At 30.7% G+C, this 57,671-nt stretch carries 57 protein-coding genes (2 of these 57 cut by a window edge); 42 read left to right on the top strand and 15 right to left on the bottom strand.

Translation table 11 applies throughout. The features are described 5' to 3' along the window. Together BUC03_RS01890 and BUC03_RS01885 are read right to left on the bottom strand one after the other, a co-directional pair. Nucleotides 1-93 carry the 5' portion of a lipid-A-disaccharide synthase N-terminal domain-containing protein gene (locus BUC03_RS01890; RefSeq protein ID WP_073147661.1) on the bottom strand. It extends 531 nt beyond the left edge of the window, so only the first 93 of its 624 coding nucleotides appear in the window; it begins with the start codon at nucleotides 91-93; its stop codon lies beyond the left edge, outside the window. Further along, nucleotides 90-803, bottom strand: coding sequence for a glycosyltransferase family 2 protein (locus tag BUC03_RS01885; protein WP_073147659.1), 714 nt, complete (start codon nucleotides 801-803; stop codon nucleotides 90-92). Before BUC03_RS01885 ends, BUC03_RS01890 begins: the two co-directional genes overlap by 4 nt. Before the next feature lie 131 nt (nucleotides 804-934). On the opposite strand from BUC03_RS01885, the gene BUC03_RS01880 reads away from it, so the two are divergent. Beyond that, nucleotides 935-1,876 carry an NAD-dependent epimerase/dehydratase family protein gene (locus BUC03_RS01880; RefSeq protein ID WP_073147657.1) on the top strand — a complete coding sequence of 314 codons (942 nt, stop codon included), beginning with the start codon at nucleotides 935-937 and terminating at the stop codon, nucleotides 1,874-1,876. Here the strand turns inward: BUC03_RS01880 and meaB are convergent. Further along, nucleotides 1,871-2,956: a methylmalonyl Co-A mutase-associated GTPase MeaB gene (gene meaB / locus BUC03_RS01875; RefSeq protein ID WP_394333494.1), complete on the bottom strand. Its 1,086-nt coding sequence runs from the start codon at nucleotides 2,954-2,956 to the stop codon at nucleotides 1,871-1,873. The two genes, BUC03_RS01880 and meaB, sit on opposite strands and share 6 nt — an antisense overlap. A gap of 99 nt (nucleotides 2,957-3,055) precedes the next feature. On the opposite strand from meaB, the gene BUC03_RS01870 reads away from it, so the two are divergent. Continuing rightward, nucleotides 3,056-3,481, top strand: coding sequence for an organic hydroperoxide resistance protein (locus BUC03_RS01870; RefSeq protein WP_073147655.1), 426 nt, complete (start codon nucleotides 3,056-3,058; stop codon nucleotides 3,479-3,481). A gap of 57 nt (nucleotides 3,482-3,538) precedes the next feature. On the opposite strand, the gene BUC03_RS01865 is transcribed toward BUC03_RS01870, so the two are convergent. Then, nucleotides 3,539-4,102, bottom strand: coding sequence for a DUF2911 domain-containing protein (locus BUC03_RS01865; RefSeq protein WP_073147653.1), 564 nt, complete (start codon nucleotides 4,100-4,102; stop codon nucleotides 3,539-3,541). Between the two features lie 148 nt (nucleotides 4,103-4,250). On the opposite strand from BUC03_RS01865, the gene BUC03_RS01860 reads away from it, so the two are divergent. The 4 genes from BUC03_RS01860 (at nucleotide 4,251) to BUC03_RS01845 (ending at nucleotide 7,609) form a co-directional block, all read left to right on the top strand. After that, complete coding sequence (locus BUC03_RS01860) at nucleotides 4,251-4,742, top strand: RNA polymerase sigma factor (RefSeq protein WP_084112761.1); 492 nt, start codon at nucleotides 4,251-4,253, stop codon at nucleotides 4,740-4,742. After that, the gene (locus BUC03_RS01855) at nucleotides 4,726-5,343 is read left to right on the top strand and encodes a hypothetical protein (protein WP_073147649.1); all 618 of its coding nucleotides are present in this window, start codon (nucleotides 4,726-4,728) and stop codon (nucleotides 5,341-5,343) included. The genes BUC03_RS01860 and BUC03_RS01855 overlap by 17 nt, the downstream gene beginning before the upstream one ends. A 6-nt stretch (nucleotides 5,344-5,349) precedes the next feature. Beyond that, nucleotides 5,350-6,813, top strand: coding sequence for a hypothetical protein (locus BUC03_RS01850; protein ID WP_073147647.1), 1,464 nt, complete (start codon nucleotides 5,350-5,352; stop codon nucleotides 6,811-6,813). Between the two features lie 124 nt (nucleotides 6,814-6,937). Continuing rightward, nucleotides 6,938-7,609, top strand: coding sequence for a peptidoglycan DD-metalloendopeptidase family protein (locus tag BUC03_RS01845; RefSeq protein WP_073147645.1), 672 nt, complete (start codon nucleotides 6,938-6,940; stop codon nucleotides 7,607-7,609). Here BUC03_RS01845 and BUC03_RS01840 read toward each other — a convergent pair. The 6 genes from BUC03_RS01840 to BUC03_RS01815 form a co-directional block, all read right to left on the bottom strand. After that, a complete protein-coding gene (locus BUC03_RS01840; RefSeq protein ID WP_073147643.1) occupies nucleotides 7,606-8,100 on the bottom strand; it encodes a DUF4199 domain-containing protein in 495 nt (164 codons plus the stop codon). The two genes, BUC03_RS01845 and BUC03_RS01840, sit on opposite strands and share 4 nt — an antisense overlap. Nucleotides 8,101-8,141: 41 nt before the next feature. After that, complete coding sequence (locus BUC03_RS01835) at nucleotides 8,142-8,687, bottom strand: GRAM domain-containing protein (RefSeq protein ID WP_073148006.1); 546 nt, start codon at nucleotides 8,685-8,687, stop codon at nucleotides 8,142-8,144. Nucleotides 8,688-8,752: 65 nt separating this feature from the next. Next, nucleotides 8,753-12,109 (bottom strand): preprotein translocase subunit SecA, encoded by a 3,357-nt coding sequence (gene secA / locus BUC03_RS01830; protein ID WP_073147641.1) that lies wholly within the window; start codon nucleotides 12,107-12,109, stop codon nucleotides 8,753-8,755. A 78-nt stretch (nucleotides 12,110-12,187) separates the two neighbouring features. Beyond that, complete coding sequence (locus tag BUC03_RS01825; RefSeq protein WP_006989959.1) at nucleotides 12,188-12,409, bottom strand: DUF2795 domain-containing protein; 222 nt, start codon at nucleotides 12,407-12,409, stop codon at nucleotides 12,188-12,190. A 137-nt stretch (nucleotides 12,410-12,546) separates the two neighbouring features. Continuing rightward, complete coding sequence (locus BUC03_RS01820) at nucleotides 12,547-13,122, bottom strand: cob(I)yrinic acid a,c-diamide adenosyltransferase (RefSeq protein WP_073147639.1); 576 nt, start codon at nucleotides 13,120-13,122, stop codon at nucleotides 12,547-12,549. A 3-nt stretch (nucleotides 13,123-13,125) separates the two neighbouring features. Beyond that, a complete protein-coding gene (locus BUC03_RS01815; protein WP_073147637.1) occupies nucleotides 13,126-13,317 on the bottom strand; it encodes a hypothetical protein in 192 nt (63 codons plus the stop codon). A gap of 76 nt (nucleotides 13,318-13,393) precedes the next feature. Here BUC03_RS01815 and BUC03_RS01810 point away from each other — a divergent pair, with 76 nt between their 5' ends. Together BUC03_RS01810 and BUC03_RS01805 are read left to right on the top strand one after the other, a co-directional pair. Next, nucleotides 13,394-14,836, top strand: a complete 1,443-nt coding sequence (locus BUC03_RS01810) for an MBOAT family O-acyltransferase (RefSeq protein ID WP_073147635.1) — start codon at nucleotides 13,394-13,396, stop codon at nucleotides 14,834-14,836. A gap of 2 nt (nucleotides 14,837-14,838) precedes the next feature. Next, nucleotides 14,839-15,825: a hypothetical protein gene (locus BUC03_RS01805; RefSeq protein ID WP_200799118.1), complete on the top strand. Its 987-nt coding sequence runs from the start codon at nucleotides 14,839-14,841 to the stop codon at nucleotides 15,823-15,825. Nucleotides 15,826-15,953: 128 nt separating this feature from the next. Here the strand turns inward: BUC03_RS01805 and BUC03_RS01800 are convergent, their stop codons facing one another. From BUC03_RS01800 to BUC03_RS01785, 3 genes are all read right to left on the bottom strand, one after another. Beyond that, entirely contained in the window at nucleotides 15,954-16,643 is a 690-nt protein-coding gene (locus BUC03_RS01800) for an ABC transporter ATP-binding protein (protein WP_073147633.1), read from the bottom strand. Between the two features lie 965 nt (nucleotides 16,644-17,608). Continuing rightward, nucleotides 17,609-18,376, bottom strand: a complete 768-nt coding sequence (locus BUC03_RS01790; RefSeq protein ID WP_073147629.1) for an O-methyltransferase — start codon at nucleotides 18,374-18,376, stop codon at nucleotides 17,609-17,611. Nucleotides 18,377-18,490: 114 nt separating this feature from the next. After that, complete coding sequence (locus BUC03_RS01785; protein WP_073147627.1) at nucleotides 18,491-20,356, bottom strand: ABC-F family ATP-binding cassette domain-containing protein; 1,866 nt, start codon at nucleotides 20,354-20,356, stop codon at nucleotides 18,491-18,493. A gap of 111 nt (nucleotides 20,357-20,467) precedes the next feature. Here BUC03_RS01785 and BUC03_RS01780 point away from each other — a divergent pair, with 111 nt between their 5' ends. Genes BUC03_RS01780 through BUC03_RS01720 form a run of 13 tightly spaced genes read left to right on the top strand, consistent with a single transcriptional unit; the run spans nucleotide 20,468 to nucleotide 33,938 of the window. Next, on the top strand, nucleotides 20,468-21,259 hold the full coding sequence (locus BUC03_RS01780; protein WP_073147625.1) for a polysaccharide biosynthesis/export family protein: 792 nt from the start codon (nucleotides 20,468-20,470) through the stop codon (nucleotides 21,257-21,259). 7 nt (nucleotides 21,260-21,266) lie between these two features. Beyond that, the gene (locus BUC03_RS01775; protein ID WP_073147623.1) at nucleotides 21,267-23,732 is read left to right on the top strand and encodes an exopolysaccharide transport family protein; all 2,466 of its coding nucleotides are present in this window, start codon (nucleotides 21,267-21,269) and stop codon (nucleotides 23,730-23,732) included. 15 nt (nucleotides 23,733-23,747) lie between these two features. Further along, entirely contained in the window at nucleotides 23,748-25,025 is a 1,278-nt protein-coding gene (locus tag BUC03_RS01770; RefSeq protein WP_073147621.1) for a nucleotide sugar dehydrogenase, read from the top strand. Nucleotides 25,026-25,029: 4 nt separating this feature from the next. Next, the gene (locus tag BUC03_RS01765) at nucleotides 25,030-26,013 is read left to right on the top strand and encodes an SDR family oxidoreductase (RefSeq protein ID WP_073148002.1); all 984 of its coding nucleotides are present in this window, start codon (nucleotides 25,030-25,032) and stop codon (nucleotides 26,011-26,013) included. 3 nt (nucleotides 26,014-26,016) lie between these two features. Further along, entirely contained in the window at nucleotides 26,017-26,874 is an 858-nt protein-coding gene (locus BUC03_RS01760) for an ABC transporter permease (protein ID WP_073147619.1), read from the top strand. Between the two features lie 4 nt (nucleotides 26,875-26,878). Further along, nucleotides 26,879-28,102: an ABC transporter ATP-binding protein gene (locus BUC03_RS01755; RefSeq protein ID WP_073147617.1), complete on the top strand. Its 1,224-nt coding sequence runs from the start codon at nucleotides 26,879-26,881 to the stop codon at nucleotides 28,100-28,102. A gap of 22 nt (nucleotides 28,103-28,124) precedes the next feature. Continuing rightward, on the top strand, nucleotides 28,125-28,928 hold the full coding sequence (locus BUC03_RS01750; RefSeq protein WP_073147615.1) for a sulfotransferase domain-containing protein: 804 nt from the start codon (nucleotides 28,125-28,127) through the stop codon (nucleotides 28,926-28,928). 2 nt (nucleotides 28,929-28,930) lie between these two features. Further along, a complete protein-coding gene (locus BUC03_RS01745) occupies nucleotides 28,931-29,575 on the top strand; it encodes a sulfotransferase (RefSeq protein ID WP_073148000.1) in 645 nt (214 codons plus the stop codon). Continuing rightward, nucleotides 29,572-30,642 (top strand): DegT/DnrJ/EryC1/StrS family aminotransferase, encoded by a 1,071-nt coding sequence (locus tag BUC03_RS01740; protein ID WP_073147613.1) that lies wholly within the window; start codon nucleotides 29,572-29,574, stop codon nucleotides 30,640-30,642. The genes BUC03_RS01745 and BUC03_RS01740 overlap by 4 nt, the downstream gene beginning before the upstream one ends. A 1-nt stretch (nucleotide 30,643) precedes the next feature. Continuing rightward, nucleotides 30,644-31,285 (top strand): acetyltransferase, encoded by a 642-nt coding sequence (locus BUC03_RS01735; protein WP_073147611.1) that lies wholly within the window; start codon nucleotides 30,644-30,646, stop codon nucleotides 31,283-31,285. 31 nt (nucleotides 31,286-31,316) lie between these two features. After that, entirely contained in the window at nucleotides 31,317-32,135 is an 819-nt protein-coding gene (locus tag BUC03_RS01730; protein WP_073147609.1) for a glycosyltransferase family 2 protein, read from the top strand. Beyond that, complete coding sequence (locus BUC03_RS01725; protein WP_073147607.1) at nucleotides 32,132-33,025, top strand: glycosyltransferase family 2 protein; 894 nt, start codon at nucleotides 32,132-32,134, stop codon at nucleotides 33,023-33,025. Before BUC03_RS01730 ends, BUC03_RS01725 begins: the two co-directional genes overlap by 4 nt. Further along, nucleotides 33,018-33,938 (top strand): glycosyltransferase family 2 protein, encoded by a 921-nt coding sequence (locus tag BUC03_RS01720; RefSeq protein ID WP_073147605.1) that lies wholly within the window; start codon nucleotides 33,018-33,020, stop codon nucleotides 33,936-33,938. The genes BUC03_RS01725 and BUC03_RS01720 overlap by 8 nt, the downstream gene beginning before the upstream one ends. A gap of 317 nt (nucleotides 33,939-34,255) precedes the next feature. On the opposite strand, the gene BUC03_RS01715 is transcribed toward BUC03_RS01720, so the two are convergent. Beyond that, nucleotides 34,256-34,639 carry an HU family DNA-binding protein gene (locus tag BUC03_RS01715; protein WP_073147998.1) on the bottom strand — a complete coding sequence of 128 codons (384 nt, stop codon included), beginning with the start codon at nucleotides 34,637-34,639 and terminating at the stop codon, nucleotides 34,256-34,258. A 274-nt stretch (nucleotides 34,640-34,913) separates the two neighbouring features. On the opposite strand from BUC03_RS01715, the gene BUC03_RS01710 reads away from it, so the two are divergent. From BUC03_RS01710 to BUC03_RS01610, 21 genes are all read left to right on the top strand, one after another. Next, nucleotides 34,914-35,846: a glycosyltransferase family 2 protein gene (locus tag BUC03_RS01710; RefSeq protein WP_073147603.1), complete on the top strand. Its 933-nt coding sequence runs from the start codon at nucleotides 34,914-34,916 to the stop codon at nucleotides 35,844-35,846. Continuing rightward, nucleotides 35,839-36,738, top strand: coding sequence for a glycosyltransferase family A protein (locus BUC03_RS01705; RefSeq protein ID WP_073147601.1), 900 nt, complete (start codon nucleotides 35,839-35,841; stop codon nucleotides 36,736-36,738). The genes BUC03_RS01710 and BUC03_RS01705 overlap by 8 nt, the downstream gene beginning before the upstream one ends. Continuing rightward, a complete protein-coding gene (locus BUC03_RS01700) occupies nucleotides 36,735-37,604 on the top strand; it encodes a sulfotransferase (protein WP_073147599.1) in 870 nt (289 codons plus the stop codon). Before BUC03_RS01705 ends, BUC03_RS01700 begins: the two co-directional genes overlap by 4 nt. After that, nucleotides 37,605-38,411 (top strand): hypothetical protein, encoded by an 807-nt coding sequence (locus BUC03_RS01695; RefSeq protein WP_073147597.1) that lies wholly within the window; start codon nucleotides 37,605-37,607, stop codon nucleotides 38,409-38,411. Between the two features lie 39 nt (nucleotides 38,412-38,450). Then, the gene (locus BUC03_RS01690; protein ID WP_073147595.1) at nucleotides 38,451-39,605 is read left to right on the top strand and encodes a glycosyltransferase family 4 protein; all 1,155 of its coding nucleotides are present in this window, start codon (nucleotides 38,451-38,453) and stop codon (nucleotides 39,603-39,605) included. Continuing rightward, nucleotides 39,592-40,590, top strand: coding sequence for a glycosyltransferase family 2 protein (locus BUC03_RS01685; protein ID WP_073147593.1), 999 nt, complete (start codon nucleotides 39,592-39,594; stop codon nucleotides 40,588-40,590). The genes BUC03_RS01690 and BUC03_RS01685 overlap by 14 nt, the downstream gene beginning before the upstream one ends. Nucleotides 40,591-40,638: 48 nt before the next feature. Continuing rightward, a complete protein-coding gene (locus BUC03_RS01680; protein ID WP_200799117.1) occupies nucleotides 40,639-41,175 on the top strand; it encodes a serine acetyltransferase in 537 nt (178 codons plus the stop codon). Nucleotides 41,176-41,250: 75 nt separating this feature from the next. Next, on the top strand, nucleotides 41,251-42,645 hold the full coding sequence (locus BUC03_RS01675) for an asparagine synthase-related protein (protein ID WP_073147589.1): 1,395 nt from the start codon (nucleotides 41,251-41,253) through the stop codon (nucleotides 42,643-42,645). Continuing rightward, nucleotides 42,635-43,723, top strand: a complete 1,089-nt coding sequence (locus BUC03_RS01670; protein WP_073147587.1) for a glycosyltransferase family 4 protein — start codon at nucleotides 42,635-42,637, stop codon at nucleotides 43,721-43,723. The genes BUC03_RS01675 and BUC03_RS01670 overlap by 11 nt, the downstream gene beginning before the upstream one ends. Before the next feature lie 4 nt (nucleotides 43,724-43,727). Beyond that, a complete protein-coding gene (locus BUC03_RS01665) occupies nucleotides 43,728-44,576 on the top strand; it encodes a sulfotransferase family protein (protein ID WP_073147586.1) in 849 nt (282 codons plus the stop codon). After that, nucleotides 44,573-45,739 carry a glycosyltransferase family 4 protein gene (locus BUC03_RS01660; protein WP_073147584.1) on the top strand — a complete coding sequence of 389 codons (1,167 nt, stop codon included), beginning with the start codon at nucleotides 44,573-44,575 and terminating at the stop codon, nucleotides 45,737-45,739. The genes BUC03_RS01665 and BUC03_RS01660 overlap by 4 nt, the downstream gene beginning before the upstream one ends. A gap of 2 nt (nucleotides 45,740-45,741) precedes the next feature. Then, complete coding sequence (locus tag BUC03_RS01655) at nucleotides 45,742-47,169, top strand: MBOAT family O-acyltransferase (RefSeq protein WP_073147582.1); 1,428 nt, start codon at nucleotides 45,742-45,744, stop codon at nucleotides 47,167-47,169. Nucleotides 47,170-47,171: 2 nt separating this feature from the next. Then, complete coding sequence (locus BUC03_RS01650) at nucleotides 47,172-48,062, top strand: hypothetical protein (protein WP_073147580.1); 891 nt, start codon at nucleotides 47,172-47,174, stop codon at nucleotides 48,060-48,062. After that, a complete protein-coding gene (locus tag BUC03_RS01645; protein WP_073147578.1) occupies nucleotides 48,062-48,922 on the top strand; it encodes a sulfotransferase domain-containing protein in 861 nt (286 codons plus the stop codon). The genes BUC03_RS01650 and BUC03_RS01645 overlap by 1 nt, the downstream gene beginning before the upstream one ends. Before the next feature lie 14 nt (nucleotides 48,923-48,936). Then, nucleotides 48,937-50,025: a glycosyltransferase gene (locus BUC03_RS01640; RefSeq protein WP_073147576.1), complete on the top strand. Its 1,089-nt coding sequence runs from the start codon at nucleotides 48,937-48,939 to the stop codon at nucleotides 50,023-50,025. After that, nucleotides 50,022-51,350 carry a glycosyltransferase family 2 protein gene (locus BUC03_RS01635; protein ID WP_073147574.1) on the top strand — a complete coding sequence of 443 codons (1,329 nt, stop codon included), beginning with the start codon at nucleotides 50,022-50,024 and terminating at the stop codon, nucleotides 51,348-51,350. The genes BUC03_RS01640 and BUC03_RS01635 overlap by 4 nt, the downstream gene beginning before the upstream one ends. 100 nt (nucleotides 51,351-51,450) lie before the next feature. Beyond that, complete coding sequence (locus BUC03_RS01630) at nucleotides 51,451-52,548, top strand: glycosyltransferase family 4 protein (RefSeq protein WP_073147572.1); 1,098 nt, start codon at nucleotides 51,451-51,453, stop codon at nucleotides 52,546-52,548. Continuing rightward, nucleotides 52,545-53,669 (top strand): glycosyltransferase, encoded by a 1,125-nt coding sequence (locus BUC03_RS01625; RefSeq protein WP_073147570.1) that lies wholly within the window; start codon nucleotides 52,545-52,547, stop codon nucleotides 53,667-53,669. The genes BUC03_RS01630 and BUC03_RS01625 overlap by 4 nt, the downstream gene beginning before the upstream one ends. Before the next feature lie 45 nt (nucleotides 53,670-53,714). Further along, nucleotides 53,715-55,061 (top strand): O-antigen ligase family protein, encoded by a 1,347-nt coding sequence (locus tag BUC03_RS01620; protein ID WP_143159119.1) that lies wholly within the window; start codon nucleotides 53,715-53,717, stop codon nucleotides 55,059-55,061. After that, a complete protein-coding gene (locus BUC03_RS01615) occupies nucleotides 55,009-56,031 on the top strand; it encodes a glycosyltransferase family 4 protein (protein WP_073147566.1) in 1,023 nt (340 codons plus the stop codon). The genes BUC03_RS01620 and BUC03_RS01615 overlap by 53 nt, the downstream gene beginning before the upstream one ends. Nucleotides 56,032-56,071: 40 nt before the next feature. Continuing rightward, nucleotides 56,072-57,466 (top strand): sugar transferase, encoded by a 1,395-nt coding sequence (locus BUC03_RS01610; protein WP_073147564.1) that lies wholly within the window; start codon nucleotides 56,072-56,074, stop codon nucleotides 57,464-57,466. Between the two features lie 57 nt (nucleotides 57,467-57,523). Here BUC03_RS01610 and lnt read toward each other — a convergent pair whose 3' ends face one another. Beyond that, nucleotides 57,524-57,671, bottom strand: partial view of an apolipoprotein N-acyltransferase gene (gene lnt / locus BUC03_RS01605; protein WP_073147562.1) — the 3' portion only. The gene runs 1,436 nt beyond the window's last position; only the last 148 of its 1,584 coding nucleotides appear in the window; the start codon falls outside the window, past its right edge; its stop codon occupies nucleotides 57,524-57,526.

The raw sequence follows: 57,671 nt of genomic DNA, 5'->3' as shown, positions 1-57,671 counted from the left end.
ATGTTTTTCAGAAAGTATCCATTGTAAAATTAGCCTTCCAGAAAAAAGTAACTGAGCAATTAAGCCTACACTGTAGATTTGCCAACTGCTCATGCTTTTTTACTTACCGTATAGTTAATGTATTTTTTCTTCATCCATAAATAAGCAAAACAATCTAAAAACGGCCCAATTAATCTATTCATTAAATGAAATTTTGCTTTTCCGGCAATTCTAGGGTAATGTCTTACAGGTATTTGCACTACTTTACCATTTTGCAGTAAAATCATGGCAGGCAAAAAGCGGTGTAAACCTTTAAACATAGGTATTCTTTTTGCAAAATCTGCTTTAATTACCTTTAAAGGGCATCCAGTATCATCCATTTCATCATGTGTGAAACTTCTTCTAATACCATTTGCAATTTTAGAAGACATATTCTTTTTAAAAGAATCTTTCCTGTTAGATCTTACCCCCGTTACCAAATCAAAAGGGCCAATTTTTTCTAAAAGTAAATTAAAATCTTCTGGGTCTGTTTGTAAGTCGGCATCTATGTAACCAATAAGTGGAGTTTCAGCATAATCAAAACCAGCTTTAATAGCAGCGCTTAAACCTTGATTTTTTTCAAAAGAAATAAAATGAAAAGCCTCTTGTCTCTTACAAATTTCTTCTACCAATGGTAAACTATTATCTGTAGAGCCATCGTCTACAAAAAGAACACAGCTCTTTTTTATGGAAGTGGTTAAAAATTTAGAAAGTTCTTTTTCAACTCTTAGAAGATTTTCTTCTTCATTATAGAGAGGGATGATAATTGTAAAATCGTAATTCATATGAATTATTTGGATTGCAAATGTATTAATAATTGTAAATTTTATTTAAAACTTTTAACTGAATAGTATTATTTTATTAAGAGTTTGTATTTTGCACCTTAAATTATTTACTAACCGGATATAAACATCCTATGAAAATATTGATAACTGGTGCTGCCGGTTTTATAGGTTCACACACTGCAGAGCGTTTTGTAAAAGAAGGTCACGAAGTTGTTGGTTTAGACAATTTTAATACTTACTACGATATAGAGTTAAAGAGGCTTAACGCAAAAGACCTTATAGCTGTGGGGGTAGAGATAATAGAAGTAGATTTAAGAGAAGAAGAAAGCTATAAACCTTTGCCTAAAGATTTTGATGTAATTATTCATTTTGCAGCTCAGCCAGGTATTTCTAGCAGCTGCACTTTTGAAGAGTATCTTACTAATAATATTATTGCTACAGAAAAATTAATCAAATTTGCACATCAAAATAAAGAGCTTAAGCAATTTGTAAATATAGGTACATCTTCTATCTACGGTCTAGAAGCTACTTTCCCTGAAGGTATTGCACCAATGCCTGCTTCTAATTACGGAGTTACAAAATTAGCTGCAGAGCAGTTAGTTTTGGCAGAGTCTAGAAGTAAAAGACTTAATGCTTGTAGTTTAAGGTTATATTCTGTTTATGGTCCACGAGAAAGACCAGAGAAGCTTTATACTAAACTTATTGCTTGTGCTTTTAATAAGGAAGCTTTCCCTTTATTTAATGGTAGTGAAAAGCATTTAAGAAGTTTTACCTATGTAGGTGATATTGTAGATGGTGTGTTGGAAGTAGTAAAAAACTACGAGATTGTAAATGGAGAGATTATTAACTTAGGTACAGAAGTAGAGCATACTACAAAAGATGGGATAAATTTTGTAGAAGAGTTACTAGGTGAAAAAATAGAAATGAATGTTATTGATAAACGCCCAGGCGATCAATGGCGTACAAATGCTAATATAGATAAAGCTAAAAGGCTTTTAAATTATAACCCAACTACGGGACTTAAAGAAGGCTTAGAGAAACAAATAGCTTGGTATAAAGAAAAGTTTTTATAGTTCTTTAGCTAGATCAAGTAAGAAGTTAGCAGCAACAAAAGGTGTAGTTTCATTATTTTCTATAGCTTTTAGTTGCTGTTTTAGTTTTTCTTTTATTTCTGGCTGTTGGTAAAAATTGGCTTTTAACTTATCGTTAATGGTTTGTAGCAACCAAAACTTGTTCTGTTCTTTTCTTTTATGCTGAAAGTAACCATTTTCTTTAGTAGAATTTTCATAAGTAGTAATCATATTCCAAACCTCTTCAATACCTTGTTGTTGTAAAGCACTAGCTAATTTTACTTTGGGTTGCCAGCCACTTTCTGTAGTAGGGTAGAGGTGTAGAGCTTTTCTAAATTCAGATTTTGCTTGTTGTGCAGGTTTCTTGTTTTCTCCATCGGCTTTATTAATTACAATGGCATCTGCCATTTCCATAATACCTCGTTTAATACCTTGCAATTCATCTCCAGCTCCTGCTAATTTTAGTAGAAGAAAAAAATCTGTCATACTGTGAACCATTGTTTCACTTTGGCCAACACCTACGGTTTCAATTAAAATCACATCAAAACCAGCAGCTTCACACAAAATAATAGACTCTCTAGTTTTTTGCGCCACACCACCAAGAGAGTCTCCAGAAGCAGTTGGTCTTATAAAAGCATTTTCTTGCTTTACTAATTCTTCCATTCTCGTTTTATCACCTAAAATACTTCCGTGAGAAATAGAACTAGATGGGTCAATAGCTAATACAGCAACTTTTTTATTTTGACAGATAAGATAATTACCTAAAGCTTCAATAAAAGTACTTTTACCTACACCAGGAACACCGGTAATACCTACTCTTAAAGAGTTATTGGCATAAGGTAAGCACCCTTCAATAATAGTATTTATTGCTGGAGTGTGTTTTATTTGTCTACTCTCAATTAGTGTAATTGCTCTACTTAATGCAGTTTTATTACCATTGGTAATTTCTTTTACCAGTTGGGTAGGATTAATTTTCTTTTTTCTTAACTCTTTTATACGTTCTGCACTTTTAGTACTTATACTAGGATTAGAATTAGTACCTTGGCTATTACTAAGGGCAGTATTTTTATTTGGTGTAATCAAAAGTTGAAAAAATTATTTAGCACAAATTTATGAATTCATTTTTGAAAAGACCTTATGAACTGTTTATATTCAATTTTCCAAAAACTAAAATTTTAAATTATGAAAAAGCTTTATACCGCAAAAGCGACAGCAGCGGGAGGAAGATCAGGAAGCGTTAAAACTGAAGACTCTAAAATAGATTTATCTTTAAGTGTACCTAAAGGTTTAGGTGGAGATGGAGGTGAAGGTACTAACCCAGAGCAATTATTTGGTTCTGCTTATGCAGCTTGCTATGGAGGTGCTTTAGAACTTATTGCAGGACAAGAAGGTGTAGATATTGGTGATTATACAGTTACAGCGACAGTAAGTATAGGTAAATCTGAAGAAGGAGATTTAGATCTTGAGGTTATTTTAGATACTTATTTACCAGGAGTAGATGTAGAAACTGGAGAAGATTTAGTAAATAAAGCCCATGAAGTTTGCCCATACTCTAGAGCCACTAGAGATAATATAGATGTTACTTTAAACTTATTATTAGATGAGTAATTAATAACAAAGTATTATTTTTAAAAAAAAAGCCTCTGTTATTTCAGAGGCTTTTTTTTATTCAACTTCAGTAAAGGGAACCGCAATTACTGTATGATCCCAAGCTAAAAACATTACATTTAGGTTTAGTTGATCAGCAAAATATACAGTAAATTGTTCTACGGTTTTTAAATTTTTGTTTACAGGGACCTCTAAGATTAATGCGTCAAAATCTTCATCTCTAGCTGCTTTTTGTGTGGTAAGGTCTATGCCCCAAGTGTACATTTTGCTATTAAAAATAATTTTCCAAGAATCTTGGTTAGGGATTGTCCACAAGGTATATTTTCCAGATTTTAGTCTAGTGCCATCCACTAAAATATCTTTATTTGTTTCAAAAATGGTAGCCTCGTTAGCACCAGTTCTCCACACTTCACCATAGGGCACTAAGTCTCCAAAAATATCACGTCCTTTTTTATAAGGTCTATTATAAGTAACATTTACCTTTAAAGAACCTTTTTGATATTGAGAAGTATCTTCTGGACTGTAAGATTTTGTCTCTCCTTTCCAAATATAAAAACCAAGAGCACCTCCTAATACAATTACTATTAGAATTATTGTAGTCCATTTCAACTTTCTTCTCATTGCTAAATTTTTCTGCTAAATTTAATTAATAATTTTGCAACAAGAGATATTTTAAGATGTCTTTATAAATGAACAGAAACTAACCAAGATTATTTTGTTACAAACAGAACTCATAGAAGCTTGCAAGCGAAATGACAGAAAGGCTCAGATGCAACTATACAATAAGTATTGTGACGGGATGTATTATGTAGCGTTACGATTTTTAAAAAATACGCACGATGCAGAAGAGGCTATGCAAGAGGGATTTATACAAGCTTTTTTAAAGTTACATCAATTTACAGGGGAAGTTACTTTTGGTGCTTGGCTAAAGCGAATAGTAATCAATAAAAGTATTGATATGCTAAAAGCGAAGAAGATGAACTTTACTGCGATTAATGAACAAACTTTAGGCACAGTTGAAGAAGATAATAATTGGTCTATTAATGATGATGTTACTATAGATTTAGTGAAAGCAGAAATAGAACAATTACCAGAAAAGTATAAATATCCTGTAATGTTATTTTTAATAGAAGGGTATGATCATGACGAAATTTCAGAAATATTAGGGATTACCGCGGTAAGTTCTAGAACACTAGTACACCGAGGAAAGAAAAAATTACAGAAAAAATTAAAAACATATTACCATGGCACAGGATCTTAGAGAGTTATTTAAAGAAGATAGAGCGGGAGTGCAACAAACAGCTATGTTAAAAAATCACGAAAAAAGATTTGAGCAATTGTTAGAACAACGCCTGCCGCAAGCAGAAACTGTTTCTGTAACCAGTAATAACAAGTTTTACTGGATGAAAATTGCAGCAGTGCTAGTAGTAGCCGTTAGTTTATTTTCTTGGTTTGCAGTACAAAACTTAAATGCACCTGTAGATAGTGTAGTGGTAAATACTTCTACTACCTTAGATAAAGAAAATAAAGTAGAAAAAGAGGTTTACTTAAGTGATATTTCACCAGAGTTTAAACAAATAGAAGATTATTATTTAGCTAATATCAATACAGAGTTATCTCAACTTACAGTAACCAAAGAAAATAAAGAGTTAATAGATTCTTTTATGGTTCAGTTAAAACAATTAGATAAAGAATATGGTCGCCTAAATGCAGAAATTAAAGAAACAGGTATAGATGAGCAAACGGTAAGCGCGCTAATTAACAATTTAGAATTAAGGCTAGATCTTCTGTTCAAATTAAAAGATAAGCTAAAAGAAATAAAAAAAGAATCCTTACAACAAATTCAAGGAGAGCAAATTTAAAGAAAAATGAAAAAGAATATATTTAATTCTCTTGTAATAACAATTTTACTGTTATTACAAGCTAGCATATATGCTCAAACTGTAGTAGATAAAACAAAAGAATCTTATAACGTAGAAGAAGGTGTTATTATAGACTTAAACACGAAGCGTACCAATGTTATTTTTGAAACTTGGAACAGAGATGAAGTGGAAATTGAAGCACAAGTATCTTCTAAAGATTTGTCTAAAGAGCAATTACAGCAAATTGCAAATTCTTGGAGGTTAGAGGTACTGGGTAATAGCAATAAAATTTCTATAATCTCTAATGGAGTAGATGCTAGTTATGGTGGTTTTTCTGAAATGGGAAATGCAATAAGTGCTCTTAATTCAGAAATGATAGAGCCACTAATGCAAAATATGATTGGACCAATGCTAAAAGAAATGTCTACTAACTCATTGCCACCTCAATTTGTAGAAAACTTAAGTAATTTAAAGTTTGATTATGAAGCATATCAAAACGAAGGAGAAGCTTATGTAGAGAGGTATGAAAAACAAGTAGAAGATAAATTTGGTAAAAACTTTGCTCAAGTGATGGAAGAATGGGGGCAAAATGTAGAGAATGATGCAGAAGTTTGGGCAACCCAATTAGAACGTAAGATGGCAGCCATGAAAAGTAGTGGTGAGATGGCAAAACGAGAAGCAAGTTTAGAAAAGCGATTAGAAGAGTTAGGAGAAAATTTTGCACAACGTATGGAGGCTTGGGCTAGCCAATTTGAAGGAGGCAATGGTAGTGTTACAAAAACAATAACTACTACTCCAAATGGTCAAACAGTAAGAATGTTTTACTCTAGCGGTAATAATTTAAATACTTCTACTAGTGTTAATGAGAAATTAAAAAGAACTCTAGTAATTAAGGTGCCTAAAAATGCAAAAATTCAATTAAACGTAAGACACGGTCATTTAAATTTTGATGATGATATAAATAATGTAAGAGGTAGTATTGCTCACGCCACATTTACTGCTAAAAGTATAAATGGTAAAAACAATGCTTTAGATATTGCATACTCACCGGTAAATATTGAAAACTGGGAACACGGAAGCATTAATATGAGTTACGTGAAAGAGGGTAACATTACCGCTGCAAAAAGTATAAAACTAAATGCTAATGCTAGTGATGTAGTAATAGATAATTTAGAAGAAACCGGGATTATAGCAGGGTCTTTTGGTGAGCTTACTATTAGTGAAACGGGAGATAATTTTAAACGTTTAGATATAAGTTTAGAGAACAGTGATTTAATATTAAAATTACCAAACTCTTCTTTCAATTTTACTTACAATGGCTCTAGAAGTGATGTAAAAATACCAGAAAAATTGAAAACAAATGTGATGGATAGTTATGGTAACCAATTAATTAATGGTTTTCATAAAACAAGAAATACCGATAATATTATAAATATAAATGCTAGATTTAGTGATATACTTATAAAATAAGCAGGAGAATTAAATTAATTATGTTTGGTTTTAGATTAAGTTAAGGTTTGCAAAACCTCCTGTTTTATAAAATGTTTTGTTCGTAAGGGCAAAACATTTTTATTTGTACAAAAAACAGGAAATTATGATAGATTTTTTAACTACTGTAAATACTAATTTTATAACTCTCATTGAAGGGTTTAAAAAAGAAGATTACTTAAAATTAGACTTGTCTATCCATAATAAATCACTACAGAAAATAGATTTTACTTCTGCAGAAAAAATGGAGAAGTATATAGAAAATAAGCTACAGTCTCAATCAAAAAAGATAGGTTATGGTGGCTATTTAGAGCATAGAGATTTATACAGCCGAAGTACTTATTTTAATGAAAGTGAAGAAGAAAAAAGAAACATACATATTGGGTTAGATATTTGGAGCAAAGCAGGCTCTAAAGTAGTTACTCCCTTAGCAGGAAAAGTACACAGTTTTAAAAATAACTTGAACTTTGGTGATTATGGACCTACTTTAATTCTAGAACATTGTATAGAAAATACTACATTCTACACTCTTTATGGTCATTTGAGTTTAGCTTCTATAACAAACTTAAAAAAAGGTAAAGAATTTAAAAAAGGAGAGGTGATAGCTACTTTAGGGACTTCAAAAGTTAATGGAGATTATGCGCCACACCTTCACTTTCAAATAATTTTTGATTTACAAGGAAATAAAGGAGATTATCCTGGCGTAAGTTCTAATGGTAAATTAAACTTTTATGCCAAAAATTGTCCTGACCCTAACTTACTTCTAAATATAGATTAATTTTTAGGCGCTGGTTTTTTTAAAATTGCAGCAATAATAGCAGAAGTAACAATACCCATTGCTAAATTAAATACAATTGCATCTATAATATTAGCTTTAAGATTGTATATATCTTGCGCGCTTTTAAGAGAAGTGCCTCCTCGCTCAGAGAGTTGTTTGGCAGCTAAGTCAAAGTAGTCTGGAGAAATAACTTCTGCAAAATTATATTGAAGTAGCGGAGTTAAAATGCATATAATAACAGAAATAACTCCCCCACAAATTAAACCCTGTTCCCAAGTCATAGAATAATTATACCTAACTTTTCTTTTCTCTCTTAAACCAAGGGTAAGAATAATTATAAAAAGTAGAGGGATGATAATTAGATTAGTAAAAATTTGATGTTTAAAAATAGCGTCACTATGCCATCCTAAACTTTTTTCTACATACATCCAAATTAAAGAAATTACGCTAAAAATTGCAGCCCACTTTAATTCTATATTGAAATTTTTCATGAAATTGATTACTATAAATAGAGATGGTAAAAATATAAAACCTATTTCATAAACTCACGTAAATGCTGCACCCAAGTTTCTCTTTCGTTTACTACAAATTGAAATGTTTTCCCTTCTTTGGTAATTACCTTTAAACCATTATCTACAATTTTGGCAGTTTTGCAAGGGAGTAACTCTTGTATGGAAGTGTAAGGTATTTTTGTTGTTCCTTTTTGAATGTTTAGTTTATGAGAGTTGAATATAAGGTGCGTTTCTGTTAAAAATATTTTACCTCCAACAGCTTCTATTCCTCTGTATAAATTAGCGGGTCCCTCATAAATAATTTTATCTAAAGAAACACTTTCTGTATTTTTAGTAAAGAAATTAGTGATTTGTTTTGATTTTTTCTGAAGTAGATAGGTAAACCCTAGTCCAAAGACTAATCCAAAAAATATACTTTGAAATGCGATAGAAGTTAAAGATTGTTTCTCCAGAGGTGAAATAAATTGAATAGCATATAGAATTACTCCGTAGCCAATAGTTGTGATTATAGCTAGTTTAAGATGAAGTTTCCAAGTTATTTCTGTAAGTGTGTATCCTATTTTCATATTGTAAAAATAAAAAATCCCGAATAATTTATCCGGGATTTTTATAAAAATATCAATAATAAAGTTTATGCTTCTGTTAAAACCCATTGTCCGCTTTGTATTAACGGAATTGCTTGCTTGTATTTTAAATCTCTATTTTCTCCTGTAGCAACATTTTTAATAGTCACTTTATCGTTACGATTAATTTTTGGTTGCTCTCTTACAATTGTTTCTGTAACCGCAGGTCTTTGTTGTGCTTGCTCTCCAGCAGCTCTATTTTGTGAAGCGCGCTCATCAATATTTGGTATTTCTTCTTTACTGGTTTGCACTTGCTCTTTTGGAGCTTCTACTGCTTCTTGAATGTTGTTTTGCTGTTGTTGAGGTATTTCACCTTTAAACAAGAAAGAGATTACATCTTTATTTACTTCATCTAGCATTGCTTTAAATAATTCAAAAGCTTCAAACTTGTAAATTAATAAAGGGTCTTTTTGCTCGTGAACGGCTAACTGTACACTTTGTTTTAACTCATCCATTTTTCTTAAATGAGTTTTCCAAGCATCATCTATAATTGCTAGAGTAATATTCTTTTCAAAATCGGTAATTAACTGTTTACCTTCAGTTTCATAAGCTTTCTCTAGGTTGGTAGCTACATTTAAAGTTTTAGTTCCGTCAGAAAATGGCACTGCTATTCTTTCAAACTTAGAGCTTTGTTGTTCGTATACATTTTTAATTACAGGGAAAGCAGCATCTGCATTACGCTTCATTTTTTCCTGGTAATTTTTGTAAGCTTCGTTGTATACTTTTGCGCTTAAGTCTTGCGCATTCATTTTTTCAAACTCTTGCTCGGTAACAGGAGAGTCCATTGAGAAATATCGGATTAATTCAAACTCAAAGTTTTTATAATCCATTGCTGCTTTATTCGTTTCTGCAATTGCTTCAGAAATATCAAAAATCATGTTAGCAATATCTACTCTTAAACGTTCTCCAAATAATGCGTGGTAACGACGTTTGTAAATTACTTCACGTTGCGCATTCATCACATCATCATACTCTAATAAACGCTTACGTACACCAAAGTTATTTTCTTCAACTTTTTTCTGTGCTCTTTCTATAGATTTAGAAATCATTCCGTGTTGAATAACTTCTCCTTCTTCTAGACCCATTCTATCCATTAATTTGGCAATTCTTTCAGAACCAAATAAACGCATTAAATTATCTTCTAAAGAAACATAAAATTGAGAGCTACCTGGGTCTCCTTGACGTCCCGCACGACCTCTTAACTGTCTGTCTACACGACGAGAATCATGACGTTCTGTACCAATAATTGCTAAACCGCCAGCGTCTTTAACCTCTTTACTTAATTTTATATCTGTACCACGACCTGCCATATTGGTAGCTATGGTTACAATACCAGATTTACCTGCTTCTTCTACAATATCTGCCTCTTTTTTGTGCAATTTAGCATTTAGTACGTTGTGAGGTACGTTTCTAATTTTAAGCATTCTACTTAATAATTCAGAAATTTCTACAGACGTAGTACCAATTAAAACAGGACGACCAGCTTTAGAAAGTTTGGTAACCTCTTCTATTACGGCATTGTATTTTTCACGTTTAGTTTTGTAAACTAAATCATCTTTATCTTTTCTTGCAATTGGTCTATTAGTTGGTATTTCTACCACATCTAATTTGTAAATTTCCCAAAGTTCTCCCGCTTCTGTTACTGCTGTACCTGTCATACCAGATAACTTCTTGTACATTCTAAAGTAATTTTGAAGGGTAACTGTAGCAAAAGTTTGTGTAGCATCTTCAATTTTTACATTTTCTTTTGCTTCAATTGCTTGGTGAAGACCGTCACTATAACGACGACCATCCATAATACGACCTGTTTGCTCGTCTACAATTTTCACTTTATTTTCCATGACAACATACTCGGTGTCTTTTTCAAATAAAGTATATGCTTTTAGTAATTGGCGTAGTGTGTGAATTCTTTCACTTTTTACACTAAACTCTCTAAATAAGTCTTCTTTTTTCTCTGCTTCTTCTTCTTTAGATAGCCCTAAGCTTTCTATTTTAGAAACTTCTATGCCCATTTCTGGCATTACAAAGAAATCTGGGTCATCTTTTCCTGAAAGAAATTCAACCCCTTTATCGGTAAGATCTATTTGATTATTTTTTTCTTCAATCGTGAAATAAAGTTCTGCATCTATTTTATGCATTTCACGGTTGTTGTCTTGCATGTATTGATTCTCGGTTTTTTGAAGCAATTGTTTTATTCCTTCTTCACTCAAGAATTTTATTAAAGCTTTATTTTTAGGAAGACCTCTGTAAACTCTTAATAGTAAGAAACCTCCTTGTTTTGTATCTCCGCTAGCTATTAATTTTTTAGCTTCAGCAAATACACCTACTAAATACTTACGTTGCGCTTCTACAATTTTAGAAACCTGTGGTTTTAGTACATCAAATTCGTGTACATCTCCTTTAGGTACAGGGCCAGAAATAATTAATGGAGTACGAGCGTCATCTACTAATACAGAATCTACCTCATCTACAATCGCGTAATTATGTGGTCTTTGTACTAAGTCATCTGGAGAGTGACTCATATTGTCACGTAAATAATCAAAACCAAATTCGTTATTAGTACCGTAAACAATATCTGAATTGTATGCTTTACGTCGAGCTGCAGAATTTGGACGGTGATAATCTATACAATCTACGCTTAAGCCATGAAACTCAAAAATAGGAGCCATCCACGCACTATCACGTTTTGCTAAATAATCATTTACAGTTACTAAATGTACTCCACGACCAGTTAATGCATTTAAATAAACAGGAAGGGTAGCAACTAAAGTTTTCCCTTCACCAGTTTGCATTTCTGCAATTTTACCTTGGTGCATAGCAATACCTCCAATTAGCTGTACATCGTAATGAATCATGTCCCAGGTAACTTGTTTACCAGCAGCATTCCAAGAGTTTCTCCATAATGCTTTATCCCCTTCTAGAGTAACATGTTCTTTAGTAGCAGATAATTCTCTATCAAATTCAGTAGCAGCAACTTCTAAAGTTTCATGGTGAGTAAAACGTTTAGCTGTTTCTTTAACTACGGCAAAAGCTTCTGGAAGAATTTCATTTAAAACAGCTTCAGAAAGAGTGTAAGTCTCGTCTTTTAAGCCATCTATTTGTGCGTAGATATCTTCTTTTTCAGAAATATCATCAGATTCTTCTGCTTTTTTACGAAGATCTACAATTTGTTGATCAACGTCTTTGGTTGCTTCTTTTATTTTTTGTTTAAAAGAAGTGGTTTTATTTCTTAACTCATCTAGTGAAAGTTTTTCAAATTCACTTTCAAGAGCTTTTATTTTATCAACGATTGGTTGAATGGCTTTAACGTCTTTTTCAGACTTATCACCAACAAACATTTTTAATACGGAGTCTAAAAAACCCATAGTGGTTATTGTTTTTTGTTTAAAAATAAGCAAAAAAAAAGCCTCTAGGAGAGACTTTTACTTATACTTTGTTTTGTTTTAATATTCATCTTCATTCCAAAGATAATCTTCATCTGTAGGATAATCTGGCCATATCTCTTCAATAGAGTCATAAGAGTCTCCTTCATCTTCTATAGATTGCAAGTTTTCTACTACTTCAAGCGGAGCACCTGTTCTAATCGCATAATCTATTAACTCGTCTTTTGTAGCCGGCCAAGGAGCATCGCTTAAGTAAGATGCTAATTCTAAAGTCCAATACATCTTCTTGTGTTTTAGTTTTGTGCAAAAATAATTTTTTTGACGTAAATGTCAAGTAAAATATCTATTATTTAATCAAAATTTTTAAGAACGTGTTTTTCAGGTACCTAAACCTCTTTTTTTTGCGTTGAGTTTTAAGTTTAAGAAGATTTTTTGGGTATCCATTTTATTTCTTCTACCTTAAGTGATTTAGACAACATTCGTGCCAGTACAAATAGATAATCTGATAATCTATTAAGGTATTGTAAAATAAATTCGTCAAAAGGTTCTTCTTGGTAAAGTGCTGTGCATAAGCGCTCTGCTCTTCTGCAAACGCATCGCGCTATGTGACAATATGACACGGTTGTATGACCGCCAGGTAAAATAAAATGTGTCATCTCTGGTAAATCTTCATTCATTCGGTCTATTTCTTGCTCTAGAAATTCAATTTCTTTTTGCTGAACTTTTTCTATATCTAATCGTTCTTTTCCATTTTTTAATTTGGCTTTAGCAGGGTCTGTTGCTAATTCTGCACCAATAGTGAAAAGCTGATGTTGTATTTGGTAAAGGTTTTCTTTAAAATATTTTTCTATATTTTGATCTTTAATTAAACCAATATACGCGTTAAGTTCATCAACCGTACCGTAACTATCTATTCTAATATGATGTTTTGGTATTCTAGTGCCTCCAAAAAGCCCTGTTTTACCTTTATCTCCAGTTTTGGTATATATTTTCATTTATTAATCTCTTTTTTTATCGGTTTGGTTTTGTTGTTTTCTTCTGTCATAGAAATTTTTTCTAAAATTTCTAGATTTTCTATCGTATCGCTTCTCTTTATTTCTAGTATTATTTTTTACTACTGCAAAAAACAATACGGCAAGCACGATAATAGTGATAATAAGTTGGGTTTTTTCTGAAATATTTTCTAGCATCTCACAAAATTTTTGTGGAAGGTAAAATATTAAATTAAATTTTTAGATTTGAATTCTGAATTTAACGATGCCTTAGATGTTATTTAATTCCTTAGATTTTGCTATTTTTTTACCTATAGTGTTTATACTCTATTGGTTATTAAAAAAGCAATTAAAAGCACAAAATTTTTTAATTGCAGTAGCGAGTTACATTTTCTACGGAATGTGGGATTGGCGTTTTTTATTTTTAATACTTTTTAGCACTGTTGTAGATTATACAATGGGGTTGTGTATTGAAAAGTCTGCAGAAAAATCAAAAAAGAAAATATTTCTTTGGATAAGTATTTTAGTGAACCTTGGCTTTTTAGGGTATTTTAAATACTCTAATTTTTTTTTAGAAAATTTTATAGGAGCTTTTCAGTTTTTTGGTCAAGAGGTGAATTTTCGAGGTTTAGATATTGTACTTCCGGTAGGTATTAGTTTTTATACTTTTCAAACGTTGAGTTACACAATAGATGCTTATCGAAAAAAGTTAAAACCAACCAAAGATTTTATAGCTTTTACCGCTTTTGTTAGTTTCTTTCCGCAGCTAGTAGCAGGACCTATAGAAAGAGCAACACATTTATTGCCTCAGTTTTATAAAAAGAGAAAGTTTGACTATAGTTTGGCAGTAGACGGAATGCGTCAAATTTTATGGGGGCTATTTAAAAAAGTGGTGATAGCCGATAATTGTGCGCAGTTTGCTAATCAGATTTTTAATAACTCTGGCGATTATAGCGGAAGCACTTTGGTACTTGGGGCTGTGTTTTTTACTTTTCAGATTTATGGTGATTTTTCAGGCTATTCAGATATAGCTATTGGTACCTCTCGGCTTTTTGGTTTTGATTTGATGCGAAATTTTGCCTTTCCTTATTTTTCGAGAGATATCGCAGAGTTTTGGCGCAGATGGCATATTTCTCTTTCTACTTGGTTTAGAGATTATTTATATATTCCGTTAGGCGGAAGTAGAGGGGGTATGTGGATGAAAGTAAGAAATACTTTTATCATTTTTCTAGTCAGTGGTTTTTGGCACGGCGCTAACTGGACATTTGTGGTTTGGGGAGGTTTAAATGCACTTTACTTCTTGCCACTTTTGCTTCAGAATAAAAATAGAAATCATATAGAAGTAGTAGCCTATAATAAAAATCTTCCAAGCTTAAAAGAACTTTTATCTATGGGAAGTACTTTTGTATTAACTGTATTTGCTTGGATTTTTTTTAGAGCAGAAAATTTGGGGCAAGCTTTAAGTTATATTAAAGGAATTTTTCATCGTTCTTTATTTAAAATTCCATCCATTATAGAAGATTGTGAACACGTACTTTTATTACTGATTTTTTTCTTGGTGATAGAATGGTTAGGTAGAAAAAATCAATTTGCTATAGCTGTATTTAATGCTAAATTTACTAGGCCATTAAGATGGGTTTTTTATTCCCTTCTTATTTTAATTATGGCGTTATATATGGTTACAGAAGAAACTCCATTTATTTATTTTCAATTTTAAAAATGATGAAAAAATTTATAATAAATACCATTAAGTTTCTTTTTTTTGCAAGTGTATTTTATGTCTTAGGTTTATTTGCTTTTGGATATTTTCTTACTCCTTCTTTTTTAAAAGGGAATATTAATTACAAGCAAGGAGGGTATGGTCATCTTTATACAAGGTTAAAAGAAGCTAAAACTTTTCAAGATGTAGATTTACTTTTTCTAGGTTCTTCACACACTTATCGAGGGTTTGATAATAGAATTTTTACTAAAGGTGGGTATAGTAGTTTTAATTTAGGCTCTAGCGCACAAACTTCAATTCAAACTAATATTCTTCTTAAAAGATATCTAGATTTGTTGCATCCAAAATTAGTTGTTTACGAAGTCTATCCTGGAACCTTTAGTTCTGATGGAGTAGAGTCTTCTTTAGATTTAATGTCTAATGACTCTATGGATTTTAGCGATTTAAGTATGGCTTTAGAAATAAATAACCTTAAAGTTTATAATACACTTTTTTACGATTTGTTAAGAGAAAAATTACTAACTAATACATTTGTGGAAGATAAAAACAAAGAATTAGATACTTATATATCTGGAGGGTTTGTTTCTAAAGAAATGAAGTATAATAGTAGTCCGCATAAGTATAAAAACCTCAGTAGAAGTTGGGAGCTAAAGGATATTCAGTTTTCTGAATTTGAAAAAAATTTAGAAATGTTAAAAAAGGCTAATATTCATTTTATTTTTGTTTACGCCCCTGTAACCAGTAATCTTTATGAATCTTATAAGAATAATCAAGAATTTGATGTAAAGATGAATGCTTATGCAGAAAAGTACCACACTTCTTATATAAATTTTAATGGTAAATTAAAATTAAATGATTCCTTACACTTTTATGATGCTCACCACTTAAATCAACAAGGAGTAGAAATTTTTAATACATCTTTTATAGATAGTTTAAAAAAAATAGATTTGAATTCTGAATTTAACGATGCCTTAGATGTTATTTAATTCCTTAGATTTTGCCATTTTTCTGCCTATAGTGTTTGTACTCTATTGGTTATTAAAAAAAGGGGTTTGAGGTTTATTTATGCAGGCAGACTGTATTTTTGATGTAAATAACTAATTAAGTGAAAAGTTTACCTCTTCCTCTCGTCACTCTCAATAATTCCATCTCTTAGTCTTATTACCCGATGTGCATGTTCTGCAATGTCTTCTTCGTGGGTGACTAAAATAACCGTGTTTCCAGCTGCATGAATTTCATTAAATAAATTCATGATTTCTACAGAGGTTTTAGAATCTAAATTACCTGTTGGTTCATCTGCTAAAATAATAGAAGGCTTATTTACTAATGCTCTACCTACTGCCACACGTTGGCGTTGACCTCCAGATAGCTGATTGGGTTTATGGTCCATTCTATCTGCTAAACCAACATTTGTTAATACTTCTGCAGCACGTATATTTCTGTCGTGTTTATTTTTTCCTGCATAAATCATTGGGAGGGCTACATTATCTAAAGCAGTGGTGCGAGGTAGTAAATTAAACGTCTGAAAAACAAAACCTATTTCTTTATTTCTTATTTCAGCTAACTCATCATCACTCATTTTACTTACATCTGCTCCGTTTAAAATATAACTGCCAGCAGTAGGAGTATCTAAACAGCCAAGTAGATTCATTAAAGTAGATTTTCCAGAGCCAGAAGGTCCCATGAACGCTACGTATTCTCCTTTTTCAATAATTAAATCTATACCTTTTAAAACCTTTACGGTTTCTTGACCTAATTGAAAATCTCTAGTAATTCCTTTAATGTCTATAACGTTGCTATTCATAGTTTTTGAATGAAATCTAAAGGTAAGACGTTTTTCTTTAAGCTTTGTTACAGATTTGGTGAGGAGTTGTTACAAATGTGTTATGGAGTTCTAGTATTAATTATAAAGATGAGATTCCGTGTCAAGCCCGGAATGACGGTTGCGAGAATGTTTCTCGACTCGGCTCGAAATGACAGAGTTGAAAATGAGTTTTTAATTGGATTTGAATAGGAAGATGAGATTCCGTGTCAAGTCTAGAATGACGGTTACTAGAATATTTCTCGACTCCGCTAGAAATGACAGAGTTGAAATGAGTTTATAGATAAAAGTTCCCTTACTTATGAAGGAGGGGTGCCTGAAAGGCGGGGTGGTTGCTTTATTTCTTGAGCTGTTTTGTAGATTTAAATTAGAAGATGAGATTCCGTGTCAAGTCTAGAATGACGGTTACTAGAATATTTCTCGACTCCGCTCGAAATGACAAATTTGAAATGAGTTTATAGATAAAAGTTCCCCTACTTATGAAGGCGGGGTGGTTGTTTTATTTCTTGAGCTGTTTTGTAGATTTGAATAGGAGGATGAGATTCTGTGTCAAGCCCGAAATGACGGTTGCTAGAATGTTTCTCGATTCCGCTCGAAATGACAAATTTGAAATGAGTTTATAGATAAAAGTTACACTACTTATGAAGGCTGGGTGGTTGCTTTATTTCTTGAGCTGTTTTGTCGATTTAAATTAGAAGATGAGATTCTGCGTCAAGCCCAGAATGACGGTTGCTAGAATGTTTCTCGACTCCGCTCGAAATGACAGAATTGAAATTAGTTTATAGATAAAAGTTTCCCTACTTATGAAGGCGGGGTGGTTGCTTTATTTTTCGAGCTGTTTTGTTGATTTAAATTAGAAGATGAGATTCCGTGTCAAGTAAAGAATAACGGTTGGAAAACAGTAAGAGGAGTAAAAAAGTTTTTGTAATACTAAAAAGAGTAATTTTTTAACTTCTAATTTTAAAATGCTCTTTGGCTTGTTCTTTTCTAAAGAAAACTAATCCCCAATAAAAAGTATCAATAGTTACAGTCACTTCAGGATGATTTTTAATTTCTTCCCAAGCTTGTAGCATTTCTTCAGACCAATAAATATCGTCAAAAATAAACAGGCTATCGTTATGTTTTAATTTCAAAAGCAATTCAAAATTTTTTAATGTAGCTTCTTTAGAGTGATTTCCATCAATATAAGCCAAATCTATTTTGTGAGAATAATTTTTTAAAATTTCTTCAAACTTTCCAACAGTTACCTTAGCATTGTATAGTTGGTGTTTTTGTAATGTTTGTGTGGCAATGTGCGCAGTTTGGGGGCAACCTTCAATAGTAAATACGTTTAATTTTTTATTTGCAGCCAAACTAGCGGTAGCTAAACCTACAGAAGTACCCAACTCTAACACGTTAGAGTACTCTAAATAGGTAGAGAGACGATAAAGTAATTTGCTTCTTTTCCAAGAGATGCCTGCATTTTTTGCAATGGCTGCCACTTTTCTTTTATTCGATTTAAAAACTCTAGACCCTGCTCCAAAATCGGTAACGTTTATTTCTTTTTTTTGCTGAAAGATGTCTTTTCTGTAAGCCGATATTTTTTGATATGCGTTTTTGTTTTTACGATCGTAAAAGCATTTAGTTACTAGACTATACACAAAAGGGGAGTGTACCCCGTGCTGATTGCGAGAGCTTACTAAAAATTTGAGATAAGATTTTAACTGAAACCACATTTTGGTAGTCGTTAGAGTTTAATAGAGGATGTTTTGTTTTGTTATCTGTGAGATGAGATTTTACATTTGGTATGGGGTAAATTAATATTTCAAATCTCACGTCTCACTTCTAATTTATTCTTCCATTTTTGCTGAAAGTTCAAACCATTTTTCGGTTTTTTCTTCAATAGCATTAGTTATTTTCTGAAGTTCTATAGATTTATTTTTGATTTCTTCTTCGTTTAGATCTTTTAAAAATTCTTGCTGAAGTTTTTCTTTTTCTTTTTCAAATTTAGCAATCTCACGTTCTAATTTTTTATATTCTTTCTGTTCGTTGTAAGAAAGTTTTTGATTGTCTGTAGTGGGGCTTTTCCAATCATTTTTAGATTTAGATTCTTTTTTATCTGCTACCTCGTTAGGTGTGCTTTCTTCGTAAGTTCTAAAATCAGAATAATTTCCGGGAAAATCTTCAATCACACCTTTTCCTCTAAACACAAATAAGTGATCTACTATTTTATCCATAAAATAACGATCGTGAGAAACCACTAATAGACAGCCAGGAAAATCTAATAAAAAGTTTTCTAATACATTTAGGGTAACAATATCTAGATCGTTGGTAGGCTCATCTAAAATTAAAAAATTAGGGTTTTGTATAAGAACTGTACATAGGTATAGTCTTTTTCTTTCTCCACCACTTAGTTTTTCAACAAAATCATATTGCTTTTTTCTGTCGAATAAAAAGCGTTCTAATAATTGTTGTGCAGAAATTTGTTTTCCTTTTTTTAGAGGAATGTAATCCCCAAATTCTCTAATAATATCAATTACTTTTTGTCCTTGCTTGGTTTCAATTCCTTTTTGAGTATAATATCCAAACTTGATAGTTTCTCCTATTACAATTTTACCAGAATCTGGTTTTATAGATCCTGTAAGGGTATTTAAAAAAGTAGACTTTCCGGTTCCGTTTTTACCTATGATACCTAAACGTTCACCTGGTTGAAAGTTGTAGTTAAATTTTTCAAAAAGATTTTTGCCTTCATAGCTTTTAGAAATACTGTGGAGTTCTACCACTTTATTTCCCATTCTTTCCATGTTAATCTCTAATTGAACCACATGGTCATTTCTTCTTTTAGAAGCTTTTTCTTTAATTTCAGAAAAATCGTCTATTCTAGATTTAGATTTGGTAGTACGTGCTTTAGGTTGCTTTCGCATCCAATCAAGCTCTTTTTTGTAAAGTTGTTTAGCTTTATCTGTATTGGTTTTTTCAACTTCAATTCTAGCTTCTTTTTTGTCTAAATAGTAGCTGTAATTACCTTTGTAGTTATATAAAATACCATCTTCTAGTTCAATAATTTCATTACAAACTCTCTCTAGAAAATAACGATCGTGTGTCACCATAAAAATGGTAAAGTTTTCTTTTTTAAAGAAACTTTCTAACCATTCAATCATTTCTAAATCTAGGTGGTTGGTAGGTTCATCTAAAATTAGTAAATCGGGTTTGTCTAAAAGAACAGTAGCTAGGGCTAATCTCTTTTTTTGTCCACCAGAAAGGTACTTTACTTGTTTGTTTAAGTCTTCTAGTTTTAATTGAAAAAGAATTTGTTTATAAGTAGTTTCAAAATCCCAAGCTTGTTTAGCTTCCATTAAATCAAATGCTTTTTGGAAAGCTTCTTGGTCTTCCGGATTTTTTAGAGCTTTTTCGTATTGATTAATTACTCTTAATACTTCATTCTCAGAAGCAAAAATGGTTTCTTCAATAGTTAGCTCTTTGTTAAGGTTAGGTTCTTGTGGTAAAAAGGCAACTTTAATAGATTTTCTGTAATTTACTTCTCCTTTATCAGGGGTATCGTCACCAGATAAAATTTTTAGTAAAGAAGTTTTTCCTGTACCATTTTTAGCAATTAATCCAATCTTTTGCCCTTCGTTAATACCAAAAGATAAGTTTTCAAAAATAACTCTTTCTCCAAAAGTTTTAGAGATGTTTTCTATAGATGCGTAATTCAAATTCTTAATTTTATTACAAATTAAACGCAAATATTTGAGTTATCGATAAGGAAGTTTTTTTATTAGTAGCGAAAAAGTATATTTGTTGCTTATTCATATCTAAATGAGGAAATGAAGTATTATAATATTATTTTATTTGTTTTTTTAATTTTTAGTGCTACTTCTTGTATTAGCACTAAAAAATTAACTTACCTTCAAGAAAATCAAGAAGAAATAGATAGTTTAATTGCAGTACAGCGAGTACAACAAACTTACCGACTTCAGGTAAATGATTTATTAAGTATACGTGTAAAAGCATTAGACCAAGAGCTAGTTGGTATTTTTAACCCAATAGACAATAATAACCCTAATGCAACAGGAGAAGAAAAGCTGTATTATGATGGGTTTAGAGTAGATCCTCACGGGAATATTAGAATTCCTACGTTAGGAGAAATGAACGTGTTAGGCTTTACGGTAGAAGAAGTTAGAAAAAAAATAGAGGCTAAACTATTAGAAGAATACTTTAGAGAAGAAGCTAATATTTTTGTCACTGTTAAGCTTGCAGGAATACGTTATACCACCATTGGAGAAGTAGGTTCTGGAAGTCAGGTGATTTACAAAGACGAAGTCTCCATTATGGAAGCTATAGCAAATGCGGGAGATATAACCACTTTAGGTGATCGTACCGATGTCATGATTTTAAGACAGTACCCTGGCGGACATAAAGTGCATCATATTGATTTAACAAATATTGATGCCGTAAAATCGCCATACTACTATATACAACCTAACGATTTAATTATGGTGAAACCATTACCGCAAAAATCTTGGGGGGTAGGAGAAACAGGGTTAGAAACTTTTACAACAATAGCTTCTATCGTAAGTTTATTTGGTACATTAATAATATTATCTCAAAGGTTATAAGAAGCTGATGGAAGAAGAGTTTGAAAAACAAGGGGATGGTCTTAATTTTGATTTTAAGGGTTTTTTAATCAGAATATTAAGTTATTGGTATCTATTTGTAATTAGCATAATAATTGGTCTTGGTATAGCGTATTATATCAATGTAAGAAAGTTGCCTGTCTATAGGCTTGCTTCGATGATTTCTATTAAAGATGATCAAAACCCTTTTTTTACTTCTAATACGAGTTTGACCTTTAATTGGGGAGGTATTTCTGATAAAGTGAATACCGCTGTAATCACTTTAGGTGCACGCTCTCATAATGAAAAAGTAGTAGAAGAATTACAATATTATATTCAATATTTAAAAGAAGGGGAATACCAAAAAATAGATACCTATGGTAAAACTCCTTTTAGGGTAGAAGTAGATACTTTAAAAGGTCAGTTGCTTAACCATCCCATAAAAATTACTTTTATAGATGAATTGACTTATCAACTTTCTTTAAGTTTTGAAGAAGCTCCAGGTAGTGGGCAAGTTATGGTTTATGATACCAAAGAAACTTTTAGAATACCTCTTCAAAAAAACTATAAGTACACTTATCAATTAGAAGATAAAGTAGAAACTCCAATTTTTACAGGGACAATCCATATGGATGAGCGTAGAGCAAAAAAAGGAGATGTTTTTTATATAAAATTTCTAAATTTTAATAGTGTTGTAAAGAAATATCAAGAAATTTCTGTGCAAACCAGTGCTAAAGGAAGCTCTATTATTGATTTAGCTTTTACAGATGATAATAAAGCTAAAATTGTAGACTATTTAAATACTACGGCAAAGGTGTTAAGTAGGGATATGTTAAATAGAAAAAACTTATTTGCTACCAAAACCATCCGATTTATAGATAGTAGTTTAGCGGTGAAAGCCAAAGAGTTAAAAGCGGTAGAAAATGAGATGAATAGTTTTATGGAGAAAAATCAAATTTTAGATTTATCTTCAGAAAGTTCTTCTATTAAGTCAGATTTGAACCGCTACGATCTAGAGTTAACTAATTTAGAAAGGCAATTAGATTATTATCTCAATTTAGAAGGTTATTTAACCGAAAAATCTAATTACTCAGAAGTTCCTGCACCTTCTGTTTCTGGTATAGAAGAACCTAGTATTACTGCAGCAGTCTCTCGTATTATTGTATTGTCTGAGCAACGTAGTAAATACCAGTATAGTGCTAAAGATAAATTACCAGAATTTGATAATATAGATAGGCAAATTAATGCAACTAAAGCTGTATTGCTAGAAAATATAACGAGTTCTAAAAAACTATTAAATAAGCAAATCGCAGAAATCAGAGGAGAGATTAATGAGTTAGAAGCGGAAGCAAAAAAATTACCAAAAGAACAACAAGATCTTTTAAATATTGAAAGGCGTTACACTATAAGCGAGCAAACTTATAATTTATTTTTGTCGAAAAGAAACGAAGCAGGTTTAGTAAAAGCAGCTAATGTAAGTGATGTACAAGTCATAGATCAAGCTAAAGATGTTGGTGGAGGTAAAATAGGCCCTAATACAGAATTAAATTACGTAATCGCCGTAATTCTAGGGTTGGTTATACCTGTGTTTTTTGTGTTTATGCTGGTGTTTTTTGATAATAAAATTAATAGCGTAAAAGATGTAGAGCGTTTGTCTGTAATACCTTTATTAGGCTTAATAGGTAAGAGTAAGCAAGATAGTAACCTAGTTGTATTCAATAAACCTAAATCTTCTATTGCAGAAAGTTTTAGGGGGCTTCGTACTAGTTTGCAATTTATTTATAAGAAAAAGGGAGTTGAAGGTAGTAAAACGGTTTTAGTAACTTCTTCTGTAAGTGGGGAAGGGAAAACTTTTTGTTCTATGAATTTAGCTTCTGTTTTTGCAATTAGTGGTAAAAAGACAGTATTAGTAGGTCTAGATTTAAGAAAGCCTAAAATTTTCAACGATTTTGAAATAACCAATACGGTTGGTGTAGTTAATTATTTAGTAGAACAAAATACACTACAAGAAATCATTCAGACTACTGCTTACGATAATTTAGACGTAATTACTTCTGGTCCTGTTCCTCCTAATCCATCAGAGTTGTTGATGGGAGAAAAAATGGAAGAGTTGATGGCTAAGTTAAAAGAAGAATATGATTATATTATTTTAGATACACCTCCAATAGGATTAGTTTCAGATGCGCTAAATTTATTCAAATTTACAGACGCAACATTATATATGGTAAGGCAAAATTATACTAAAAATCCTATGCTTAACGTAATTAACGAGAAGTATAATAAAGGAGAAGTGAAAAATGTAAGTTTTGTTTTAAATTACTTCCAACAAAAAGCGAAATATGGTTATGGTTACGGTTATGGCTATGGTTATGGTTACGGCTATGGTTATGGTTACGGTACATATGGTAACGGCTATCATGAAAGCGAAAACAAAAAATCTGGTTTATTAAGTTTTTTTAAGAGAAATAAAAAATAAAATCTAATACGTTTAATGGATTTAAAAGATGTAAAAATAGGGGTAATAGGTTTAGGTTATGTAGGTTTGCCTTTAGCAGTAGCTTTTGCAGATGAATACGATACGTTAGGATTTGATATTAATTTAAATAGGGTAGAAGAGTTAAATAACTTTAAAGATAGTACCCTAGAAATTAGTGAAAATCTTTTGCAGAATGCATTGCAAACTAAACTTACTATTTCTGCAGATAGTGAAGATTTAAGTAAAGTTAATTTTTACATAGTTACTGTACCTACTCCAACAGATAAAAATCACAATCCTGTACTAATTCCTTTAGAAAAAGCTAGTGAAACTATTGGGCGCGTGCTAAAAAAAGGAGACGTAGTAGTGTATGAATCTACAGTGTATCCAGGAGTGACAGAAGAAGTTTGTGTACCTATTTTAGAAGAAATTTCTGGATTAAAATTTAATGTAGATTTTTTTGCAGGTTACTCTCCAGAGCGTATTAATCCAGGAGATAAAAAACATACCGTAAAAAATATTTTAAAAGTTACCTCAGGTTCTACACCAGAATATGCAAAATTAATTGATGCCGTTTACAGCTCTGTGATTACTGCAGGTACTCATTTAGCACCATCTATTAAAGTAGCAGAAGCTGCAAAAGTGATAGAAAATTCTCAACGAGATATTAATATCGCATTTGTAAATGAATTGTCCAAAATTTTTAGACTTTTACACATAGATACAGACGCGGTTTTAGAAGCTGCTGCCACCAAATGGAATTTTATAAAATACACTCCAGGATTAGTTGGGGGACACTGTATAGGGGTAGATCCTTACTATTTAGCGCAAAAAGCTATTCAAGTAGGTTATAACCCAGAAATTATTTTAGCCGGTAGAAGAATGAATGATGGGATGGGAGATTATGTAGCACAAGAAATAATTAAATTGATGGTGCAAAAAGAAGCTAAAATTAAAAACGGAAAAGCATTAGTGTTGGGCATAACTTTTAAAGAGAATTGTCCAGATATTAGAAACACGAAAGCTATAGATGTAATTAAAAATTTAGAAGAATATAATTTACAAGTAGATGTTTGTGACCCTTGGGCTAATAAGCGAGAGGTGAAAGATCATTTTGAGCTTGATTTAATAAATGAGGTAACAGCTATACAAAACACATACGATGTAATTGTGCTTACTGTAGCTCATAAAGAGTTCTTGGCTATAGACTTAAAACAATTAAAAAATAAAAACGCGGTAGTTTTTGATGTAAAATCTTTTCTACCTATAACAGAAATTGACGCAAGATTATAAGTTTATGTTTGAAAACAAATACCACCCTGAAAATTTAGAAAATTTATCTTTTTTAGTCACAGGAGGGGCTGGATTTATAGGTTCTAATTTAGTGCATTACCTATTAAAATATAAAGCAAAAAAAGTTCGAGTGCTAGATAATCTTTCTAATGGGTATTATGCCAATATAGAAGAATTTGAAAGTTTCTCAAATTTTGAGTTTATAAAAGGAGATATTAGAGATCTAGAAACTTGTAAAAAAGCATTAGATGGTATCGATTTTGTAAGTCACCAAGCTGCTTTAGGTTCAGTACCTAGGTCTATTAACGACCCCATTACTTCTAACGATGTCAATGTAGGTGGTTTTTTAAATATGTTGGTGGCCGTAAAAGAAACTCCATCAGTAAAAAAAATGGTGTATGCAGCCTCGAGTTCTACTTATGGAGATAGCCAAAATTTACCTAAAGTAGAAGAAGTGATAGGTAAACCTCTTTCTCCATATGCTGTTACAAAATATGTGAATGAGCTGTATGCAGATGTTTTTGCTAAAATGTACCAAGTACAAACTATAGGCTTACGTTACTTTAATGTTTTTGGACCTAAACAAAGTCCTAATGGTGCCTATGCTGCGGTAATTCCTTTATTTATGCAAGCATTAAAAGACGCAAATGCCCCAACAATTAATGGCGATGGAGAGCAAACTAGAGATTTTACTTATGTAGAAAATGCTGTGCAAGCCAATATAAAATCATTTTTTGCTCCACAAGAAGCGAATAATGAGGTGTATAATGTTGCATTTGGAGAGCGTATTAGTTTAAATAAACTATGGAGCTTTTTAAATGAAGCGGCACAAACAGACTTAGAAGCTAACTATGGCCCTGCTAGATTAGGGGATGTTAGAGACTCTTTAGCAGAGATTAAAAAAGCCAAACGTTTGTTAAACTATAGCCCGTTATTTGATGTAAGAAAAGGACTTCAATTAACTTGGCAATATTTTAAAGCAGAATAATTTATGGGTGCATTAAAACCTATGGTAAAAATATATCAAAAAGAACAAAGCCTTAGTTTTTTTAAGATTATTAAAGAGAGTTTGCAAGATATTTATGCATCGAGATTTTTATCAAGGCAATTGGCAGAAAGAGATATTAAAGCGCAATACCGTCAATCTATTTTAGGTATATTCTGGGCGTTTGTAACTCCATTAGCTACGGCTTTTGTATGGATATTTTTAAGAAGTTCAGGTACGGTAGAAGTGACAGATACAGGTATACCATACCCTCTATTTGCTTTTACAGGAACCTTGTTATGGTCTATTATCATAGAGTCTGTTAACTCTCCAATTACTTCTACTAACTCTTCAAAATCAATTTTGTCTAAAATTAATTTTCCGAAAGAAGCATTAATTATTTCAGGAGCTTATAAAGTATTATTTAATAGTTTGTTTAAATTTCTATTATTATTAGTCTTTCTATTTTATTTTGGAGTAGGTTTTCATCCTACATTGTTACTTTTTCCAATCGGCATTGTGATCATGGTGTTTGTAGGTAATACCATAGGTTTGCTAATTACTCCTATCGGGATGTTGTATAACGATGTAGCTAAAGCTATCAAGTTCGGATTCCAATTTTTAATGTATGTGACCCCTGTAGTTTTTGCAATTCCAGCTAAAGAGGGAATTATGAAAACAATTATGGAATGGAATCCATTTACACCATTAATTTTAACCGTTAGAGGTTTAGGAGTAGGTAATATTCCTGCAGATCTTACCTATTTTTGGATAGTATTAGGGGGCTGTGTTCCTTTATTTTTAATAGGGTTAGTGTTTTATAGAATATCGATACCAATTTTTGTAGAACGTTTAAGCGCATAGGGAGATGAAAGAAGTTGCTAAAAAAAATGAAATACTGGTAGAGGCAGAAGGGGTCTCTAAAAAATTCTGTAAAGACTTAAAAACCAGTTTATGGTATGGGGTTAAAGACATTTTTGCTAATGTAGGGGGTAATAAAAAAGAACGTGTTTTAAGGCCTAAAGAGTTTTGGGCGGTAAAAGATATTAATTTTCAACTGCGTCGAGGAGAATGTCTAGGTTTGGTGGGGCATAACGGAGCAGGTAAAAGTACTTTACTTAAAATGCTAAATGGTTTAATTAATCCTGATGCAGGTAAAATTACCATGAGGGGTAGAGTAGGTGCTTTAATAGAATTAGGTGCAGGTTTTAACCCAATACTTACTGGGCGAGAAAATATTTATAACAATGGCGCTATCTTAGGCTTTACTCGTAAAGAAATTGAAGAGAAGATAGAGGCAATTATAGATTTTGCCGAGATAGAAGAGTTTATAGATATGCCGGTGCAACATTACAGTTCTGGGATGAAAGTACGTTTAGGCTTTGGGGTGGCAGCACAAATGGAACCAGATATTTTAATTATAGATGAAGTATTAGCGGTAGGAGATTTAGGCTTTATTTTAAAGTGTTTTAAAACTATAGATGATATTTTGCCGAATACCGCAGTAGTGTTTGTCTCTCACAATATGCCCATGGTCTCTCGGGTTTGTACCCAAATTATATTGATGGAAAAAGGGCAATCTAAATTCCAGGGTACAGACGTGTCTAAAGCTATTGATTTATATTATTCAAGATTTTCTTCAAATGAAAAGAATGAAATATTTAGTGATGGTTCTTTAAGTTTGGAGGAAGCAGATTTATTAGAAGCGGTAAATATTGAAGGTGTTTCTACTTTAAAATGGGGAGATGATTTAAAAATTCATTTTAAATTTAAAATAAATAAAAAATTAACAAGTACTCCTAGATTTAATATTGTTCTTTTAGATAAAGAACAGCGACCAGTGGCAATTTTAGAAAATAATAATAAAGATTCGGCTATTAGTTTTAGTGAAAATTCGATAGAATTTATAATTACACATAAAGAAATTCAACTTTCCAAAGGTGTTTACTCTATAAATATTTCTGTTTCAAAAAAAATAGATGGGAGGCATCCTTTACTAAGAATAAATAATATATTATCTCTACAAATAAGTCATCCAGAGGAAGTTTGGCAGCCTTTTTTATTAAAATCTAAGTTTACAGAAATAAACTGATAAGCTTATTTAAATTAAGAATATGAATCTAGGTACAGTTAAACCAACTTTTTTAATTATAGGAGCTCAAAAGGGAGGTACAACTTCTTTACATGAATATCTAGTTCAGCATCCAGAAATTTTAGGCTCTACTACAAAAGAATTACACTTCTTTGATAAAGAGGAGGAAATTATAATAAGTGAATATCATAAACACTTTCCTAGAAAATATTTTACTAATTATATAAGTTTTGAGTCAACCCCAAGATATTTGTATTATCCAAATGTTGCAGAGAAGCTATACAGGTATAATTCAAATTTCAAACTAATAATTCTTCTTAGAGATCCTGCAAAAAGAGCATATTCTGCTTGGAATATGTACATGCAGATGAAAAATAGTAAGGTTGTGATGAAGATGTTTAAAGAGGAAGAGGATAAGAATTCAAATTTTAAATTGTATTCGTTTATAAATGATAACAAAAACTCAAAATTTGAGCATTGGATTGAGCAAGAAATTAAATTTAGTAACTTATTAGAGCCTTCAATTTTGAAAAGAGGATATTATGTTAATCAAATTGAAGAATATTTAAAGTATTTTAATCAAAATCAACTTTTAATACTAAGTTCAAAAGAATTAAAAATTAATTTGACTCAAAGTCTAGATAAAATCTTTCAATTTTTAGATGTAAAAAAAATAGACACTACTAACTTAGATCTATCTCTAAAGCATTCAAGAAAGTATGAACAAGAAATGAGTTCTGAGACCTATAGTTTCTTAAAAACTCATTTTAAAGAAATGAATAAAAATTTATATAAGTACGTAGATTTTAATGAAGATTGGTTTTAAATATGGGATTGCTAAATAAAAACAATAAAATTTTTTGTATTGGTTTAAATAAAACAGGTACTACAAGTATTGAGCGAGTTTTGAAAGGTTTTCAATTTAAAATGGGAAATCAGGAAAAAGCGGAGTTATTACTTAAAAATTGGTATGATAGAGATTTTAAATCTATAATTAAGTTTTGTAAAAAAGCAGAAGCTTTTCAAGATATTCCTTTTTCTTTACCATATACATACATGTTTTTGGAGCAACATTATCCTCAAGCAAAATTTATCTTAACCGTTAGAGATAATGAAGAGCAATGGTATAATTCCATAACAAAATTTCATGCAAAGTTGTGGAGTGATAATAAATTAACACCTCCAAATGCTACTGAGTTGAGAAATGCAATTTATAGATACAAAGGATGGGCGTTTGAGGCAAATCAATTTATGTTTAATACAGATGAGAACGAACCTTATAATAAAGAGACTTTAATAGCATATTATAAAAATCATAATTATCAGGTACAGCGGTATTTTGAGTCTATGCCAGATAAATTGTTAGTGATTAATGTGTCAAATTCAGATGATTATTATAAATTATGTAAATTTTTAAATAAACCAGCTCAAGGAACAGATTTTCCTTGGGAAAATAAAACAAACTCTAGATGATTAACGTAACCCAAACTTTTTTGCCACCGCAAGAAGAATACCAAGCTATTTTAAAAAAAGCGTGGGATGCCGTTTGGTTAACTAATAGGGGGAAGTTGGTTTGCGAACTAGAAGTTAAGTTACAAGAATATTTAAACTCTGTTCCCTTACTGGCTACCACTAATGGTACCTTGCCTATCCAAATAGCTTTAAAAGTATTAGGCAATTACGGAGAAATTATTACCACTCCGTTTAGCTATGTAGCAACTACTTCTAGTATTGTTTGGGAAAATTGTACTCCAGTATTTGTAGATATTGATCCAGAACATTTAACAATTGATGAAACTAAAATAGAAGCAGCAATTACCTCAAAAACAACAGCGATACTTGCTACACATGTTTTTGGTAACCCTTGTGCGGTAGAAGAGATTGAAAAAATAGCTAAAAAATATAAACTTAAAGTAATTTATGATGCTGCTCACGCTTTTGGAGTGACTTATAAAGGTGAATCTCTTTTTAATTATGGAGATGTAAGTACGTGTAGTTTTCACGCTACTAAATTATTTCACACGGGAGAAGGGGGAGCATTATTTTGTGAAGATAAAGAATTAATGCATCAACTTTATTACCACCATAATTTTGGGCATAATGGGCCTGAAAATTTTTATGGTTTGGGTACTAATGCTAAAATGAGTGAATTGCAAGGAGCTATGGGATTAGCAGTCTTACCATACATGAAAGAAATTCTAAGTAAGCGTCAACAGGTTGTTAAAATGTACAACAATCTATTAAACTTTGAGAATGTAAGTAAGATGAAAATACGTACAGATACAGAGTGGAATTATAGTTATTACCCTGTTGTATTTGAGAGTGAAGAAATATTAATAAAAGTAAAACAAGCGTTAAATCATCAAAATATAAACCCTCGTCGTTACTTTTATCCTAGTTTACATACTTTAAATTATACATCATCTGTAGAAATGCCTATTTCAGAAAGTGTTTCTAAAAGAATTTTATGTTTACCATTATCTCATGCGGTTTTAAAAACTGCTATAGAAAAAATATGTTCAATAATAAATAATTTTTAAAATGTTAATAATTGGAGCTAAAGGTTACGCTAAAGAACTTTTAGAAGTAGTTTTAGAAAGTACTTCTGAAAATATTATTTTTTATGATGATGTGAATAAAGATATACCGGATCTGTTATATGGTAAATTTCCGGTATTGAAAAATACAGATTCCGCAAAAAAATATTTTGAACAAGTTGATAAAAAATTTGTTCTTGGATTAGGGAATCCTAATATTAGAGTAAAACTTGCAGAAAAGTTTATAGGTTTAGGAGGAGAATTAGTCTCTACTATAAGCGAGAAGAGTATAATAGGTAATTATGGTGTAGTTATAGATCCTGGTTGTAATATATCTCAAGGAGTAATCATAACCAATGATATTAAAATAGGAAAAGGCTGTTTAATAAATTTAAATGCTACAATTGGACATGATTGTACTTTAGGAAAATTTGTTGAAATTTCTCCAAATGTAAACATATCAGGTAATTGTGTGATTGGTGATTATTCTACTTTGGGTACAAATTCAATAATATTACCGAAAATTAATGTAGGCGAATATGCTATAGTAGGTGCTGGAGCTGTAGTTACCAAAGATGTACCAGCTAGAGCAGTGGTAGTAGGTAGTCCTGCAAAAATAATTAAGTATATACCTGATGAGCAATAATAAACCTTCTAAATATATGATCTCAATTTGTATGATTACATATAATCATGAGTTTTACATTGAATCAGCAATAAGAGGGGTATTAGCGCAACAAACCAATTTTGATATAGAATTATTAATTTCTAATGATAATTCTAATGATCAAACTCATCAAAAAATTTTAAGTTTAACAAAAAATCTTCCTCGTAATATTACTTTATCTTACTTTAATCAAGAAAAAAACTTAGGAATGATGTCTAATTTTATATTTGCTTTAGAGCATTGTAAAGGGAAATATATAGCACTATTAGATGGAGATGATTATTGGACAGACCCTTTAAAATTACAAAAACAGGTAGATTTTTTAGAAGAAAATTTAGATTATAATATTTGCTTTCACAACATGCAAATAAAAGATGAATCTAAAAATTTATTACTAGAAGATACCATTACGAGAGAAGTTGAAAATAGTACTACTTCTGTAGATTTGGCAAAAGGAAATTTTATACATACCCCCTCTGTAGTATTACGTAATAATTTTACTATTCCAGATTGGTTTCATCAATCACCAATAGGAGATTGGGTTTTATATATGTTAGCAATAAAAGATAAAAAAATAAAAAAAATAGAAGAAGTCTTGGGAGTATATAGATCTCATGGAAGCAGCGTTTGGTCTTTAAAAACAGAGAAATATAGACTTGAAAAAACACTAAATGCTTATGAGTTAGTTTTTCACTACAACCAATACGATAGTTTGACAACTAATGTTTTAGAAGAAAAAATAAATTATTTTAAAAAAAGTTTGAATAAAAATTCTCTTGAACAAAAAAAATCAATCATTCAAAGAATTGCTAAAAAGTTATTTAAATGAAAAGGGAAATACCGTTAGTCTCCGTTTGTGTCCCTATTTATAATGGTGCTCAATTTTTACAAGAAGCTTTAGATTCTATAAAAATTCAAACCTATAAAAATATAGAAATTATTGTTAGTGATGATGCTTCTTCAGACAATAGTTTAGAGTTAGTAGAAGAGTTTAAAAAAGAAGTAGATTTTCCAATATTTGTTTACGCTCACCAACCTCAAGGTATAGGCGCTAATTGGAATAATAGTGTAGATAAGGCAAATGGAAAATACATTAAATTTTTATTTCAAGACGATGTATTAGCGCCCACTTGTATAGAAAAAATGGTAGAGGTGTTAGAAAAAGATATTTCTATAGGTTTAGTAGCAAGTAAACGGGAGTTTTTGATAGAAAAGGAGATGAAAACTCCTGAAATAGATAAATGGTTGCAGATTTACGGAGATTTACAAGAGAAATTAGCGCTTACTTCTCAAAATAATTTAATCTATATAGATAAAAGTTTGTTTGCTAGAGATGATTTTAAAAAATCTCCTCTAAATAAAATAGGAGAGCCTTCTGTAGTAATGTTTGAGAAATCTTTATACACAAAAATAGGAGGTTTTGACACTGATTTAAAACAAATATTAGACTATGTGTTCTGTTATAGGGTATTAAAGTATAAGAAGATAGCTGTTATTAAGGAAGCCTTAGTGAATTTTAGAATACATGGAGAGCAGGCTACTAATCAAAATAGGAGCAAAAAAATAAATGATTATGAGTTGTATAACCAGATTTTGTATAAAGAGTTCTATCCTTATTTAAATAAAAAGTTACAACAGAAATTAAAAAATAAATATTCTTTTCTTTGGAGAAATTACCAAAAAATTAAAAAAAAGATAAAAAATAAACTTCATGCTTAGCGTTATTATTGTTACCTATAACGGGATGAAATGGTTAGCGAAATGTTTAGCTTCTATTCCTAAAGAATATAACATGGTAATTGTAGATAATAACTCTACAGATACAACGGTACAATTTATAGAGCAAAACTATCCGCAAGCAAAATTATTTAAAGAAAAAGAAAATTTAGGTTTTGGTCAGGCCAATAATAAGGGAATTAGTTATGCCCTACAGCAAGGAGCAAAATATGTGTATTTACTAAATCAAGATGCTTATTTAGAAGCGGATACTATAGATAAATTAGTAAAAGTTCATCAGTCGCAACCTAGTTATGGTATATTAAGTCCTATTCATATCAATGCAGAAAAAACGAGATTAGATGCAGGGTTCTCTCTATATGTAAGTTATAAACATAACCCACATTTTTATTCTGATTTTGTATTGCAAAAATCAAAACAAGAGGTGTATGAAGTGCCATTTGTAAATGCTGCTGGCTGGCTGGTCTCTAGAGAAGTTTTGTTGAATGTAGGAGGGTTTGATCCAATCTTTTTTCATTATGGCGAAGATGATAATTATACCCAGCGAGTACGCTACCATAATTTTAAAGTTGGTGTAGTATCTAATTCTTTTATGGTACACGATCGGGAAGATAGAGTTTTAAAAAAATTAAGATACGGTAGTGAAGCTTATTTTAAGCAGAGAGAAAAAGAGTTAAAAGTTAAGTATGCCAATATAAATAACCCAAATGTAGAAGAGTATAATCGACGTTTAGCTAAAACAAATAAAAATTATATACAACAACTTATGTTTTTAAAATTTAAAAATGCAAAAAAACATAAGGAGATGTATCGATTTCTTTTAAGAATTAAGGCAGAGATAGAGAATTCTTTAATAAAAAATAAAAAATTAGGAAGTTGGTATTTGAATGTATAATAGAAATTATATTTTTCATTTTCAATAATTCCTTTTATATTTATACTAAGATAAGCAAATAATTAGAGCTTATTTACTAAACATACTTTAACTATATCAAACTCATTAAAGAAAGCAAGTGTCTAGCCGCTATTATTTTTTGAGTTTTTTTATACTCTTTTCAGAAATTTAAATATTGCTAATAAGTCTTTCGTAAACTGCTAAGCAAAACTTAAAAAGAGCTAAGCAGTATGAGAAAATTGCTTAGCATTTTTTAAGCAAAAAAAAGTTCTGAAAGAAAATCTCTCAGAACTTATTTACTAAATAACTACAAGTGTCTAGCCTGTTACTATTTTAAAATCCATGACCTTTAAAGCATTTTTAAGCTCTTTTCCAGGTCGGTAATTAAGATGCGCGCTTCTAAGGTTAGAAACGTTAGCTTCTTCTTCGGTATCTGCTCCTGTAGAGCGTACTCCTACTTGAAAATTACCAAGATGTCCAAGTTGAACCACACGCCCTTGGCTAAGCTCATCTGTCATGTTATGTACTAAAGCATCTAGTACAGCTAAACAATCTGGTCTTCTTACCGTATTCTGGTTATAGATTAGGTAAGCCAATCTTTCTAAATCTGTAAAGCCAGTTTTTACGGCATGCAGATAATACTTTTCAGGAGCTGCATTGTCCTGAGGGTTACGTCTAATAACCTTTTTTAATTCTACCATGATAATGGATTTTTTAGATACACCTTTTTTCTCAGGTGGTAGCAAAATTATTTTTGACTACATCTATAAATTTCTGAAATTAAAGCATTGTAACTCAACAAAATAATTTTGTGTTATCAACAAGTTTTTAACAAAAAATATAATTATATTAAATCAAGAATAAGTCTCTTCTGTAAATTTTAAAATATAGAATTATGGAACTGTGAAATATTACTTATATTTTTAATAGACTTATTGAAAAAATGTATACTTGCACAGTATTTCAGTTTTATATATGAAAAGTAGTTCGCCTTTAGTTTCCGTAATTATCCCTACCTATAATCGTGCCCATTTAATAGGAGAAACCCTAGACTCTATCATAGCGCAAACCTATGTGAACTGGGAATGTATAGTAGTAGATGATGGTAGTACAGATAATACGGATACAGTGATGCAGAGGTATATAGAAGAAGATACTAGAATACAATACCATCACCGACCTGAAGCACATTTACCTGGAGGGAATGGTGCACGTAATTATGGTTTTAAAAAAAGCATAGGAGAATATATAGTTTGGTTTGATAGTGATGATTTGATGACTGAAAATCATATACAAGTGAAAATAGAAATGATAACTTCAAGTGAAAATGATTTTTGCATAACGAGGACTAAATTTTTTAATCATCATAATAGTATTATGGATAAGTTTTATCAATTTGATAAGTATTCTATTAATCTAGAAAATTATATTTTACAAAAAATTAATTGGATTACAATGGATATTATAATTAAGAGAAAAACTGCAATTAATTTATTTTTTGATGAGAATTTAAAATGTGGACAAGAATACAACTACTTTTCTAAAATGTTAATTATAAGTTCTAATGGTGAATTTAAAAATGAAGTAGTTACTTTAAGAAGATTTGATGAAAATACTATAAGTCAAAATATAAGAAAAAAAAGTGATTGTAAACTTTTGTCCCGCTGGTTTACATACTTAGAAGTTTCAGCGCGATTATCTTTAAAAACTAAAAAGGACTTACTTATAGGGATATATACGCATGTTATAAGAATAAAAAAAATTCCTAAAGAAATATCAAAAATTCAGTTTGTTTCTCAGATAACAAAAATTTTTAAATTAAGAGCAATCTTTATGATCACATACTATTATGTGAGTAAAGTAACAAATCGTTTTTATTTTTTAAGAAAATTAGCGTTTAATGAATAAAGAAGAGCAATTAGTATCAATCATAATCCCAATGTTTGAAAGGTATAATCTATTAAATGATTTATGGGATTGCCTACAAAAACAAACTTATACTAACTTTGAAGTAATTATTGTAGATGATGGTTCATGTAAGCCAATTGTTCTACCAAGTTTTTTAGATCATAGATTTTCATTGATTAGGTATAATGATAATAAGGGGCCAGGTTATGCAAGAAGAATAGGAAGAGAAAATGCAAAAGGAGACTATATATGTTATTTAGATTCAGATGATTGGTGGAGTTCGAACTATTTAGCTGAATTAGTAAATGACTTGAATAATAACTCTAATGTTGGGATGGTATATTCACAAACAGCCATTTTATTTGAAGGCGAGTTGAAATATAAAAGAGCAGAATTAACACCATTACAAATTTTACCAAGTATTTTCTTACAAAAAAAGAGGTCTTGGTCTACTAGTTCAAGCATGTGGCGTTCAGAAGTTTCTTTAGCGAGGCATTGGTGTGAATTGAGGAATAACGAAGATTATGTACATGATATCTATTCTTCAAAAATTAATAATAATATTTTGTATAATGAGAAAGCATTAACATATAAAAACCAGTCTGCTCACGAAAGAATAAAAAGAAATTCTAAAGAAGTTAAAAAAGCTTTAGTGGAATTGTTAACTATAAAAAACTTTCCAAGTTATCAAGGGTTTACTGTTTTTTTTATGCGTAGAATTTACGATTTTGATATCCGATTTAATTTCAAACAATTTTGGCAGTCACTTAAATTTTTAAGCAAGGAATTTAAAATTAGTTCATTAGATTTTTATTGTTATTTTTTATATCTACTATATTTAAATTTTATAGGAGGTAAAAGTGTAAAACTAAAAAGATACTTTAAACTATGAAAAAAGTAATTTTTATAATAGGTACAGGTCATTGTGGTTCTACTTTATTGGATCTCCTTTTAGGAAGCCATAGTGAAATGGTTTCATTAGGTGAAGTTTATAAAGTACTTAATTTTGAAAATGAGGTGCCAGTTTGTAACATATGTGGTGAAAATTGTGAATTATGGACACCAGAATTAAGAGACAGATTAATAAAGTATTATAATCCTTCCATAAGCCAGCGTGTTTTAGCTAAATTATTTTCAAAACAAAAAAAAGAATTTTTGTTTTATAGTAAAATTTTTCAAGATACAGGAAAAGATATATTGGTAGATAGTAGTAAAAATGCTGGATGGATATTGCGTAATGGTAAAGTTTTGGTAGAGAATGGTATTAAACCCATTTTAATTTATTTAAGTAGAGATGGACGTGCGGTAGTTAATTCGTATTTTAGAAAGTATCCAGAAAGAGGTTTAGACAATATTGCTGAAAATTGGAATGCACGTGTTAAAAAAATTAATCAGGTTTATAGTAAATGGGATTTTGGAAGTAAACTAAGTGTTAAATATAAAAATTTAGCTCAACAACCAGTAGAAGTGGTTAAAGCTATTGTTGATTTAATAGAGGTTAATTATGAACCTGAAATGATGCGTTTTTGGGAACATAAACATCATTTAGTTAGTGGTAATGCAGGTACAAAATCTATGTTAGTCAAATTTCATAAAGAAAATGAACATAAAGACTGGATAAAACTAAACAGTAAAGGTTACTACAAAAATCACGAATTAGGTATAAGGTTTGATGAGCGTTGGAAGACAGAATTAAGTAAAACACAAATAAAAAGTATAGAGAAAATAATTCATAGTCTCAACAAAGAAATAATATAAATGGTTTCTCAACATACCTTAGCCGTAATTATAAGAGCATCGGGAGAAAATACCCTAAAGGCTTTAATTAAAATTATAAAGAAACAACTATTACCTGAAGATGTTTTAGTGGTTTTGGAAAAAGAAGTATGCTTTGAAGACAAACTCAAACTAGGTTTTCAAAAAGCAATAGAATTAAATAAAGATTTTACAGTATTTATAGATGCAGATATACTTTTAAGAAAAAATGCTCTGCGTAAGGTAAGAGAAAATCTCCATAGACTGGAAGTAAAAGATTTTGGATTCGGTTTTTTATTATTTGATCGTTTTTATGAAGAGCCAAAATTTAGAGGGTTTCATGTATACAGAACAGAGATACTTAAAAAAGCAATCAACTTTGTTCCTAATGAAGGAGAACAGTTAAGACCAGAAACTTTTGTGAAAAATCAGCTTAAAAAAGAAGGGTATACTTGGCAAAATCATTTGACTAGATACGTAGCTGGAATTCACGACTTTTATCAAAGTCCTAAAGATATATTTTATAAATATTTGGTTAGAGGTAAACGTTCTCAAAATGATATTGATGGCCTTATAAGAAAATTTGAAAAATCTAATGTTGATGATTTTGCAATCGCACTAGAAGGGATTCAAGCTTCAAAAAAAATGGATTCTATATCTAATAATAAATACTTGTATAATAATTCAGAAAATAACTTTAGGTCTGTAAAAATAATTGATTTAGATAAGCTTAATGTAGATATAATTACAATTCATAATTTATTTAAGAAATATAAATTTAATAGCTTATTTTGGAAATCTTTAGCTTAATTAGAATACATATAAAGGTTATATGTAAGGAATAGTTTTATGAAAATAATTATTTTTGACGGTACGTTTGAAACTACAGCATTTATTAGACGTTTGTTAATAGGTTTAGTAGATAGTAAGCATAAAGTATACGTGTTAGGATTTAATACTAAACTAAAAAATAGAATAGATGGAGTAGAGTATGTATCGTTAGGGGCTAACGATCAGAAAAAAAAGTTACTTCTCACCAGTTTACAATTACAAAAATTTTCTTTATCCTGTTTTATAAATATCTTAAAAGGTAATAGAAAAGCCTTACAGAAAACCAATTTAAAAGTAGTACTACAGCAAATAAAACCAGATATTATCCATGCACAATGGAATTCTATATTACCTTGGTTAGCACCTGTTTTAAAAAGCCAAGTAATACCTGTTGTTTTAAGTCAACGTGGGTATCATACCAATGTTCGTCCGTTTGTGAATGAAAATAATTTTAGTTATTTAAAAGAAATTTATCCGGAATTGGCAGGAATACACTCTGTATCTAAAGCCATTGAAAAAAAAGGTAATTTAATAGGTGTCCCAAGTATAACTAATCAGGTAGTACATACGGGTTTAGATTTTAGCAAATTCCCTTCTTTATCGCTATATAAAAAAAGGGATACTTTACATATACTTTCTGTAGGTAGAACCCACTGGATAAAAGGGTATGATATAGCATTAAAAGCGTGTGCTTTATTAAAAAAGAATGGTGTGCCTTTTACCTATACAATTATAGGGGGAGAAGGTGAGGAAGAATTATTGTTTTTTAAATCTATATTTCATTTAGACCAAGAAGTAACTCTTTTAGGTAGAGTGTCACAAGAAGAAGTGTATCAAAAAATGCAAGAGTGTAGCCTTTTACTGTTGCCTAGCATAGAAGAAGGAATCGCCAATGTAGTAGTAGAAGCAATGGCTTTAGGAACCCCTGTTATAAGTACAGATTGTGGGGGAATGACAGAGTTAATTACCCACGAAAAAGAAGGCTGGATTGTCCCGAAAAGAAATACAGAAGCTATGGCAACAAGTATCCAATCATTTTCAAAACTGAAGGTAGAAGAGATAGAAAAAGTACGAAAAGCAGCTAGACAGAAAGTAGAAGCAGACTTTAACGAAGAGCAAATGGTAACAGGGATGATTAACTTATATAAAAACGTATTAAATGGAAAGGCATAAATTAATAAGTATTGTAGTTCCTGTTTATAACGGTGAAGATTTTATAGAGAAAGCATTTCAAAATATACAGAAACAAAAGTTACCTAAAGAAATAAGCGTAGAGGTAATTTTAGTAGATAATAAATCTACAGACCATTCTTTCTCAATAATGCAGGCTATTGCCTCTAAAGAAAGTAATGTGATAGTTTGTAAAGAATATACAAAGGGAGCTGCTGCCGCTAGAAATAAAGGTTTGAGTCTTGCAAAAGGAGATTTTATTTATTTTTATGATGTAGATGATCAGCTCTTTGATGATACTTTATCAACTTTGAGTAAAGTATTAATAGATTATCCAAACTGTGATGCGGTATTCGGAAAAATGTATAAATCACATCAAAATGTAGAAGATATAGATAGAAAAATGTTAGAAGAAACTTCTACTGTAGTATTGAAAAATAAACCTTATTGGGGGATGAAGTGGTTTAAAGATTTGAGCTCTGTGGTTGGGCCTCCTGCTTTTTTATACCGAAAAGAGGTTTTTAAAAAAATAGGGAACTATGAAGAAGAACTACTAACAGGACAAGATACTGCATTAGATATTAAATTAGGAATGTCTTGTGAAATAGCAAGTATTAATAAGTATGTTTATTTGTATTATAAGTATTCAGCCTCTACCACAGATCATGTTAAAAAAAGTAAAAGTAGAGAATTAATGCAATGGCCAAGGTTAACAAAATCTCACTTGCCTTTTTACCTAGAGGGTAACGCAAATGAAGAATTTGGAAAAATTTTATATAGAAAAATCTTTACTTCTGTAGGTAAAATGATTCAAGAAGAAGAGAGTAAGTCAAATAGAGAAAAATTAAAGAAAAGATTAGATGCAGATATAAACCCTTTAAAAACTCCTTGGCTAATAAATTTTTTTCAAAAATTATTAATTATATTCCCTAATACATATTTATTAAAAATTTACATTTATTATATAGTTCCATATAGCTTTAAATAAAGTTTTAATATGATGAAAAAAATAAGGCATATATTTAAAAAGCTGATTTTGAAAAAGCTATATGTAAAATTTGTAGCTCAAAATACGACATTACATAAAGATATAGAGCAAACATTTTTAGCAAGAAAATGTAAAGCAAAAAAAGATACGATTCAAAAAAAGTTTGAGCATCTTATGGTGTATTATCCAGAATACGCCTTTTTGTTTTTTTGGAGAATAAAGAAGAAAAACTACAGGTTTAAATCTCTTTTTGTTAACCAAGATTACCTATGCAAAATTTTTGGAAGTACTAAAATTGCAGGTGGCATTCATTGCTATCATCCTTTTGCAAGCGTAATTAATGCTAAAAAAATAGGAGAAAATTTTCAGTTTAGAAACGGATTAACTATTGGTAATAAAGCTAATGATAATTCTAAAGTTCCAACTATAGGTAATAATGTTACCGTAGGGGCAAATGTGGTAATTATTGGAGAAATTACTATTGGGCATAATGTAACAATTGGTGCAGGAGCTGTAGTGGTGAAAAATGTACCTGATAACTGTATTGTAGCAGGAAATCCTGCGAAAATTATTCGTTATATTTAATAGATATACTTTTTTATAATAACCTGTGTTTTACCCTGTTTTTTTTACATTTACACTTTTAAATATCCATATAGTTTGAAAAATATATCCACTCCCATTATACCAGTAGATTTAAACCTGGTAAATAATTCAGATAAAACGGCAATAGATTATAAAGCTATTTGTTTGTTTGCTGCTACGGGTTTTTTTTGGGGAGCAGATACTTATTGGACTAATAAAAAAGTGCTGTTTCCGGGGAGTAATCATCAGGTAGATGAAGCAAATCAATTAATAGATAGCAAAGCCTATTTTAAATGGCATTATACTCCAAAAAAGAATTATAGTTTTGAAGAGGCATTAGAAGATTTTACAACTCTTTTTGAAACTATTGTGGAAGAACAAATAGGTGATCAGCAAGCTATTTTACCTATATCTGGAGGGTTAGATAGCCGTACCCAAGCGGTAGCACTAAAACATCTAAATAAAAAAGTTACTGCTTATAGTTATTCGTTTACAGGCGGATATTCAGAAAGCGGAATTGCAGAAAAAATAGCAAAAGCTTGTGAGTTTGATTTTAAAAAATTCTTGATTCCTAAAAGCTATTTATGGCAGAATGTAGAAGAACTCGCAGAGATTAATCAATGCTATTCAGAGTTTACCCATCCACGTCAAATGGCGGTTTTAGAAGAGTTTCAGAAAATGAAAGGCGTTTTCTCTTTAGGGCATTGGGGAGATGTGTTGTTTGATAAAGGCGCACCAGCAGAGTATACAGAAAAAGAAATTATTACTCTAGTTAAGAAAAAAGTAATAAAGAAAGGAGGCTTAGCATTAGGAGAAGCACTTTGGGAAGACTGGCAAATAGAGGGAAACTTTCAAGAATATTTAGATGCTAAAATAAAAGAACTATTAGCAAAAATAGATATAGAGCATATCCCTTCTAAAATGAGAGCTTTTAAATCTTTATTTTGGGCGCCACGATGGACTTCTGTAAATCTTTCTGTTTTTAAAAAAGCACATCCTATCACTTTACCATACTATGATAACAGGATGTGTGAATTTATTTGTCAAGTGCCAGAAGAGTATTTAGCAGATCGTAAACTACAGATTGCGTACATACAAAAACGAAATCCAGAAGTTGCAAAAATAACTTGGCAAGATGAGCGACCATTTAATTTAAATAATTACCATTTAAATAAAATGCCTTATAATCTACCTTTTAAAATAGGTAGAAAATTAAAAGGAGGGATGCAAAAACTTAGTAATAAAAAATATATCCAACGTAATTGGGAGCTTCAGTTTTTAGGAGAAGAAAATGAAAAGCAGTTAGAGAAATATCTTTTCGATCAACAATTCTGTAACTTTCTTCCCCAAAAAACAGTACAAAAATTCTATCATAAATTTAAGAATGAAGACGATGTATTTTACTCACATCCGGTTAGTATCTTGTTAACACTGTCTATTTGGAACAAAAAGTTTAATCATGACCAATAAAAAAATTAAAGTATTATATACTATTCCGAATTTTGATACTGCAGGGAGTGGCAAAGTGGTGTATGATTTAGTGAAGGGTTTAGATCGTTCTAAATTTGATATTGCAATTGCGGTAGAACATAATAGAGGAGATTTTTTTAAAGAAGTAGAGAAATTAGGAGTTCCTATTTTTATTCAGTCAGTAGTTACATCTTACAAACCTTACGGAAGTTTATTTTTAAGAATAAAAAAAATAGCCTCTTTTATAAAACAGCACCAATTTGATGTGGTGCATTCTTGGCATTGGAGTAGCGATTGGACAGAAGTTTTGGCAGCGAGAATTGGTGGGGCTAAATATGTGTACACCAAAAAGGCCATGAGCTGGGGAAATAAACATTGGAAAATAAAAAGTTACCTCAGTAACTTTATAGTAACTATTAATCATGAAATGGTTCATTATTTTCCGAAGAAAAAAGAACAAGAATTAATTCCGCTCGGAATAGATATGGATTATTATAGTCCTAAAAATTTTGATAAAAAACCAAATGAAAAATTTCAAATAGTAAGTGTTGCTAATTTAGTAGAGGTTAAAGGAATAGAAGTTCTTGTAGAAGCCGTTAAACTAATAAATGATGATGCTATTGAAGTGAAAATAGTAGGAGATACCCGAAGTGATTATGCGCAAAATTTAATCAAATCTATAAATAAGGGGGCAGAAAAAAAACAAATAGAATTTTTAGGTAAAAAACCAGACGTAAGACCATATTTAGAAGAGGCAGATGTATATGTAATACCAACGCTTAACAAAGGAAGAAAAGAAGGAATGCCAATGGCATTAGTAGAAGCCATGTGTATGGCAACTCCAACTATAGGCTCTAATATTTCTGGTATTAATTATGTGCTTAAAGATTTTCCTAATTTATTATTTGAAGCTTCTAATGCTGAACAATTAGCAGAAAGAATAAAATTATTAAAACAACAATCAGAAAAAGAACGTCAGAATTTAGGGCAACAACTACGAGATTATTGTTTGGCTAATTTTACCATGAAACAGTTTATAAATAAACACGAAGATTTATATAATCAACTTTTAAAATAATACCATGAGTATTTACAATAAACATGTAGTAGTGGTTGGTTCGGCAAGAAGCGGAACAAGTTGGTTGGCAGAAACAATTGCTCAACAGCATCGGTACCGTTTATTGTTTGAGCCAGAGCAAGAAACTCAAACAAAAAATGGAAAATTACTTTGTGATAAATATTTTACTAATGACTATAATGATGTAAAGGCGAATTATTATTTGAAAAAAGTTTTTGCAAACCGTGTAGATTGTGATTGGATAGCTCAAAGTAGTAATCGTAAATGGAAACGACACTTATGGCCGCTTATTCCTAAAAAGTTTGTGATTAAATTTGTGCGTTGTAATTTATCGGCTAAATATATGAACGAGCATTTTCAAATTCCGGTAATTCATATTATCCGAAATCCATATGATGTTATAAAATCTCAACAAAGAGTAAGGTTTCCGTGGTTGTACGATCTAAGTCATTTTGCTGAGCAAGATCATTTAGTAGAATTAGTAGATCAACATTTTAAATTTAATTTGAAAGATGTTTCTAAATTTAATGAAACAGAAATCTTGACTATTAGGTGGTGTTTAGAAAATGTAATTCCGCTACAAGTACAAGAGTCATATCCATATAAGTCTACTGTGATTAAACATGAAGATTTGCGTGCAGATGTAAATGTGTATTTAAAATTATGTTCTGACTTTAATTTAGAGCCAGTGAAAAATATTGAAAAAGCTTATAAAAGACCGTCAACTAAAGCTCATCCTAAAAGTGAAGTAAGAGTATCAAGTTCAGGACAACTAAAATTAGATCAGTTAGAATTAACACAAATCAATACGATTTTAGATAGATTTGAAACCACTTTATATAGAATTAAATGAAAATAGGTCTTGTACTAGCACAACCACCAAGTTATTCTGAAACTTTTTTTAATTCTAAAATAAAAGGACTTCAAGCTCACGGTTTTGAGGTAATTTTATTCTGTCAAAATAATAGTGTAGGTTATTCAAGTTGTCCGGTAAAAATTTTTCCTAGTAAAAAAAGAAATCCTATAATTTTCATTTTTTCATTTTTACGAGTTTTTATTTCATTAATACCTTATTTCAATAGAATATTAAAGTGGTATCGTTTAGAGAAAGAGGGTGGGTTAACAAAATTTTTAAGTAAAGTATATTTCAATGCACCTTTACTAAAAGCAGAGTTAGATTGGGTTCATTATGGTTTTGGGACGATGGCTTTGGGTAGAGAAACTTTAGCAAAAGTTATAGGAGCAAAAATGGCTGTTAGTTTTAGAGGATACGATATTAATGTTTACCCTAAAAAAAATATAGATTGTTATGAGAAGCTATGGAGGAATGCTGATAAAATTCATTCTATTTCTAAATATTTAGTGAAAGAAGCTAATACTTTAGGTTTAAATAAAAATGCATTAGTTAAAATAATTACTCCTGCAGTAAATATGCAAAAGCTTGATCAAAAAAAAATAGTAAATACAAAACAAAAAATTAGTATTGTAACTGTAGCTCGGTTAAGTTGGATAAAGGGAATAGATTTTATAATAGAAACAGCGTCTTACTTAAAAGCAAGAGGCTTAGATTTTGAATGGACAGTAATAGGTGATGGTGAAAATAAAGATAAAGAAAGATATTATTACCATATTTTTGAATTAGGCTTACAAAAAGAAGTTTTTTTGGTAGGGCGCAAGTCTCATGAGTTAACTCTTAATTTAGTTTCTGAAGCAAGTTATTATGTACAAACTTCTTATAGTGAAGGGTTTTGTAATGGAGTTTTAGAAGCGCAGGCATTAGGTAAACTTTGTTTTGCATTTCAAACAGGCGCTTTAGCAGAGAATATTATACACGAAAAAACTGGTTGGTTAATAGAACCCTTTGATACAAATAAATTAGCCGAAAAAATTGTGGAAGTTGTAGGTTTACCAACTGCTAGAAAACAAGAAATTTCTCTAGCAGCGATAAAACGGGTAAGAGAGAATTTTAATATAGAACAACAACAACAGGAGTTTGTTAATTTTTATAAAAATTAAGCATGCTTTTTAACTCATTTACTTTCTTAGTTTTTTTACCAATAGTTTTTGTTCTTTATTGGGGGTTACAAAAAAAATCTTTTCAACTACAAAATATCGTATTGCTAATTGCAAGTTATATATTTTATGGCTGGTGGGATTATCGTTTTTTAGCATTGATATTTGCGAGCACTTTGGTAGATTATCTTGTAGGTTTAAATTTAGCAAAACAAGATAATATTATGCAGCGCAAAATACTATTATCTATTAGTTTATTATTTAATTTGGGCTTACTGTGTTATTTTAAATATACTAACTTTTTTATAGATTCTTGGATAGAAGCTTGGGATACTGTAGGAATCCATTTTAATATTTCTAGTCTATCTATCATCTTGCCGGTAGGAATATCTTTTTATACTTTTCAAACATTAAGTTACACAATAGATATTTATAGAAAGCAATTAAAACCAACTACTAGTTTTCTTAGATTTGCTACCTACGTAGCATTTTTTCCGCAGTTGGTAGCAGGACCTATTGAGAGAGCGGCGCATTTATTACCTCAATTTGATGAAAAAAGAATTTTTGATTTTGAGTATGCTAAAAGTGGAGTATCGCTTATTCTTTGGGGAATGTTTAAAAAAGTAGTAATTGCAGATAATTGCGCTTTTTTTGTAAATCAAATTTATGATAATGTAGAGGCTTACTCTTCCGTAGAGCTTTCTATTGGGGCTATATTATTTGGATTACAGATTTATGGAGATTTTTCAGGATATTCAGATATTGCAATTGGGGTAGCTAGATTGTTTGGATTTGATTTAATGACTAATTTTAGATTTCCGTATTTTTCAAAAAGTATTCCTGAGTTTTGGAGAAGATGGCATATTTCTTTATCTACTTGGTTTCGTGATTATTTGTATATTCCGTTAGGAGGGAATAGAGGGACTACCTTATTTAAAGCAAGAAATATTTTTATTATATTTTTAGTCAGTGGTCTTTGGCATGGGGCTAATTGGACTTTTGTGATTTGGGGAGGCATTCATGCATGTTTGTCTTTACCTATGCTTATAACTAAAAAACCTAAAGTAAAACCTAATAACAACTCTTTGACGTTACGCCAAATACCGGCTTTACTCTATACTTTTATAATGGTAATGTTAGCGTGGGTGTTTTTTAGAGCTGATAGCTGGAGTCAAGCCTATCGTTATATAGAAAGAATAATAAGCCTCGATTCTTTAAACGTGAATTTATTTATAGGAAGTTCTAAAATGATATTGTTTAGTTTGGTGGTTTTTTTTAGCAGCTTAGTGCTTTTTGTAATGGAATATAAAGCGTTTAAAAAAGTAGAGAAAGAAGTTAAATTATCAGCCTTGAGTTCTATAGCTATATTTTTGATGATCCTTTTCTTAGGAGTTTTTAAAAATCCAAACGATTTTATTTATTTTCAATTTTAAAGATGAAGAAATTTTTATATTATATATTGAAAGTATTTTTAGTGGGTCTTATATTGGCTTATTTCATTTCAGAATTAAGTTTCTGGGCACTTCGCCGGGGAAACTTCTATAAACCAACTTTTGTAGAAAATACTATCAAAGAGAAAGAGGTTGATTACATAATTTTAGGAGCTTCTACAGCATTAACAGGAATAGATACAGAATTACTAGATACTTTAACTGGCCTAAAAGGTTACAACTTGGCAATAGATGATACAGGTTTGCCTAATAGTTATTTAATGTTACAGCACTTTTTAGCGACAGGTCATACTACACAAAAAGTTATTTTAGTACCTACAGAGTCAAGCCTAACGCAACCATCTAGTTTAAGCGATAATGATTATCGTTTTTTGATGTATAATAAAAAGCGTTATGTTCAAAATTATTACCAAGAGTTAGAGGCAAGTACAGAGAATATTCCCGTATTAAGTCAAACCACCTATTTTCCGTTTTTAGGATTATCATATTTTAATGTGGAGTTATTTTTTCCTTCATTGGTAAGTCTTTTTCAACCCAATAAACACAATCGGTTTAATAATAAAGGAGATTATAGTTATCCTAAAAATAACTTTAAAGGAGAGGGAGAGAAATCGAAGAAAGTTGTAATCGATTTTGATAATGAATATTTAAAAAAAATAGAGAACCTTTGTGATCGTATGGGGGTGGAGTTAATTGTTTATTTTCCGCCGATATATAATACAGAGTTTTTAATATCTGAGAATCAGTTGAATATTGTAAATTTGACTGCTTCTTTCTCATCATCGAAGTTTTTTTATGATAAAATTCATATAAACACAGAAGGAAAAAGAAAAGCAACCTTACTTTTGTCAGAGTATTTTAAAATTAAATATTAATGAAAGTTATTATTTTATTAGGATTGAGGGTAAGAAGTGGAACTAATTTTGTTGGTACAACTTTAAAACAACATCCAGATATCCAAACAATACCTCCAACTTCTTCTTCTGGAGAGTTTAATCTTTTTAGAGAAGAAAGCATTAAAAACAAAGTTTTTAATAGTATAGCAAACCGTAGTTTTGGTTCTGGTGTAGAAGAAGAAGATTTTCCTGCATTTATGGAGTTATATGGGGAATTGTGGATTAAATTTTTGACAAATAAATTTAATTTAGATGAAAATAAAACACTTTTTTTAAAATCTCCAAGAGTTAAAGAAACACACCTTTGGCAATTAGCTTTTCCAAATGCTAAAATAGTTTTATTATGTAGAGATGGTAGAGATAATGTTATTTCTTCAATTAAAGCATCTAATGATAAAAGAAATTGGCATAAATTATCTCATAAATTAAAAAAAAGGATTAACTATTATTCAGGAAGAAACTTTTTAAATTTTACTAAAGATTGGGCAGAAAAAGCAAAAATGTTTAATAATGTAAAAGAAACAATTAATTTAAGAAAGTTTAAATATGAGGAATTAAATGACTCTTTTGATGGCGTTAAAAATTTATTAAATTTCTACGAGATAGATGACTCTGATTACAATGTGAGAAAATGTCTAAAGGCACCTGTAGTAGGAAGCTCTTACGGGGTAGATAATAATAAAGTAGCAAAACCTAATTGGAAACCAGATTTTGATAAATCTAAATTCACGTTTACAAGAAAGTGGGGTAATTGGAAATTTAGACAAAAAATCATTTTTAAAAATATAGCTGGAGATGAACTTATAAAATTAGGATATGAGCAGGATAATAATTGGTAAATTTTACAGTAAACATGTCTAGGAAACGTAATTATATTTTTATTTCAACCTCAAGACCTGGAAATGCAAGATCAGATTATTTCTTTAGATTAGCAGAAGAATTTACAGAAAAAGGTTATTGTGTCGTAATGTTTGTAGATAAACATTCAAAGGTTAACTTAGATAATAAATATATTCAATGTATTACTTGGCCAAATAGAAGGCCTACATCTTATAAAGATTTTATATTTTTAAGTAAAAATATAATCAATTATAAACCAAATATTTTGATTTCTTCATTTGGCTCTGTAAATCTTATGAATATTACCGGAGTTTTATTTGGTGTGAAAAATAGGGTTAATTATCTTTTGTCAGTTGTAGATTTATTTGGGAATTCAAGCTCTAAATCAGAACTTTTCTTGAGAAAGAGAAAGGGAGTTGTTTATAAATTATCAACACTGCTTGTTGCTAACTCTTTAGGTACTAAGAAAGGTATTTTTGGTTATTATAATATTCAAAATAAGAATAATATTATTTTACCGAATTTAGTAGAAGGTACTTCTATTAATTATTTACCTTATCCTGAAAGAAAAAAACAAATTTTGATTATGGGTAACCTTATAAAACTTAAAGGACATCAATACCTAATAAAACAATTTGTTAATGTTTTAGAATATTTTCCAGATTACAAATTACTTATAGTGGGTAATGGGGAGGAGAAAAACAATTTACAGCTTCTAGTTAAAGAATTAAACCTTCAAAATTCAGTTTGTTTTCACGAAAGAGTGAATCATTTAGAGGTAAATAAATTTTTCTCAGAAGCTATGGTGCATATTTCATCAAGTCTTAGTGAAGCTTTTGGTTTTGTAAATATAGAGGCTCTAAGAGAAGGAACTCCAATTATTTGTACACCTACAGAAGGAGCTGTTGAAATTATAGATAAAGGAAGAAACGGAGAGTTTTTTGACTTAGAGGAGGAGTACTCTTTACTTAATGCGATTAGAAAAGTTTTTGATAAATGGGATCAGTACTCTTTGGGGGCTTTAAATTCTTTCGCAGAAAACTTTGAAATAAAAAAAAATATAGGTAAACACACTTCATTGATATTAAAAAAATGTAAATGATCTTTTTATTTTTAAAATACCTCCAGCCTGCCTATTATTTTGGGTTGTTTCGTTACGATGGTTCTTCTGCATTTTCAAAGATTAATAAAATTCCTTTGACAGTGATAGAAAGTCTAGAAAAAGATAATTCTTTTTCTTCTGATAAGGCTTCAGAATATGATTTATCATGGCAAGCTCTTCAAAAGGGGTTTATCTCTCAAAATGATACTTACTCTCATTTTGAGAAACTACCAATTGAGGATGAATACCGCTTTATACATAAATACTTTCATCCAATTTGGTGTTTCTATGTATTATGTATTAGATTGCTTAGCTTTAAAAATCCTTATAGAGAGATCTCTTGTTATTTAAAAGGAAGAAGAGCTCAAAGAAGTAATTATTATTTAAGTCCCATTAAATATGAAGATTACAATGATTTCGATTCAGAATTAATCAATCAAAGACCTCAAATAACTATAATTATACCGACTTTAAACAGATATGCTTATCTTAAAGATGTGTTAATCGATTTAGAAAATCAAGATTATAAAAATTTTGAAGTCATTGTGGTAGATCAGTCAGAGCCTTATCAGTCTGAGTTCTATCAAGGTTGGAAACTAGATTTAACAGCCATACATCAAGAAGAAAAAGCATTGTGGTTAGCTAGAAATAGTGCAATTAAAATGTCTAAGGGAGATTATATTTTGTTGTATGACGATGATAGTAGAGTAGATAGTAATTGGATAACAGAACATATAAAAACATTAGATTTTTTTAAGGCAGATATTTCTTCTGGTGTATCCATTTCTACTGTGGGAGCAGATGTACCTAATCATTATTCTTATTGGCATATCTCTAGTCAATTAGATACTGGTAATGTGTTATTAAAAAAAAGTGTGTTTCATCAAATAGGGCTTTTTGATAGACAGTTTGAAAAGCAACGTATGGGAGATGGTGAATATGGTTTAAGAGCATATTTACACGGTTTTTTAAATATTTCTAATCCACACGCAAAACGTTTACATTTAAAAGTCGGTTCTGGTGGTTTAAGAGAAATGGGAAGTTGGGATGCATTTAGAACTAAAAAATGGTTTTCTCCAAGACCTATTCCTAGTGTGTTATATTTATTTAGAAAATATCATGGCAATCACCAAGCTAAATTAGCTTTACTAAAAACAGTGCCACCTTCCATTATTCCTTATCAATTTAAAAAGAACAAGCCGTTACTCTTAGTAGGAGTGGTTTTATCTGTGTTTTTGTTTCCGTTAATTTTATTTCAGGTAATGAAATCATGGAAGTTAGCAGGAGATAAATTAAAAGAAGGGGAGAAGATTGAAAAATTATAGTTAAAACAGAGAGGTTGTGTAAGGAGTTAATTAGAATTTATGAATATATTCCTTAGAAAATGCGTTAATTTGAAATCGAAAAAAACACGGTAATATTCCATTGAAATCTACGGAGAAAATTTTATTAATCACCTCAGAATTTCCACCACAACCAGGAGGTATAGGTAATCATGCGTGGCATTTGGCCAAGTCTTTTCAGCAGAATAAGATGGATGTGCAAGTAATTTCAGATCAACGTTCTGGTGAAGGTGAAGAAGAAGTTAAATTTGATGCTCAGCAAGAATTTAAAATATTTAGAATAAAAAGGCGTAAGGTGTTGGCTTTTAGTTATCTCAATCGAATTTTGAAAGCTGTGCAGCTTACAAGAAAAAACGAAGTAATTTTACTTTCGGGTAAATTTTCTATTTGGGTAGGTGGTTTGTTAAGCCTACTTTTTACTAGAAAATTTGTGGCAGTTTTGCACGGTAGTGAAGTATTATTGCCTTCAAAATATCAAAAAAAATATACAGATTTCTGTTTAAAAAGATTTGATGAGTTAATAGCAGTTTCTAATTATACTAAAAGTTTGGTTAACGGGCTACAACTTCAAAATATAACAGTTATTCCTAACGGATTTGAAATTTCTAAATATGCACAAACACCTAAACAGTTAAACATTCCTCCGCTAAATTTAATTACCGTAGGAAATGTAACTCCAAGAAAAGGCCAACACAATATTATAAAAGCACTACCACTTATAAAACAGAAATTTCCGAGCGTTACCTATCATATGGTGGGCATACCAACCACAAAAGATAAATTAGTATCTCTAGCAAAGAGTTTAGAGGTAGAAGATTGTTTAGTTTTTCACGGTAGAGTTTCTGAAGAAAAAAAAATGGCTTTGTTAGAACAAGCTAGTATATTTATGATGTTAAGTGAGCATACTGCAGAAGGAGATGTAGAAGGCTTCGGAATTGCAATTTTAGAAGGAAATGCACTCGGTCTTCCAGGAATTGGAGCTAAAGGCTGCGGAATTGAAGATGCTATTAAAAACCACCAATCGGGGATTTTAGTAGAAGCTCAAAAAGAAGACCAAATACTAGAAGCAATTCATGAAATAATAGGTGATTATACTTCTTATAGCTTACAAGCCATAGATTGGACCCGTAATTTTACTTGGGACAAAATTATTAAAGAATACCTAAAAGTAGTTCAATGAAATTAGCTATCATATCCCATACAGAGCATTATAAAACGAAAGATGGAGAAATAGTAGGCTGGGGACCTACCATTACAGAAATTAATCATTTAGTAAGTAGGTTTGATAAAATTTATCACGTAGCTTTTTTTCATGATGAAGAAGCCCCACCAAGCTCTATTTCTTACAATTCAGAAAAAATAGAATTTATAGCTTTGCCGCCATCTGGAGGTAAAACCATAAAAGAGAAGTTAACGGTAGTAACTAACCTGCCTAAAACTCTAAAAATAATCAAAGAGGTTTTAAATAAAGTAGATGCTTTTCAGTTTAGAGCACCAGTAGGTATTGGGGTGTATTTAATTCCGTATTTAACTCAAAGAGTAACTAAAACGGGATGGTTTAAATATGCAGGAAATTGGAGTCAAGAAAATCCGCCATTGGGATATAAATTGCAAAGAAAGTTTTTAATCAATCAGCATAGAAAAGTAACCATTAACGGTAAATGGCCTAACCAACCTGCACATTGTTTAACTTTTGAAAACCCTTGTTTAACATTAGAAGAAAGAAAAGAAGGGATACAAATAATTGATTCTAAAAATTATCAGCCTAAATATACATTTTGTTTTGTAGGTCGTCTAGAAGATGAGAAAGGAGTGCAGCGAATTATAGATGCATTCTCTACAGTAGATAATCATAAGTTTGTGAATCATATTCATTTTATTGGTAACGGTGAAAAAATAGAAGCATATAAAGAGCAAGTTAATCAACACAAAATACCAGCAACATTCCACGGGTTTTTAAGTAGAACAGAGGTTTTTAATATTTATAAAAAAGCTTCTTTTTTACTATTGCCTAGTACTGCTTCAGAAGGTTTCCCAAAAGTAATTGCAGAGGCTATGAATTATGGTTGTATACCCATAGTGTCTAATGTTTCTAGTATAGGTCAGTACATTAATACCGAGAATGGTTTTATAGTAAACCCTACTACTTCCGTAAAATTAATAAGTATACTGAAAGAACTAGAGGAGATAAATCATGAAATTTTAAAAGAAAAAGCCATAAAAGCTTACCAAGTTTCAGAAAGTTTTACGTTTGAAAATTATAACCATAGAATTTGTACAGAAATTCTAGCACTAAATTAATATATAATTAAACCAAAGAAGAAGAAAAATACCAACCAATTATTGGTGATCCTATTTCATATAGGCTTAGGCTTTGCTGCAAATTTTTATAGACCTGTAGTAAAATTTTATGTGCCTATAGTTTTTATATACTTTTTATATACCATTGTAAAAAGTAAAAATAAAACAAAAGAGGTGTTGTTTGCTGCGGCCTATTTTGCAGGAGCAGAAGTTTTTTTTAGAATGACGAAGGCACTTGTTTTTTATGAAACAGGGAAGTATGTGGTCATGTTTTTTCCAATTATTGGGATGATGTATCAAGCTTTTAAAAAAAATGCATATCCTTATGTAGTTTATATATTTCTATTAATCCCAGGTGTGTTTGTAGCAATGAATACCTTGGGCTACGAAGAAAATTTTAGAACCACTATGATGTTTAATTTAAGTGGTCCTTTATCATTAGCAATTTCTGCTATTTACTGTTTTGAAAGAAAAATAAAATTTCAAGATTTGTTAGAAGTACTTAATGCAATAATTTACCCATTAATAGCAATGACGGTATATATATTTTTATATACACCAGGACAAAGTATTGATGAAATAGCCACATCAGCAGCCTCTAATCCAGCTTTGTCTGGAGGGTATGGACCTAATCAAGTATCTACTGCTTTGGGTTTAGGGGTGTTTTTGCTGTATACTAGATTTTTAATTCCTTATAAAAATAAGTGGGTACATTTTGTAATGATGTTCTTTCTAGTAGCTATGGCATACCGAGCTTTACTTACCTTTTCTAGGGGTGGAGTTTTTGTAGCTATAATTATGGCAGCTGCTTTTACCTTTATTGTTTATATGGTGGCAGGTTTAAAAACTAAATCTAAAGTAACCTTGAAGCTATTAGGTACTTTGGGGATTACCTTTGGGATATGGTTTTTTACTTTAGTGCAAACAGGAGGGATGCTGGGGAACCGTTATGAAAATAAAGATTCTATTGGTAGAGAGAAAGAAGATATTACTACGGGAAGATTAGATTTGTTTTTGACAGAATACGAGGCCTTTATGGATAGTCCAATATTAGGTGTAGGAGTAGGGAAAGTAAAAAGCTATCATCTAGAGTTATTAGGAACCGCATTACCTACCCATAATGAAATTAGTAGAATGATATCAGAACACGGCTTTTTTGGTATTGTAGCTTTATGTATTCTGCTATTTTCCCCGTTAATAACCAAATTGCAAGGACGTAAAAATGTTTATTTTTATTCTTTTATGATATTTTGGTTTTTAACGGTATTTCACTCTTCTATGCGTATTGCAGCTCCTGGATTTATCTACGGTTTATCTTTACTAAGTTTAGTTTACAAGCATGATAAAAAAAAGAAAAAAAATACTTTACCTAGGCAACAAACTCTCGGCTAAGGGAAGCAATTTAACAGGGGTAGAAATCTTAGGTGAGCAACTTAAACATCATGGTTACGAACTTATATCTGTTTCTGATGTAAGTAATAAGTTATTACGCTTAATGCACATGCTTTTTACGGTAATTTTAAAAGCTAAAAAGGTAGATGTTTTATTGGTAGATACCTACAGTACTGCAAACTTTTGGTATGCTTACTTGTCTACTAAAATAGCACGATTTTTAAAATTACCTTATATCTGTATTTTACATGGAGGTGATTTACCTAATAGGTTAATTAAATCTCCCAAAAGGTGTGAAGAAATGTTTACTAATGCAAAAACCAACGTAGCTCCGTCTACTTATTTAATTTCTGCATTTGAAAAGCAAGGATATAAAAAATTAACTTTTATACCCAATACTATAGCTATTGAAAACTATCCGTTTAAGCATAGAAATTACACAACTCCCAAATTATTATGGGTAAGATCATTTAGTGAATTATATAATCCTTTACTTGCTATTAAAATATTTAAGCAGTTGAGAAATAAATACCCGTCTGCAGAGTTATGTATGGTAGGTCCAGAGAAAGACGGTAGTTTGGAAAAGTGTAAGCAACTATCTTCTTTAGAAAACTTACCTGTTACATACACAGGAAGATTAACAAAAGAAGATTGGATAAACCTTTCTCAAGAATATAACATATTTATAAATACCACTAATTTTGACAACACACCTGTAAGTGTGATGGAAGCAATGGCATTAGGTTTACCTGTAGTTTCTACTAATGTTGGAGGCTTACCATTTTTAATAAAAAATCAATATGATGGGGTTTTGGTAGAAAAAGAAAATGTAAATGTTTTTACAGAAGCAATAGATAAAATAATAGAGACTCCAGAGTTTACTAAAATGATTACAGAAAATGCTAGAAAAAAAGTAGAAAATTTTGATTGGCAAGTAGTAAAAGAGAAGTGGGATAACGTCTTACAATAAAAGAAAAAAGTTATCTTCGCAGATTGTAAAATATAACTAAATGAAGAAAAAAACCAAAATACATTTTGAAATTTCTGAGCGTAAAATTTTGCTTAGAATTTTAGATGTGGTTTTTGTACTAGGAGGATTGCAGTTAGTAAGCAGGTTTCTAGATTTTGACTATTTTCAAGTGTCACAAGCTCACTGGGCTTGGATTATTGTATTAGCAGTGTATCTTACTATTTTTTGTACCATTTTTGAGTTATATAATTTACAAAAAACGAATAGTTATTTAAAAGTCTTTAAAAATCTAGTTTTAGCAAGCTCTGTTACGGTTTTGTTCTATTTGTTAACTCCTTTTTATACGCCGCTATTACCAGCAAATAGATTTCAGATTGTTGTTTTTTACTTTACATTTTTAGGAATGTTAATCTTATGGAGGTTTGCCTATATTAGATTTATTTCATCTCCTAGGTTTTACAAAAAAGTGGTGGTGGTAGGAGATTCATTCAATATTAATAATATAGCAACAGAGTTAGAAAAAGCCGATCCTAATTACATTGTAGCAGGATATATCGATACTAGAGACCCTAACCAATTAACAGAAGGGGAGCGTGTTATAAAAAAAGTAAGAGTAGAAGAATTAAAAGAATTTATTAAGAAAGAGCATATTGGTGAAATAGTTGTCTCTACAGGTTACTCTACAGGGATGGAAAAACATTTATATGATGTTTTAATAGATCTTTTAGAGGTAGGTTTTTCTATAAGAGAATATGATCAGGTTTATGAAGAGTTAACCAGTAAAATTCCAGTTTCTAGATTACAAGAAGATTTTTACAAATATTTCCCTTTTAGTAGAAGTAACCACAATAAACTATATTTATTTTTTCATCGTATTTACGATTTAGTATTTTCTGTAGTTGGTTTAACACTAGGCTCATTATTACTTCCATTTGTTTTTATAGGAAATTTATTAGGTAACCGAGGGCCTTTATTTTATAGTCAAATAAGAGTAGGTAGGCACGGAGAGCATTTTAAAATAGTTAAACTTCGTACAATGGTTACCAATGCTGAAGCCTCTGGAGCGCAATGGGCGCAAGCAAACGATGCTAGAATTACAAAGTTTGGTAAATTTTTAAGAAAAACTAGGCTAGATGAAATTCCGCAGTTTTACAATGTGCTGAGTGGAGATATGAGTTTAATTGGGCCAAGGCCAGAAAGACCTGTTTTTGTAAAAGAACTAGCTAAAGAGATTCCTTTTTATGAAATTAGACATGTAATTAAACCTGGTTTAACTGGTTGGGCGCAGGTGAGTATTAGTTACGGTTCTACAGTGCAAGATAGTTTGCATAAACTTCAGTATGATTTATACTACATTAAAAAGAGAGGGCTTTTCTTAGACTTAAGAATTATTTTGAAGACTTTAAGTACTGTTATCTTTTTTAGAGGGCAGTAATTAATACTGGCATAATTCTTCTCAAAATCATAGAAAATATAGCTTTTCTATCTTTTATTATACTTGATTTCTTCTTCTGGTTAGTGCAAATAAGAAAATAAACAAAGCTAAAAATTGTGCTATTCTAGGTAAATAATCTCCAAATCTTACATAAAATGTCTGTATATTGTTAAGGTTAACATTCGCTTTTAAACTTCCTTGCTCT

Origin of the sequence: Mesonia phycicola (assembly GCF_900141885.1) — a bacterium.
GTDB classification, from domain to species: Bacteria; Bacteroidota; Bacteroidia; order Flavobacteriales; family Flavobacteriaceae; genus Mesonia; species Mesonia phycicola.
Note: the sequence above shows the minus strand (reverse complement) of the source record. Positions and strands in the feature narration are given on the sequence as shown.

Coding starts and splice junctions, on each gene's coding strand:
- BUC03_RS01815 (WP_073147637.1), bottom strand. CDS start 13,317: ATGCTAGAAAATATTTCAGAAAAAACCCAACTTATTATCACTATTATC.
- BUC03_RS01750 (WP_073147615.1), top strand. CDS start 28,125: ATGAATCTAGGTACAGTTAAACCAACTTTTTTAATTATAGGAGCTCAA.
- BUC03_RS01745 (WP_073148000.1), top strand. CDS start 28,931: ATGGGATTGCTAAATAAAAACAATAAAATTTTTTGTATTGGTTTAAAT.
- BUC03_RS01765 (WP_073148002.1), top strand. CDS start 25,030: ATGTTTGAAAACAAATACCACCCTGAAAATTTAGAAAATTTATCTTTT.
- BUC03_RS01865 (WP_073147653.1), bottom strand. CDS start 4,102: ATGAGAAGAAAGTTGAAATGGACTACAATAATTCTAATAGTAATTGTA.
- BUC03_RS01880 (WP_073147657.1), top strand. CDS start 935: ATGAAAATATTGATAACTGGTGCTGCCGGTTTTATAGGTTCACACACT.
- BUC03_RS01665 (WP_073147586.1), top strand. CDS start 43,728: ATGAGTATTTACAATAAACATGTAGTAGTGGTTGGTTCGGCAAGAAGC.
- BUC03_RS01800 (WP_073147633.1), bottom strand. CDS start 16,643: ATGAATAGCAACGTTATAGACATTAAAGGAATTACTAGAGATTTTCAA.
- BUC03_RS01755 (WP_073147617.1), top strand. CDS start 26,879: ATGAAAGAAGTTGCTAAAAAAAATGAAATACTGGTAGAGGCAGAAGGG.
- BUC03_RS01805 (WP_200799118.1), top strand. CDS start 14,839: ATGATGAAAAAATTTATAATAAATACCATTAAGTTTCTTTTTTTTGCA.
- BUC03_RS01870 (WP_073147655.1), top strand. CDS start 3,056: ATGAAAAAGCTTTATACCGCAAAAGCGACAGCAGCGGGAGGAAGATCA.
- BUC03_RS01650 (WP_073147580.1), top strand. CDS start 47,172: ATGAAGAAATTTTTATATTATATATTGAAAGTATTTTTAGTGGGTCTT.
- BUC03_RS01625 (WP_073147570.1), top strand. CDS start 52,545: ATGAAATTAGCTATCATATCCCATACAGAGCATTATAAAACGAAAGAT.
- BUC03_RS01720 (WP_073147605.1), top strand. CDS start 33,018: ATGCTTAGCGTTATTATTGTTACCTATAACGGGATGAAATGGTTAGCG.
- BUC03_RS01790 (WP_073147629.1), bottom strand. CDS start 18,376: ATGTGGTTTCAGTTAAAATCTTATCTCAAATTTTTAGTAAGCTCTCGC.
- BUC03_RS01845 (WP_073147645.1), top strand. CDS start 6,938: ATGATAGATTTTTTAACTACTGTAAATACTAATTTTATAACTCTCATT.
- BUC03_RS01740 (WP_073147613.1), top strand. CDS start 29,572: ATGATTAACGTAACCCAAACTTTTTTGCCACCGCAAGAAGAATACCAA.
- BUC03_RS01775 (WP_073147623.1), top strand. CDS start 21,267: ATGGAAGAAGAGTTTGAAAAACAAGGGGATGGTCTTAATTTTGATTTT.
- BUC03_RS01715 (WP_073147998.1), bottom strand. CDS start 34,639: ATGGTAGAATTAAAAAAGGTTATTAGACGTAACCCTCAGGACAATGCA.
- BUC03_RS01635 (WP_073147574.1), top strand. CDS start 50,022: ATGATCTTTTTATTTTTAAAATACCTCCAGCCTGCCTATTATTTTGGG.
- BUC03_RS01810 (WP_073147635.1), top strand. CDS start 13,394: ATGTTATTTAATTCCTTAGATTTTGCTATTTTTTTACCTATAGTGTTT.
- BUC03_RS01725 (WP_073147607.1), top strand. CDS start 32,132: ATGAAAAGGGAAATACCGTTAGTCTCCGTTTGTGTCCCTATTTATAAT.
- BUC03_RS01885 (WP_073147659.1), bottom strand. CDS start 803: ATGAATTACGATTTTACAATTATCATCCCTCTCTATAATGAAGAAGAA.
- BUC03_RS01855 (WP_073147649.1), top strand. CDS start 4,726: ATGGCACAGGATCTTAGAGAGTTATTTAAAGAAGATAGAGCGGGAGTG.
- BUC03_RS01610 (WP_073147564.1), top strand. CDS start 56,072: ATGAAGAAAAAAACCAAAATACATTTTGAAATTTCTGAGCGTAAAATT.
- BUC03_RS01825 (WP_006989959.1), bottom strand. CDS start 12,409: ATGTATTGGACTTTAGAATTAGCATCTTACTTAAGCGATGCTCCTTGG.
- BUC03_RS01685 (WP_073147593.1), top strand. CDS start 39,592: ATGGAAAGGCATAAATTAATAAGTATTGTAGTTCCTGTTTATAACGGT.
- BUC03_RS01820 (WP_073147639.1), bottom strand. CDS start 13,122: ATGAAAATATATACCAAAACTGGAGATAAAGGTAAAACAGGGCTTTTT.
- BUC03_RS01660 (WP_073147584.1), top strand. CDS start 44,573: ATGAAAATAGGTCTTGTACTAGCACAACCACCAAGTTATTCTGAAACT.
- BUC03_RS01835 (WP_073148006.1), bottom strand. CDS start 8,687: ATGAAAATAGGATACACACTTACAGAAATAACTTGGAAACTTCATCTT.
- BUC03_RS01850 (WP_073147647.1), top strand. CDS start 5,350: ATGAAAAAGAATATATTTAATTCTCTTGTAATAACAATTTTACTGTTA.
- BUC03_RS01760 (WP_073147619.1), top strand. CDS start 26,017: ATGGGTGCATTAAAACCTATGGTAAAAATATATCAAAAAGAACAAAGC.
- BUC03_RS01670 (WP_073147587.1), top strand. CDS start 42,635: ATGACCAATAAAAAAATTAAAGTATTATATACTATTCCGAATTTTGAT.
- BUC03_RS01730 (WP_073147609.1), top strand. CDS start 31,317: ATGATTACATATAATCATGAGTTTTACATTGAATCAGCAATAAGAGGG.
- BUC03_RS01655 (WP_073147582.1), top strand. CDS start 45,742: ATGCTTTTTAACTCATTTACTTTCTTAGTTTTTTTACCAATAGTTTTT.
- BUC03_RS01860 (WP_084112761.1), top strand. CDS start 4,251: ATGCAACTATACAATAAGTATTGTGACGGGATGTATTATGTAGCGTTA.
- BUC03_RS01780 (WP_073147625.1), top strand. CDS start 20,468: ATGAAGTATTATAATATTATTTTATTTGTTTTTTTAATTTTTAGTGCT.
- BUC03_RS01690 (WP_073147595.1), top strand. CDS start 38,451: ATGAAAATAATTATTTTTGACGGTACGTTTGAAACTACAGCATTTATT.
- BUC03_RS01735 (WP_073147611.1), top strand. CDS start 30,644: ATGTTAATAATTGGAGCTAAAGGTTACGCTAAAGAACTTTTAGAAGTA.
- BUC03_RS01640 (WP_073147576.1), top strand. CDS start 48,937: ATGTCTAGGAAACGTAATTATATTTTTATTTCAACCTCAAGACCTGGA.
- BUC03_RS01840 (WP_073147643.1), bottom strand. CDS start 8,100: ATGAAAAATTTCAATATAGAATTAAAGTGGGCTGCAATTTTTAGCGTA.
- BUC03_RS01710 (WP_073147603.1), top strand. CDS start 34,914: ATGAAAAGTAGTTCGCCTTTAGTTTCCGTAATTATCCCTACCTATAAT.
- BUC03_RS01700 (WP_073147599.1), top strand. CDS start 36,735: ATGAAAAAAGTAATTTTTATAATAGGTACAGGTCATTGTGGTTCTACT.
- BUC03_RS01645 (WP_073147578.1), top strand. CDS start 48,062: ATGAAAGTTATTATTTTATTAGGATTGAGGGTAAGAAGTGGAACTAAT.
- BUC03_RS01695 (WP_073147597.1), top strand. CDS start 37,605: ATGGTTTCTCAACATACCTTAGCCGTAATTATAAGAGCATCGGGAGAA.
- BUC03_RS01615 (WP_073147566.1), top strand. CDS start 55,009: ATGATAAAAAAAAGAAAAAAAATACTTTACCTAGGCAACAAACTCTCG.
- BUC03_RS01770 (WP_073147621.1), top strand. CDS start 23,748: ATGGATTTAAAAGATGTAAAAATAGGGGTAATAGGTTTAGGTTATGTA.
- BUC03_RS01705 (WP_073147601.1), top strand. CDS start 35,839: ATGAATAAAGAAGAGCAATTAGTATCAATCATAATCCCAATGTTTGAA.
- secA (WP_073147641.1), bottom strand. CDS start 12,109: ATGGGTTTTTTAGACTCCGTATTAAAAATGTTTGTTGGTGATAAGTCT.